59 protein-coding genes are annotated in these 41477 nt (G+C 67.5%); 6 read left to right on the top strand and 53 right to left on the bottom strand.

Going from position 1 to position 41477, the window contains the following annotated elements; genetic code table 11:
* Positions 1–157 precede the first annotated feature (157 nt).
* On the bottom strand, positions 158–445 hold the full coding sequence (locus ABVF28_RS16080; protein ID WP_371031290.1) for a DUF3263 domain-containing protein: 288 nt from the start codon (positions 443–445) through the stop codon (positions 158–160).
* 74 nt (positions 446–519) lie between these two features.
* Here ABVF28_RS16080 and ABVF28_RS16075 point away from each other — a divergent pair, with 74 nt between their 5' ends.
* Positions 520–1032, top strand: coding sequence for a hypothetical protein (locus ABVF28_RS16075; RefSeq protein WP_371031289.1), 513 nt, complete (start codon positions 520–522; stop codon positions 1030–1032).
* A gap of 220 nt (positions 1033–1252) precedes the next feature.
* On the opposite strand, the gene ABVF28_RS16070 is transcribed toward ABVF28_RS16075, so the two are convergent.
* The 7 genes from ABVF28_RS16070 to ABVF28_RS16040 form a co-directional block, all read right to left on the bottom strand.
* A complete protein-coding gene (locus ABVF28_RS16070) occupies positions 1253–1696 on the bottom strand; it encodes a hypothetical protein (RefSeq protein ID WP_371031288.1) in 444 nt (147 codons plus the stop codon).
* Between the two features lie 2 nt (positions 1697–1698).
* Positions 1699–2406: a helix-turn-helix transcriptional regulator gene (locus tag ABVF28_RS16065; RefSeq protein WP_371031287.1), complete on the bottom strand. Its 708-nt coding sequence runs from the start codon at positions 2404–2406 to the stop codon at positions 1699–1701.
* A 440-nt stretch (positions 2407–2846) separates the two neighbouring features.
* Positions 2847–3152 carry a holin gene (locus tag ABVF28_RS16060; protein WP_371031286.1) on the bottom strand — a complete coding sequence of 102 codons (306 nt, stop codon included), beginning with the start codon at positions 3150–3152 and terminating at the stop codon, positions 2847–2849.
* 5 nt (positions 3153–3157) lie between these two features.
* The gene (locus ABVF28_RS16055; protein ID WP_371031285.1) at positions 3158–3457 is read right to left on the bottom strand and encodes a hypothetical protein; all 300 of its coding nucleotides are present in this window, start codon (positions 3455–3457) and stop codon (positions 3158–3160) included.
* A 3-nt stretch (positions 3458–3460) separates the two neighbouring features.
* Entirely contained in the window at positions 3461–3892 is a 432-nt protein-coding gene (locus ABVF28_RS16050) for a hypothetical protein (RefSeq protein ID WP_371031284.1), read from the bottom strand.
* Entirely contained in the window at positions 3892–4797 is a 906-nt protein-coding gene (locus ABVF28_RS16045) for a hypothetical protein (protein WP_371031283.1), read from the bottom strand. Before ABVF28_RS16045 ends, ABVF28_RS16050 begins: the two co-directional genes overlap by 1 nt.
* Positions 4794–5375 carry a hypothetical protein gene (locus ABVF28_RS16040; protein ID WP_371031282.1) on the bottom strand — a complete coding sequence of 194 codons (582 nt, stop codon included), beginning with the start codon at positions 5373–5375 and terminating at the stop codon, positions 4794–4796. The genes ABVF28_RS16045 and ABVF28_RS16040 overlap by 4 nt, the downstream gene beginning before the upstream one ends.
* 96 nt (positions 5376–5471) lie before the next feature.
* On the opposite strand from ABVF28_RS16040, the gene ABVF28_RS16035 reads away from it, so the two are divergent.
* Positions 5472–6209 carry a glycosyltransferase gene (locus tag ABVF28_RS16035; RefSeq protein ID WP_371031281.1) on the top strand — a complete coding sequence of 246 codons (738 nt, stop codon included), beginning with the start codon at positions 5472–5474 and terminating at the stop codon, positions 6207–6209.
* Here the strand turns inward: ABVF28_RS16035 and ABVF28_RS16030 are convergent.
* The 6 genes from ABVF28_RS16030 to ABVF28_RS16005 are packed head-to-tail and all read right to left on the bottom strand — an operon-like array spanning position 6198 to position 11963.
* Positions 6198–7226 (bottom strand): hypothetical protein, encoded by a 1029-nt coding sequence (locus tag ABVF28_RS16030; RefSeq protein WP_371031280.1) that lies wholly within the window; start codon positions 7224–7226, stop codon positions 6198–6200. The two genes, ABVF28_RS16035 and ABVF28_RS16030, sit on opposite strands and share 12 nt — an antisense overlap.
* Positions 7223–8953, bottom strand: coding sequence for a hypothetical protein (locus ABVF28_RS16025; RefSeq protein WP_371031279.1), 1731 nt, complete (start codon positions 8951–8953; stop codon positions 7223–7225). Before ABVF28_RS16025 ends, ABVF28_RS16030 begins: the two co-directional genes overlap by 4 nt.
* Positions 8954–8965: 12 nt before the next feature.
* Positions 8966–9610, bottom strand: a complete 645-nt coding sequence (locus ABVF28_RS16020; RefSeq protein WP_371031278.1) for a hypothetical protein — start codon at positions 9608–9610, stop codon at positions 8966–8968.
* Positions 9610–10707, bottom strand: a complete 1098-nt coding sequence (locus tag ABVF28_RS16015) for a hypothetical protein (protein WP_371031277.1) — start codon at positions 10705–10707, stop codon at positions 9610–9612. The genes ABVF28_RS16020 and ABVF28_RS16015 overlap by 1 nt, the downstream gene beginning before the upstream one ends.
* Before the next feature lie 45 nt (positions 10708–10752).
* Positions 10753–11565, bottom strand: a complete 813-nt coding sequence (locus tag ABVF28_RS16010; RefSeq protein ID WP_371031276.1) for a hypothetical protein — start codon at positions 11563–11565, stop codon at positions 10753–10755.
* Positions 11562–11963, bottom strand: a complete 402-nt coding sequence (locus ABVF28_RS16005) for a hypothetical protein (protein WP_371031275.1) — start codon at positions 11961–11963, stop codon at positions 11562–11564. The genes ABVF28_RS16010 and ABVF28_RS16005 overlap by 4 nt, the downstream gene beginning before the upstream one ends.
* Before the next feature lie 108 nt (positions 11964–12071).
* On the opposite strand from ABVF28_RS16005, the gene ABVF28_RS16000 reads away from it, so the two are divergent.
* A protein-coding gene (locus ABVF28_RS16000) for an IS3 family transposase (RefSeq protein WP_087132324.1) occupies positions 12072–13222 on the top strand; the annotation gives its coding sequence in 2 pieces (ribosomal slippage) (positions 12072–12342 and positions 12342–13222; 1152 coding nt in all).
* Between the two features lie 10 nt (positions 13223–13232).
* Here ABVF28_RS16000 and ABVF28_RS15995 read toward each other — a convergent pair.
* From ABVF28_RS15995 to ABVF28_RS15805, 39 genes are all read right to left on the bottom strand, one after another.
* Entirely contained in the window at positions 13233–15791 is a 2559-nt protein-coding gene (locus ABVF28_RS15995; RefSeq protein ID WP_371031274.1) for a phage tail tape measure protein, read from the bottom strand.
* 20 nt (positions 15792–15811) lie between these two features.
* Positions 15812–16084 carry a hypothetical protein gene (locus tag ABVF28_RS15990; RefSeq protein ID WP_371031273.1) on the bottom strand — a complete coding sequence of 91 codons (273 nt, stop codon included), beginning with the start codon at positions 16082–16084 and terminating at the stop codon, positions 15812–15814.
* 125 nt (positions 16085–16209) lie between these two features.
* On the bottom strand, positions 16210–16785 hold the full coding sequence (locus ABVF28_RS15985) for a hypothetical protein (RefSeq protein ID WP_371031272.1): 576 nt from the start codon (positions 16783–16785) through the stop codon (positions 16210–16212).
* A gap of 87 nt (positions 16786–16872) precedes the next feature.
* Positions 16873–17388 carry a hypothetical protein gene (locus ABVF28_RS15980; RefSeq protein ID WP_371031271.1) on the bottom strand — a complete coding sequence of 172 codons (516 nt, stop codon included), beginning with the start codon at positions 17386–17388 and terminating at the stop codon, positions 16873–16875.
* 6 nt (positions 17389–17394) lie between these two features.
* Positions 17395–17688 (bottom strand): hypothetical protein, encoded by a 294-nt coding sequence (locus ABVF28_RS15975; protein WP_371031270.1) that lies wholly within the window; start codon positions 17686–17688, stop codon positions 17395–17397.
* A gap of 10 nt (positions 17689–17698) precedes the next feature.
* The gene (locus ABVF28_RS15970; protein ID WP_371031269.1) at positions 17699–18100 is read right to left on the bottom strand and encodes a hypothetical protein; all 402 of its coding nucleotides are present in this window, start codon (positions 18098–18100) and stop codon (positions 17699–17701) included.
* Positions 18097–18501: a hypothetical protein gene (locus tag ABVF28_RS15965; protein WP_371031268.1), complete on the bottom strand. Its 405-nt coding sequence runs from the start codon at positions 18499–18501 to the stop codon at positions 18097–18099. The genes ABVF28_RS15970 and ABVF28_RS15965 overlap by 4 nt, the downstream gene beginning before the upstream one ends.
* A complete protein-coding gene (locus ABVF28_RS15960; protein ID WP_371031267.1) occupies positions 18498–18905 on the bottom strand; it encodes a DUF6093 family protein in 408 nt (135 codons plus the stop codon). The genes ABVF28_RS15965 and ABVF28_RS15960 overlap by 4 nt, the downstream gene beginning before the upstream one ends.
* Entirely contained in the window at positions 18905–19300 is a 396-nt protein-coding gene (locus tag ABVF28_RS15955) for a hypothetical protein (protein WP_371031266.1), read from the bottom strand. Before ABVF28_RS15955 ends, ABVF28_RS15960 begins: the two co-directional genes overlap by 1 nt.
* Positions 19301–19315: 15 nt before the next feature.
* Positions 19316–19669: a hypothetical protein gene (locus ABVF28_RS15950; RefSeq protein WP_371031265.1), complete on the bottom strand. Its 354-nt coding sequence runs from the start codon at positions 19667–19669 to the stop codon at positions 19316–19318.
* 19 nt (positions 19670–19688) lie between these two features.
* Positions 19689–20642, bottom strand: coding sequence for a major capsid protein (locus ABVF28_RS15945; RefSeq protein WP_371031264.1), 954 nt, complete (start codon positions 20640–20642; stop codon positions 19689–19691).
* A gap of 54 nt (positions 20643–20696) precedes the next feature.
* Positions 20697–21362 carry a hypothetical protein gene (locus tag ABVF28_RS15940; RefSeq protein WP_371031263.1) on the bottom strand — a complete coding sequence of 222 codons (666 nt, stop codon included), beginning with the start codon at positions 21360–21362 and terminating at the stop codon, positions 20697–20699.
* 67 nt (positions 21363–21429) lie between these two features.
* Positions 21430–22674 carry a hypothetical protein gene (locus tag ABVF28_RS15935; RefSeq protein WP_371031262.1) on the bottom strand — a complete coding sequence of 415 codons (1245 nt, stop codon included), beginning with the start codon at positions 22672–22674 and terminating at the stop codon, positions 21430–21432.
* Between the two features lie 15 nt (positions 22675–22689).
* A complete protein-coding gene (locus ABVF28_RS15930) occupies positions 22690–24222 on the bottom strand; it encodes a phage portal protein (RefSeq protein ID WP_371031261.1) in 1533 nt (510 codons plus the stop codon).
* An 11-nt stretch (positions 24223–24233) separates the two neighbouring features.
* On the bottom strand, positions 24234–25895 hold the full coding sequence (locus ABVF28_RS15925; RefSeq protein WP_371031260.1) for a hypothetical protein: 1662 nt from the start codon (positions 25893–25895) through the stop codon (positions 24234–24236).
* A complete protein-coding gene (locus ABVF28_RS15920; RefSeq protein ID WP_371031259.1) occupies positions 25892–26350 on the bottom strand; it encodes a hypothetical protein in 459 nt (152 codons plus the stop codon). The genes ABVF28_RS15925 and ABVF28_RS15920 overlap by 4 nt, the downstream gene beginning before the upstream one ends.
* Before the next feature lie 483 nt (positions 26351–26833).
* Complete coding sequence (locus ABVF28_RS15915; protein ID WP_371031258.1) at positions 26834–27193, bottom strand: hypothetical protein; 360 nt, start codon at positions 27191–27193, stop codon at positions 26834–26836.
* Positions 27190–27396 (bottom strand): hypothetical protein, encoded by a 207-nt coding sequence (locus ABVF28_RS15910; protein ID WP_371031257.1) that lies wholly within the window; start codon positions 27394–27396, stop codon positions 27190–27192. Before ABVF28_RS15910 ends, ABVF28_RS15915 begins: the two co-directional genes overlap by 4 nt.
* A gap of 346 nt (positions 27397–27742) precedes the next feature.
* Positions 27743–27976 (bottom strand): hypothetical protein, encoded by a 234-nt coding sequence (locus ABVF28_RS15905; protein ID WP_371031256.1) that lies wholly within the window; start codon positions 27974–27976, stop codon positions 27743–27745.
* Positions 27977–28015: 39 nt separating this feature from the next.
* Entirely contained in the window at positions 28016–28486 is a 471-nt protein-coding gene (locus ABVF28_RS15900) for a hypothetical protein (RefSeq protein ID WP_371031255.1), read from the bottom strand.
* 2 nt (positions 28487–28488) lie between these two features.
* Positions 28489–29019 (bottom strand): hypothetical protein, encoded by a 531-nt coding sequence (locus tag ABVF28_RS15895; RefSeq protein ID WP_371031254.1) that lies wholly within the window; start codon positions 29017–29019, stop codon positions 28489–28491.
* Complete coding sequence (locus ABVF28_RS15890; RefSeq protein ID WP_371031253.1) at positions 29019–29222, bottom strand: hypothetical protein; 204 nt, start codon at positions 29220–29222, stop codon at positions 29019–29021. Before ABVF28_RS15890 ends, ABVF28_RS15895 begins: the two co-directional genes overlap by 1 nt.
* Before the next feature lie 23 nt (positions 29223–29245).
* Positions 29246–29890: a DUF6349 family protein gene (locus tag ABVF28_RS15885; RefSeq protein ID WP_371031252.1), complete on the bottom strand. Its 645-nt coding sequence runs from the start codon at positions 29888–29890 to the stop codon at positions 29246–29248.
* A 157-nt stretch (positions 29891–30047) separates the two neighbouring features.
* A complete protein-coding gene (locus tag ABVF28_RS15880) occupies positions 30048–30443 on the bottom strand; it encodes a hypothetical protein (RefSeq protein WP_371031251.1) in 396 nt (131 codons plus the stop codon).
* Positions 30440–31177, bottom strand: a complete 738-nt coding sequence (locus ABVF28_RS15875) for a hypothetical protein (RefSeq protein ID WP_371031250.1) — start codon at positions 31175–31177, stop codon at positions 30440–30442. The genes ABVF28_RS15880 and ABVF28_RS15875 overlap by 4 nt, the downstream gene beginning before the upstream one ends.
* On the bottom strand, positions 31170–31739 hold the full coding sequence (locus ABVF28_RS15870) for a hypothetical protein (RefSeq protein WP_371031249.1): 570 nt from the start codon (positions 31737–31739) through the stop codon (positions 31170–31172). The genes ABVF28_RS15875 and ABVF28_RS15870 overlap by 8 nt, the downstream gene beginning before the upstream one ends.
* Positions 31740–31753: 14 nt before the next feature.
* On the bottom strand, positions 31754–32179 hold the full coding sequence (locus ABVF28_RS15865; protein ID WP_371031248.1) for a hypothetical protein: 426 nt from the start codon (positions 32177–32179) through the stop codon (positions 31754–31756).
* Between the two features lie 273 nt (positions 32180–32452).
* Positions 32453–34906, bottom strand: a complete 2454-nt coding sequence (locus tag ABVF28_RS15860; RefSeq protein WP_371031247.1) for a phage/plasmid primase, P4 family — start codon at positions 34904–34906, stop codon at positions 32453–32455.
* A gap of 100 nt (positions 34907–35006) precedes the next feature.
* Complete coding sequence (locus ABVF28_RS15855; protein ID WP_371031246.1) at positions 35007–35879, bottom strand: hypothetical protein; 873 nt, start codon at positions 35877–35879, stop codon at positions 35007–35009.
* A gap of 33 nt (positions 35880–35912) precedes the next feature.
* The gene (locus ABVF28_RS15850) at positions 35913–36722 is read right to left on the bottom strand and encodes a hypothetical protein (RefSeq protein ID WP_371031245.1); all 810 of its coding nucleotides are present in this window, start codon (positions 36720–36722) and stop codon (positions 35913–35915) included.
* A complete protein-coding gene (locus ABVF28_RS15845; RefSeq protein ID WP_371031244.1) occupies positions 36722–37111 on the bottom strand; it encodes a hypothetical protein in 390 nt (129 codons plus the stop codon). The genes ABVF28_RS15850 and ABVF28_RS15845 overlap by 1 nt, the downstream gene beginning before the upstream one ends.
* On the bottom strand, positions 37108–37512 hold the full coding sequence (locus ABVF28_RS15840) for a hypothetical protein (RefSeq protein WP_371031243.1): 405 nt from the start codon (positions 37510–37512) through the stop codon (positions 37108–37110). Before ABVF28_RS15840 ends, ABVF28_RS15845 begins: the two co-directional genes overlap by 4 nt.
* A complete protein-coding gene (locus tag ABVF28_RS15835) occupies positions 37509–37682 on the bottom strand; it encodes a hypothetical protein (protein ID WP_371031242.1) in 174 nt (57 codons plus the stop codon). The genes ABVF28_RS15840 and ABVF28_RS15835 overlap by 4 nt, the downstream gene beginning before the upstream one ends.
* Positions 37682–38002, bottom strand: a complete 321-nt coding sequence (locus ABVF28_RS15830) for a hypothetical protein (RefSeq protein ID WP_371031241.1) — start codon at positions 38000–38002, stop codon at positions 37682–37684. The genes ABVF28_RS15835 and ABVF28_RS15830 overlap by 1 nt, the downstream gene beginning before the upstream one ends.
* Positions 38003–38097: 95 nt before the next feature.
* A complete protein-coding gene (locus ABVF28_RS15825) occupies positions 38098–38346 on the bottom strand; it encodes a hypothetical protein (protein WP_371031240.1) in 249 nt (82 codons plus the stop codon).
* The gene (locus tag ABVF28_RS15820; RefSeq protein WP_371031239.1) at positions 38336–38482 is read right to left on the bottom strand and encodes a hypothetical protein; all 147 of its coding nucleotides are present in this window, start codon (positions 38480–38482) and stop codon (positions 38336–38338) included. The genes ABVF28_RS15825 and ABVF28_RS15820 overlap by 11 nt, the downstream gene beginning before the upstream one ends.
* Complete coding sequence (locus ABVF28_RS15815) at positions 38479–38655, bottom strand: hypothetical protein (RefSeq protein ID WP_371031238.1); 177 nt, start codon at positions 38653–38655, stop codon at positions 38479–38481. The genes ABVF28_RS15820 and ABVF28_RS15815 overlap by 4 nt, the downstream gene beginning before the upstream one ends.
* 97 nt (positions 38656–38752) lie before the next feature.
* The gene (locus ABVF28_RS15810) at positions 38753–39001 is read right to left on the bottom strand and encodes a helix-turn-helix transcriptional regulator (RefSeq protein ID WP_371031237.1); all 249 of its coding nucleotides are present in this window, start codon (positions 38999–39001) and stop codon (positions 38753–38755) included.
* Positions 38998–39261: a helix-turn-helix transcriptional regulator gene (locus ABVF28_RS15805; RefSeq protein ID WP_371031236.1), complete on the bottom strand. Its 264-nt coding sequence runs from the start codon at positions 39259–39261 to the stop codon at positions 38998–39000. Before ABVF28_RS15805 ends, ABVF28_RS15810 begins: the two co-directional genes overlap by 4 nt.
* A gap of 130 nt (positions 39262–39391) precedes the next feature.
* Here ABVF28_RS15805 and ABVF28_RS15800 point away from each other — a divergent pair, with 130 nt between their 5' ends.
* The 3 genes from ABVF28_RS15800 (at position 39392) to ABVF28_RS15790 (ending at position 41400) form a co-directional block, all read left to right on the top strand.
* Complete coding sequence (locus ABVF28_RS15800) at positions 39392–39874, top strand: helix-turn-helix transcriptional regulator (protein ID WP_371031235.1); 483 nt, start codon at positions 39392–39394, stop codon at positions 39872–39874.
* A 68-nt stretch (positions 39875–39942) separates the two neighbouring features.
* Positions 39943–40293, top strand: a complete 351-nt coding sequence (locus ABVF28_RS15795) for an ImmA/IrrE family metallo-endopeptidase (RefSeq protein WP_371031234.1) — start codon at positions 39943–39945, stop codon at positions 40291–40293.
* 3 nt (positions 40294–40296) lie between these two features.
* The gene (locus ABVF28_RS15790; protein WP_371031233.1) at positions 40297–41400 is read left to right on the top strand and encodes a tyrosine-type recombinase/integrase; all 1104 of its coding nucleotides are present in this window, start codon (positions 40297–40299) and stop codon (positions 41398–41400) included.
* Positions 41401–41477 lie beyond the last annotated feature (77 nt).

The raw sequence follows: 41477 nt of genomic DNA, 5'->3' as shown, positions 1-41477 counted from the left end.
GGGTTCGAGTCCCTCCAGGGGCGCTGTCGGGGACACAGCAAAAACGGCCGACTCCCGCGAGTTTCCGCGGGAGTCGGCCGTTTCTCATTTCACTGAGCATCACGCAATATCGATGGATATCGGTGCCAGTTGTGGGCAAAATGTGGGCACTGGGTAGTCAGCTCGCGAGTTCGTTCCGCACTCGCATGGACGCGCTCGGCATGCGCTCGATGCGGCGCCGCTCCCGCGTCCCAGCCCTCGCGTCGGCCGCGCGCTTGTGCCATGCGGCAAGCTGTGGGAACGCTTCGACCGCATCCGGCGTCGAGAGGAGCGCGGTCAGCGCCCGGTAGTAGGTGGCTGACGTGAAGCCGAGGCCGAGCGCGCGGATGCCGGCATGCTTGCGAGCGGTATGTCTGAGGTGCGCCGCCTCGAACTCGAGGACTCGGCGCTCGGTGTCGGTGAGCATGTCGGCACCTTACGACTGGCCACCGACATTGCGGAGAGTGTTCGCTGTCGGTGGCCTGTGCGAGCATCCACGGCATGAATGATCCCGTCGAGAAGGTCACCGCCGACGTCGCCCTAGAGTCATTGGCCCTGCGGTGCGAGACCGTCGCCGAGCGGGTGGACTCGCGGCGGACGAAGCGCATCGTCTGCTGGCGCCCGGTTGCAACGAGGCCCGTCGACGGCATGTCCTGGCTCCTCTGGGGTGAGACTCCCCCACTGCGGGACCTCGACGGCGAACTCGTGCCGGCGCCCGTCACGATCGACGGCGACGTGTACGAGCCGATCCTCTTCGAACCGGTCTCCGTGTTCGATGCATGGCTGGACATGCTGCAGTGGGTGACCGCGGGCGACGTGCGCGCCGAAGTGCGGCGGGCGCTACAGGGCGGGACCATGACCGAGAAGGAATGGGCGATCTCGCACGGCCACTCGCAGATCCGCGGCACGGTCACGCTCGAGGGCGATGCGCTCGCAGCTGAGCGCCTCGCGTCGGAGCTCTCGATCGCGCTGCTCTACATGGCGCAACGGGCCACGCGGAAGAAGGCGTGGTGAGTTGTCCACAGCCCCGTCACAGAGTCTCACGCGCGGCTACGCTCCCGGCATGGACGACGACGACCTGATGGGCTGGCCGAAGCGCCAGCGCTGCCTCGTGCTGCTCGAGGTCGGCGAGCGTATGCGGTGCCCCGAGTGTGGCACGGTGTTCTTGGCATGAACGCACGAAACCGCCCCACCTCCCGAAGGAGATGGGGCGGTTCGGTGACGCACTCAGAACCTACGTCGTGGCGCTCGTGCCCTCGTCTTCGTGGTTGTCCGTCTCGTCGTCCTCTGCGGACGCCAGACTCGAGAACTCAGGCTTAGGCGCCGCGGCAGGCACGGCATCCGCGACCTCTAGAGTCGCCAGAATCACGCGAGCTTGGATGCGCGCGAAATCGTAGAGCGCTTCTAGAGCGTCCGAATCCTCAAGCGCTCGACTGAAGTCCTCCGTCTCGACCTTCCTGGCGTTCGGGTGGATCATGCGCGAACCGACGATGACGTCGCACCCACCGTTTGCCCCCCGAATGTGCAGGGTCGCAATCACAACGCGCTCGCTACCCGAAGGCTCCGCCTCGGGGGCGACCCCTACATACCAATCGACATGCGGCTCAGGAACAGAGCGAACCGCTCCGTTCAGTTCCAGAACTCGCGGATCAGCAAGTCGTATCGACGATGCGCGCACCTTCAGCTCCTTGTCATCGAGAGACGTGACCGAGTTGGCGAAGCAAGCTCTGCAGCATCCGCACGGGGTCGCTCCCAACGAAGGTAGGCCGGAGGATCAAACACACCAAGTGCCGTCGGCCAAAATGCGCTGAGCACAACCGCGGTCGATTGGCATCCTGGTTCCGCGCCCGCGCTTTCACTCTTGCCGCCAACAGCGAGGACCCGGTCCCACCCGTCGCTCTGCTGCTGACGCTTGGCTGCCAAGCCTCCGTTGAAGCGTTCAACGACCCGCACCGGCAACGGCGCTCCCAAGTCGAGGTCATCCGTAGTCAGAAGCCCCTGAGCAATCGCCCAGTCGAAGACATCGGCCCATGCCCAGAGCTTCGTGTCACCGGTTGTCGAAAAAGGCTTCGGGAACCCTCCACGCCGTGCACCGGACGCGTAGAGACGCGCCGTCTCCCGAGAGCAGCCCAGCATCTCAGCAACTCCCGAGACGGTGAGAAGTTCGAAGTCAACCCGGAAAAGAGGGAAGCCGAGCCGACGCATCTGCGCCTCGACTATGACGAGAGCTTCCGCGGGGCTCGGCGCGTCCACGGTGAAAGTAACAGTGATCTCGCCGTTCGTCTCGGCGGGGTAGGCGTCGAAGGACGTCGTTTCTAGGGCGGCGAGCTGGCCAGGCACGCGCACGTCGAAGTTCAGAACCTTCGAATCGAAGGTGAAAGTAGTCATTTGTGTTCTCCTTGAGGACAAACCTAGACCATGTTGGCATGTAGCAACATCAACGGCGCTTGAACGTATCCTGAGGGCGAAATCCGTGAGTGCAACGCCGAGCCAAGCGCCAGATGGCGGCGGGCTGATTACCTCCAGGGGTGCCGAAGACCGGCAGGTGACACCGCTCTCGACCGGATTCACCGCAGTTCGCGTGGCCCACAGTGTGGCTCTTCTTCGGGTCGAGCGGCACGTAGGTCCACCCCAGCTTTTCCAGACGCTTGAGCACATCCCTCGTGTCCTTGTCTGGTTCGCTGGTCCCCATGCCCGCCCGTTCTGCCGCCTGTGTTGCGCCAGACTACCGAACTCTTGGCATAACGAAACACGCCCCTCCCGCGTAGCGTCGCCCTGGGTGTCCAGGGTCGCTACAGCGAGAGGGGGCGCAGTCGTTGGTGCGGATGTCAGCGGCCGGCGGTGAAGTCGGCGTTGCCGATCGAGGTGCCGAGGGACAAGATCGTCGCGACGGCGGTAACAGAGGCGACGGCGAGCCAGTTGATGCCTTCCACGCCGACGGCGGGGATCAGCTCGGCGCCGGTCGACACGGTGAGCGTGGCGACGAACGCCTGGGCGGCGGTCTTGATCGCGCGTTCGCCGGTGCCGCGCCAAAACGGAACCGACCACAGCGCGGACGGCTTCTGCTCGGCGGCGAGCTTCGCGGTGCGCTCCTCGTGCTCGCCGTGCGTCTCGGGTTCAGAGATGAGGGACATGCGGTTTACTCCTTCTGGGTAGGGATCTGGCCGGTGTCGCCTCGGTAGGCGGGCCAGGGCGGGATGCTCTCGGCGGGGATGCACGGAGCTTCGATGGCGATGCGGCGCACGGCGGAGGCGTGCTCCTCGATCTGGCGGCGCTTGGCGGCTTCCTTGTCGCGCTCCTTCCACGCCTCGTCGACCTCGTCGCGCTTGCGGCGGGAGCGGCCGGTGAAGATGCCGAGGAGCTGCTTCCCGAAAGCGAGGACTCCGGCCAGACCGCCGCCGCCGAGGATCGCGGCCACCCATGCCGTGGGGTTGTCCATGCGTCACCGCTTCCGGGATAGGGGCTCGTAGGAGTACACGCGGATCAGGTGCCAGCGCAGCGCGAGCAGGCAGCTGGCGAGGCCGATGATGCCGACCTGCGTGAGCCGTGACGATCCGGGCGGGGCGAGGATGTGCAGGTTGAGGACCACGAACAGGTAGACGGCGATGCCCGTGGCCGCCCAGATGAGGGCGACGCGTTCCGCCCACCACCACGGCGTGAACACGGTGGCGAGGCCGAGCGCGCCACCCGCGATGAAGCACCACGCCCACACGGCGGCCAGCACGGGCCCGACCTCGCCCGCGATGGACTGCGGCGGGTTCGTGAGCGTCGCGAGGCCCGTGAGCGTCGCGATGGCGTACGCGACGGACATGATGGGCTTGATGTGCGGCGGCGCGGTGATCTCGCTCCACAGCCACCGCACTGCAGCTCGCATCAGCTTGCTGGCTTGTCTTCGACGATGACCGCGTCCTCGATCGGGAGCGCGGCCGCGGCGTCGACCCGCGCGATGCTCGCCTCGAGCTCGGCGATCGCGTCGACCGGCTCGAGCTGCTCAGGTGGCGCGAGACGGGCCGTGAGCACGCCGATGACCTCGGACGCCTGTGCGGTGCGCACGTCCATGCCGGCCTCGCGGAGCGCGTCGCTGATGGCCTGTCGGACGTTGGTCTGGACGAGCTTGCCGAGGTCCTCCGGAGTGAGGGTCTTGCCACCCTCGGAGCGCACCGTGTTCACGATGGCGTGGGCCATGTAGTAAGGCGCGCCTGGGAAGAGGATGCGGCCTGCGCGGACGTCGTTGATGAGCGGGATGACTTCCTTGCGGATGACGCCGACGATGGCCTCGGGCCACGCCCACGCTCCACCTCCTGCGAGGAGCGCGTCGAACATTGCCTTCTGCTGAGCGTCGGAGAGTGCCATGAGGAATCCTGCCTTCTGGTCGAGGTCGACCGTTGGTGTGTTGAGTGGCTCTGCGTGCCACGATTCGGTGGGAATGTTGCGGACGAGGCCCGCCTGGGCCATGAAGAACGCACGCGACACCATGTGCTCGGTGGACCAGTCGATAGCTCGGCCGGCACCGTGACGAGACGTGCCCGGCACGGCCGCTGACGGTGTCTCGCCGCGGTCCTCGCGGCCCTTCTGGTACCACTGGTTGGAGCCGCCCGTGCTGGTCTTCGACTCCTCGGTGATGTACCGGTCGGCGGGCACGCCCACGGGCCGGTAGCCCTCGGTCAGGTGCAGCGGGAGGCCCTGTTCCGCCATCCTGAGGACGACGTACGCGATCCGCTTCGCCATGTCAGCCTCGAGGAGCACCGAGGAGCCGTCAGTGCCGGAGACGCGGATCATGCGCGAGCCACCAGCGCTCGGTACATCTGCGCCTGCTGCAGCGGCGTGAGCGCGTCGAGGAAGCCGTTCCCGACCTCGTTCGACGCTCCCGCGAGACGCTCCCGCCATCTGGCGACCATGTTCGCGAGGTCCACGCCATACTGACGCGCACCGTTGTACGCGTGCCCCGCGGCGACGAGGTCGCCCGAGCCGCGCAGGTGGCCGGCGAAGATGGTCAGCCCGAACCGGATGTTGTCCTCGGCCACCCAGAGGCGCACGCCCTGGCGTTCCGCCTGCGGGAAGTACCCCGGCCAAGTGATCTGCGCCGGCCCCACGCCGTTGCTCGTCTCACCGCTCGCGATGCGACGCCGGAAGTCGCGGAAGTTGTCTTCGGTCACTCGGTTATCGGCCGGCTTTCCCAAGCCGATGCTCGAGAACACCCCACCCCGGTCGTGGCCGTAGATGTTCGCGCCGTTCGATTCCTTCTCGATAATCGCCGCCGCGATCGCGACCTCGAGACCCACCGCTACGGCAGCCCTCACGATCGCGTCAGCGTTCTGCACGCCGTGCGCGGCGATGATGTCGACCGCTCTGGCCATGTGATGCCTCCTGGGTTGCATGAGAAAAGCCCCGCCGAGAGGCGAGGCGTGAATACGGGAGCGCGGGCGGGCTCGTGCCGCGTATACGGTTAGCGCATGACAAGCCCAGTGCCCCCGCGCGGACAGTTCACCGTGATCATCCCCACGCTGCAGAAATCGGACCTGCTGAGAGAAGTGGTACTCCTCTGCTCGAACCACGCCCTCGTGCGCGAAGTGCTGGTCATCAACAACGCTCCCGAGCACGTAACTTTCCCTCACCAGAAGCCGAAAGTGATCAAGCCGGAGAAGAACATTTACGTCAACCCGGCCTGGAATCTCGGCGCGGAGCTGGCGACGTCGGAGTATCTGGTGCTGGTGAACGACGACGTCACGTTCGACCCGATCGTGTTCGACGAACTCGAGAAGATCCTTGGTCTGGGCATGTACGGCATCGTCGGGCCGGACCGGTCGGCGTTCTCGCTTACCGAGAGCACGAAGCCCGGGCATGGCTTGGCGAGGCCGTCAGCGACCATTTTCGGCTACGGCACGTTCATGGCGATGCGGCGCAAGGACTACGTGCCCATTCCGGAAGAGATGCGCATCTGGGGAGGCGACGACTGGCTCATCCTGAACCAGCGCCGCCCGCCCGCCGCTCTCACCGGTATCCGCTTCTCCACAGAGATGGGAACCTCGTCGTCGTCTCCTGAAGCGCAAGCACTCCGGGCTGAGGAGCAGGAGACCGCGGACCGGCTGCTCGCGCCGCTCCACAACTCTCGACCCTGGCATCGGATGTGGCGCCTCGCCGACAAGGGCCGAGAGATTCGCCATAGCATCCGGACTCGCCTAGGCCGCTGAGAAGAACACGCTCAGCGGGACTCGACTGAGCCCGAGCCAGTTCGTGCCGGGCCGCGCCGGGTCCATCTTCACGTTGTCGACGATCCACACGTGTACCCCGTCGTCGTCGAGGACGAACGCCGGCCTGTACGAGCCCATGATCGACTGACGCGTGATCGTCCACGTCTTTCCCTTGTCGAGCGACGACCCGACGGTGAGGTTGCCGCCGCTGTCACCCGTGGACCAGCCGCCGATCATGCGCCCGTCCGGGAGGACCGTCGCGTTGCCGTGCCAGAACTGCGGGTTGGTGAACGTCGACCCGTCGATGTTGAGGAGCACGCAGTCGGTGCCCGTTCGCCAGGGCCCTGCTGGGGAGGACGCGTCGCGCCAGACCAGGCCGCCACCGTTTGGCTGCCCGGTGCCGCCCCGCTTGATGTGCCAGACGCGCCAGTCGAACTCACCGAAGCGAGCCATGAACGGCGACAGCATCTCGAGGCGCGTCCCGGGGTATGGGATGAGGCCAGCGCCGGCGACCGTGATGGTCTGGAACGCGCTCCACGTCGTGCCGTCCGTGGAGTACGCGAACCGCATCGACTCGTTGGGGAACTGCACGGTGCGCCAGGTGATCTCGAAGCGGTTCGTGTCGGGGTTCCACGCAATGTCGTTGTCGGAGTTGTACTGAGGGTCACCGGGTGGTGGAATCACCGGGTTCGTGATGCCGACAGCGGTGTCGTGCCAGTCGTAGAGGTTGTTCGACACGACGATCGATGGGTTCTCTTTCGACCCGTCCTGGTACGGGAATGGCGTGTGCGTCATCCAGTAGCGGTAGCCGCGGTACGGAGCCCCGAAGAGCTTCGTCGTATCGAGCACGTCCGGATGCAGCGTCGACCCCGACCCGTCGTAGGTCCCGATGCGCACGAAGTGCTGCGTGTACGGCGGCACGTCCAACCACGTCGAGGGCCGCGCCACTTCCGACACCGCGGGAAGTGGCACGGGTGCCTCGATCATGTTCTGCGCGAGGAGCGCGAGGAGGCTCATGCCGCCCTCATCTCGACGCTGTCGAAGACCGCCCCGTTGCGGGCGACGATCTTCAGATACGGGTTGGACCCGACTGTGCCGATCCGCGCGGAACTCACGGTCCCCATGAGGTAGAGCGCATCGTTGACGTAGACCGACAGTCGGTCCCCGACTCGTTCCACCCGCAGCGCGTACGTCGCGGTGGTCGTGAACCCCGGGATGGTCGTGAACTGTGCGGTCCCGCCGTCCTTGTTGTACGTGATCGCCGACATGCCGTGCGGTGCGAGCGACACCTGTCCGATGCTCGTGAGCGTCACCCCGACGCCGGTCGACTCGGAAGTGTCGGTGCCGGGCGCCTGGACCAGGACGCGGATGGTGTCCCCCGCGCCGGTGGTGTACGTGAGCTTGAGCGACACGTCCCCGGTCACGCCGTGCCTGACATGCGCGGTCGACGGCGAGCCTGCTGTAAAGACGAGCTTGTTGCCCGCGATACCCACACCGCTCGCCGTCAGCGCGTTCCAGATCTTGCCTGAGTCGTCCGTGTAGACCGGCGGGTAGAGCGTGGGCCGCGTCGGGTCGTGGTAGATGCCGACCGCACCGGTATCCGCCTGTGTGAAGTTCGCTCTCACGGGCGTGGTTGTCCACTCGGGCACGTCCACGTCGAGGAAGACCATTGTCCACGACGTCTGCCCGAGCAGCGTTACGTTGGACCTGGCAGGCAGCGCCTCGACCGTGACGGTTCCGGTCGTGTTGTAGGTGCCGGCGGAGCGCTGAGTGCCGTTGATGCGGTAGTTGACGCCGCTCCGGTTCGGGATGGTGGTGGTGTCGTTGGCGGTGCCGGACCTGTCATTGAAGGTGGGCGCGGTCGGCGCGAACGTCTCCGGCGCGGCGGGGTTCGAAGCGGAGAACGCTCGCCACTGCGATTCGCCGACGAGCCAGCGCTGCCATGCGCCTGATGCGGTTCGACGGGCAACGAGCGCCACGTCAGCAGGGAAAGTCTCACCGAGGATGGTCGTGGAGCCGACTGTGTACATCTCGACGATGCGCGGGTCCGTGGCCGAGAGCTCGACCGTGCCCGACACCTCACGGAGCACGGACTCACCGAGCTTCGTGGTCTTGGTGACGACCTGGTCGAAAATCGTCTGCTGCGCGGGGGTGAGACCGCCCGCTGGGACCGCGAGTTCGAGGTCAAGCCTCCGCGCGGACGGCGGCCCGGACACAGTTGCCTTCGATGTTGCCGTTGGGGCGAGGAGTGTGACGGAGGCAATGTCTACTGTTCCCGCTGGGCCAACGTAGGTGCCCTTTGATACCCATGCCATGCCGACTCGTTCCTTCCAGATGTGCGTGAATGGGTCGCTCGTGTCGATCCAGAGGTTGCCTTCATCGGGTGTGAATGGGTAAGTGGGTCCGACCCAAAATCGGAACTCCCCGTTGATGTCGGAGAGGGACCCGCCGCCTGCGGGGACGCGGATCTCGACCTCGATCATGTGCTGGCCGACGAAGGTGCCGTCGGCTCGGTAGAACTTCACGAGGGGTGTGTAGAAGATCTCCGGCATTGTGCCGGTCGTTACCTCGAGCATCACGGACCACGAGGACCCGGAGAGGTTGGCCTTGATGGGTTCGTTCGTGAAGATGCGCCCGCCTCGGCGTCCTGCGCGGTTCGGCTTGAACCACAGCTCGGGGCGTTGCCCGGCGGGGATGGCGACGCCGCCGAGGTCGGTGAGGACGCCTGTTACTTCGACTGCCACGGGGGCTCCTGTCTATGCTCCTGGGTTGAACGGGCCTGTGCCGCCGCCGCTGAGGTAGTTCTCGATCTGGCTGATCTTGCTTTCGGTGCGCGACAGCCGGGACAGGATGGTCCCGATCACCGATCCGTAGTCGGGCATCCCGCCGACGGTGGACTGCAGCGAGCTGAGCGCACTGCCGATGCCGCTGAGGTCTGACTGCACGCCCGACATTTGCGACTGCAGGGTGCTGATCTGGCCGGAATGTCCGGTCGCGATCCCTGCGAGGTAGTTGATGCTGCCCGCTTGAGACGACAACTCAGTGCCGTGCGTGGACAGCGTCGACCCGTGCGCGGCGAGCGTCGCGGCGTGCAGGTTCTTCTGCTCGTTCAGGTAGTTGATGCTACCCAGCTGTGACGCAAGGTCGGTTGTGTGGGCGGCGAGGTTCGCCTTGTGGATCGCCGCGACGGCCGCCGCCGAGGTGACGGCGCCGTCGTACTGGTAGCCGAGGCCGACCGTCTCGCCAATCATCCCGACCGTGCCGACGAGGGCACCGTCCTTGAAGACCTTGATGCCGCCCTCTTCGATGATGGTGTTGCGCAGGTCGCGGTTCCAGAGGATCCAGACGAGCTTCGCGATCTTGTCGAACTCGTTCTGCGGGACGAAGCTCTGAGCGGGCATCAGGCTCCGATCCAACCGGCGGGCGCGAACGGAACCGCCTCGATCTGCGCGTCGTCCGACCCCGTCCGGTACTTCAGCGTGGTCACGTACCAGACCGAGCGGGGCGGGATGCCTCGCGAGCGTGCTGTACGCACCACGATGCGCGATCCGGGATCGACGGGTGGGTCGGTGCCGTCGCGGCGCAGCGTCAGTGTCATCGGCATGGATTGGATGGGGCGCTGCTTGGCGGTGAGCTCGGCGAGACCCCGCGCGAACGCGAGCGAACCGTCCGTGGCGTCGTCGCGGAGCTCCTCGTCGAGGTAGAAGCCGTCGTAGCCGGCGTTGTTGTCCGCGAGGTCGCTCTCAACGATCTGCTGCACGATCTTGCCCGCGCCGATGCCGTCAGCCTGGACCATCATCCCCGTCGCCTGGTCGCGGGCCTCTTCCTCGTAGTCGCCGACGGTCAGCGGGCACTCCGCGGCGTCGAGGTCGAAGTCGAACGTGCCCTGGTTCAGGTACGGGTTGCCGATGCGGCGCTCATGCATGAGGCCGCCGTCGGCGTGCCACTTCGGTTTGAGGTGCCAGTTGGGGCCGTCCGCGCGGGCCTCGAAGCGGGAGAGGGTGTGCGCGAGCTTCTGCATCTTCTCGCGCTCGATGACCTCGCTGATGCCGCCCGACTCCGTGATCCCCGCCGTGAGGCGCAGGTCCCAGCGCACACGGTTCCGGTTCGCGCCGAGGTCGATGAGCATGGAGATCACGTGCCGAGCCGACTTATTGACGATGGTGATCGTGGCCTGCTCGGTGCCGTACTCGCCGACGTAGTGCGGGAAGCGCTTCTTGAAGAGCTCGCTCGCCTCGTAGGCGCGGATCGTCCACGCCTCAGCGTCCTCGTTCCACCGGCGCCCGGTGATGAGGCCGGCGTACTCGATGTGCTCCTCAGTGCCTTGCACGATCCACCTCGACCAGGGCGTGGTGAGGTCTCGCCCCTGCCCGTAGGTCAGGTCCATGGCGTTCGCACCGATGGGGAGCGTGAACGTGCCGCCGCCGGGGTTCGCGAAGGACTCCTCAGCGGAGCCGCCCTCGAGGGGGAACACCTCCTGCATGCGCTGCCAGTTCATGCCAACGATCCAGTGGCGTTCGTGCCCCACGGCTACCCCCTCCGGTCAGTACGAGTCGGCGTAGGTGATGACGGCGCTCGCCGACCCCACACCGGGGTATTCGAGGCGCATCTTCGTCAGGCCGGGCGGGATCTGGAATGGCCCCGAGCTGCCGTAGGTGGCTTCCCACAACGGGTTGCCGCCGACGCGCACCTGCGCCTTCTTGAAGTCGAGGAGGTGCGGGCTGCTGAGCGACTTCTGCACCCGCCAGTAGCCGAGGTCAGGGTTCGTGTCCGTGAAGAGCCGCACCGCGTACCCGTTGGGCGTGGACGCCGCCGCGGTGACGTACATCTGAGGCCAGGCGGCCAGCGTCCCTCGGTTCTCGAGGTCCACCGTCCCGCCGACCGGGATGCTCACGCGCCGCTCCGTGCCGTACCTGACGGCGTCGGGCGCGACGAACGACATGAGCACGTCGCCGCGGGGCTTGTAGTGCAGCGGCGTCACGTCGACCTCGTCGAGCACAGCGTCGACCCAGCGGGATTCCTCGCCGGGCTTGTCGACGATGATCCGGCACGCTTCCCCGCCGGCGAGGAAGCCGAGGACGGTCTCCGCGAGACGGTCGAAGTCGTACTGGCTCGCTTCCTGCGCGATCGCTTCGAGCGTGATCTTCTGCCCGTCCCGGAGGCGACGCCCGACGCGGGTGCCGTGCTGGAACGGGCGCGGGGTGGAATCGTGACGCATGCGCCGGCGACTCCACCCCGTGATGCCGTTCGCCTTGAGGCCGAGGCCGTGCTTGCTGCCGCCGTAGCGGACGCCCGTGAAGCACGTCAGCTGCGCCTCATCGGAGGCTCGGACGACATGCACTGCGAATTCGCTCACGTCCAGCTACCTTCCCTCTCTCGGTCGCGCATCACGCGACGGATCTCGTCGACGAGGTCGAACATGTCGAACTTCTCCGCACCGTCGATCTGCCATGAGGAGTGCGACTGCCGCGCATCCGTGTACGCCGCGTTCGAGAACGACGGCAGCGAGTAGGACACGTTCGACTGCGACGCGACCTGCCCCCACCCGCCGTACGGGTCCCCGCCGTCGGCGAGGCCACGGAACGCGCCCTGACGGGCGAGCTCGCGCATCCGGTACATGGCAGGCTGTCCACCGACCAAGTCGACCTCGTTGGCCGTCCACACGTGCTCGCCGTGCGCGAGCATGAACGGCTTCGAGTCGACACCCTTCGGCCCGGGTGCGATGATCTCGCCACCCATCGCCTTACCCGTCATGCCGTTCGAGGAGCGAATCTCCTGCTGGGCTGACCCCGTTTCGTAGGTCCAGTCGTTATGAGAGTCGTCCTGTTGTCCGCGGTCGCGGGCAGGGAGACTGGTCAGATCATGACGAACAGCAGGAAGCGTCACACCCCGGAGCAGGTCGTCCGTAAGCTCGGGCAGGCCGACAGGATGCTCGCCGACGGTCAGGACGTCGCGGCGGTGTGCCGGGAGCTCGTGGTGTCCGAGCAGACGTACTACCGGTGGCGGAACCAGTACGGCGGCCTCAAGGCCGACGACGCAAAGCGCCTGAAGGAGCTGGAGAAGCAGAATGCGACCCTGAAGCGTCTGCTCGCGGAAGCGGAGCTGGAGAAGGCCGCGCTCAAGGAGCTGGCTGAGGGAAACTTCTAAGCCCGGACAGGCGCCGCGCCGCCGTCGATCACCTCAAGCGCAAGCTGCGGGTGAGCGAACGGATGGCGTGCCGTCTGGTCGGGCTGAGCCGCTCCGCGTATCGGCGACCGCTCAAGGGCGACACGGTCGCGGACCCGGATCGGGCGTTCAGGGAGTGGCTGCGCGCCTGGGCGAAGGACCATCCCCGCTACGGGTACCGGCGGGCGTATCACGACGCCCGCGCCGAGGGGTGGGTGGTGAACCACAAGAAGATCCAACGCCTGTGGCGTGACGAAGGGCTCCGGGTCCCGCAGCGGCGTCGACGCAAGCGCGTCGGGTCCTCGACCGTCGACGCGCCGACGGCGGACGCGCCGAACGTGGTGTGGGCGGTGGACTTTCAGTTCGACGCCGACGAGCACGGCCGACCGATCAAGATCTGCTCGATCGTCGACGAACACACCCGGGAGTGCATCGGCGGCCTCGTGGAGCGCTCGATTACCGCCGACCGACTCACCGCCCACCTCGAGGACCTCGTCGCCGCCCGGGGCGCCCCGGCGGTGCTCAGGTCGGACAACGGGCCGGAGTTCATCAGCGAGGCGATGGCCGACTGGGCCGGCACCCGCACCGGCCTGTCCTACATCCCTCCGGGCTCGCCGTGGCGCAACGGGTACGTCGAGTCGTTCAACAGCCGGATCCGCGACGAGTGCCTCAACATCAACAGCTTCTACTCGCTGCTGCACGCGCAGGTCATCATCGGCGACTGGAAGGACGAGTACAACCACCACCGCCGGCACTCCTCGCTCGGCTACCTACCCCCAGCCGAGTACGCTCGACAGTGCACCCATCAAATGGAAACCGACGACTCACAGAACGTCCGGACCGAATGAAGGGGGCGGCTCACTGCGTCCCGGAAGCCGAGTTCGTGTAGATGGTGATCGTGCGGCCGTTGTTCGCGTTGATGAACGTGTCGATCGTCGCCTGCGCGCCGACCGTGTCGGACGAGATGCGCGTCATGACGCTGCCCGGGATCTGCCCGAGAAGGTGCGTGTACCCGTCGACTCCTCGGCTCGCTTCCGCGGCCGTGTTGTAGATCTGCGTGGACACCTCGCTCGGAACGCCGACGAGCTGGTCGGCATAGGCCTTCGCCTGCTCCTCCGACAGCCCCATCTGCGTGCCGAGGTTGTAGACCTCGTCCCAGCCCTGCTGCAGCGCGGCCTGCATCTGCTCCGCACTGCCCGTGGTCTCCCACAGGTCCGCGGCGTAGTCGCGAGTCGACTGGCCCACGTCCATCAGGGACTGCATGGCGTTGCGGCCAGCCTCCGACTGCAGGTTCAGCTCGCCCGTCATGCCGTCGACGAGCGTCTCGCCTTCCTTCAGCTGCTCGTTGAGTTCTTCGAGGCCCGCCTTCGCCTGGTCGACGGACGCGTAGTAGTCCATCTCGGCGTTGAGCGAGTCATAGAGGATGCTGTTGTAGTTCGACAGCTCCTCGGCGAGCGCGGAGATAGCTCCGGCTGCGTCGTCGGCGTTGGTGGCCTGCCCTGCGAGCGCTTCCGAGTAGTCCGCGGCGGGCTGCTCTCCACCCTCGAGGGCGAAGTTGACGAGCGCCAGCTTCTCCTCATGCGTGTCGAGCGCCCCGTCGACGATACCGAGGCCAGCGGTCTGCTCGAGGAGCGCGTCGCGGTAGGCGGGCATCGTGTCGAGGAGCGTGACCATCTGGTCCTCGGACAGTTTCGCCTCGCGGCCCATGCGTTGGAACGTCTGCGCGGCGGCCTCTGGGTCGAGGTTCGCGAGCTCCGCGCCGAGGTCCTTGAGGACCATGGACGCGCCACGGATACCAGCCTCACCCCAGTCGGTGTTGCCCTGCTTCGCGGAGATCTCGTCGAGCGTGCCCGAGAGGTCCTGCAGCTGCTCGACGCCCTTCTCCATGTCCCAGTCGGCGCCGACGGCCCACTCGACGAAGTCGCCGAAGGCACCCTTGGAGCGCTTGGCGGCAGCCGCGAACAGGTCCGCATTGCTCGTCGAGTTCTTGAGCGCGGACGTCATCTCCTCGGCGTCGAGGTTCGCTTCTGCGAGCTCGGAGCCGATCGTGGCGACCGCGAGGCCGACGGCGAGGAGTCCGGTCACGACAGGGCTCGTGGCGAGGCTGAGGAGGGCCGTCTTGGTCGAGGCTGCTGTGATGCCGAGCGTGGTGAGCGCGGCGCTCGTCGCGGCGACCTGCGGGATGATGACGAGACCAGCGCCGCCGATGAGGAGCACCCCACCCGCGACGGCTGCCGCGGTGAGGATGAACCCCTGCATCGCCGGGTCAGCGTCGCCGACCGTGTTGACGACCTCGGTGAGCACCTGGACGACCTCGCGGAGAGGTCCCTGAGCGCCGGCCCCGATGCGGATCATCGCGGTTTCCCACGCGCCGCCGAGCTCCTCGACGTCGCCGCCGAGGTTGTCGAGGCGAGCGGCCGCGACCTCGGCCGCGTAGCCGGAGTCGTCGACCTTCGTGATCCAGTCGGAGATGCCTTCCTCGCCCTCGGCGTAGAGGACGTTCGCGGCGCGGATCGCGTCCTGGCCGAAGATGATCGCCATGGCGGCGTCACGAGCGGCAGGGGTGAGGCCCTGCATCTTCTCCTGCAGCTGACCGGCGAGGCCGGCCATGCCGATGAACTCGCCGTTGGCGTCGCGCGTCTCGATGCCGAGCTCTGCGAGCTTGTCGGCCGCTTCACCCGTCGGGTTCGTGAGGCGCATCAGCATCGTGCGGAAGCTCGTGCCAGCGTCGGAGCCGAGGAGACCGGCACCAGCGAAGGCGGTCAGCGAGCCGACCGTCTCCTCGACGGAGAGGCCCATCTGGGAGGCGACGAGGCCGGACTGGTTGAGGGCCTGGCCGAGGTCGCCCACGGAGCCCTGCGCCTTGCCAGCACCGGCTGCGAGCAGGTCAGCGACGTGCGTCGCCTGGTCACCGGCGAGCTTGAACTGCGAGAGCGTCGTCGCGGCCTGCTCGGCGGCGTCTGCCACGGACAGTTCGCCGGCTGCGGCGAGGTCGAGCGAGCCGGAGAGCGCTCCGCCGAGGATGTCGGCGGTCGAGACGCCGGCCTTGCCGAGCTCCTCGATACCGCCGGCCGCTTCGGTCGCGGTGAACGAGGTCGCCTGGCCTGCTTCGAGGGCGGCGTCGCGGAGGACGCCCATCTGCTCGACGGGCGCCATCGTCGCGGACTGCACCGACGACATGGCCGACTCGAAGTTGGAGGCCGCGATGACGGACCCTGCGACGAACGCTGTGAAGATCGCGCCCGTGCCCATCATGACGCCGCCGAGCTGCGTCATGGCCTGCTCTTGCATCTGCACGCGCTGGGCCAGGTTCTCCTGGCCCTCGGCGAGTTCTCGAGTCGCCTGGTGTGCTGACCTGGCTCCGGCGAGGTAGCCCGCCGCGTTCATCCCGAGGGTGACGAGGACGCTCTTGCCCATGAGACCCCCTCGCTATGCAGTTATCTGGGAGCCTTGGCCACCGTGTAGATGAGGCCAGCGCGGGCCTTGCGCTTGACGTCCTCGGGCAGGTCCTTGTACTCGCCCTTGGTGAACGCGTAGTCGGCGTCCGCTCTGGCGACCTCGAGGGCCTTCATGGCGTAGTTGGTGGTCGTGCTGACCTGCCACTCGAACGAGCCGTAACCGTTCTCCGGGTCGCCCTCTGGGTCCATCTCGTCGGCGAACGTGTACCCGCGCGGCGAGTAGCTGCCCTTGATCTCGCGGGCGGCGTGCATCAGCTGCAGGTCCTCGCGGGAGAACTCGGGCTCGCCGTCCTCGGGCGCCCACCCCCAGAGGATGCGGGGTGAGCGGCCGAGGTCGATCGCGAGGAGGACGTCGCGCAGGAGCAGCGGGTCAGCCTCTAGCCTTTTTTTGCCGCGGTGTATCCGCCGGCGTAGACGATCTCGTTGAGCTCCACCTGCGCGAGAACGAGCGACATCAGGTCGCTCGAGGAGAGGTTCGCGAACGCCTCAGCCCAGACCTCGGACGAGGGCTTGGAGGTCGTCTCCTTGCCTTCCTCGTCTCGTTCGACCTCGAGCCCGGTCAGTTCGAGGGCTGCCTTCGTGCTGGCGATCGCGTTGAGCCCGTACTTGCGGTCGACGGGGCCCCACGTGTTCTGATCCTCGGGGAGCGGGTTCCGCGCCTTGATGGCGCGCCACTCGTGGTCGGGCACCTCGACGACGCGGATCACGACGAACTCGTCGCGGATGGTCTCGAGGTATTCCGTGAGCGCGGTCTGCGCGTTGTTGAAGGCTTGGAGGGCGTAGCGGGGGTCGCCGTCGTAGCCTTCCTCGGTGCTGGCTTGGTAGGTGTCGCGCGCCTTGCGCACGATGTCCGAGAGTCGCTTCTGCTCTCCGAACAGTTCCCGGTCGAAGAGGACGTCGATGTCCTTGTATTCGCGGCTGGCGTTCTTGGCTTTCTGGCTGAGCTTGCTCATGAGTCTGATCTCCCATCAGGTCCCATCGGAGTGGTGCTCGGGGCGGGCGGATGGGAGACGCCCGCCCCGAGGTTCTTGCACCGGCGGCTAGGCCGTGGCGGCGGTCATGTCCTTGAGGACTGGCTGCTGGTAGCCGTACGTGACGACCTTCGTGCGCACCGAGTTGGTGTGCGGCGACTTGACCTTCGTGTTGACGACCACGTCGTGGAAGTCCCACTTGTCGGTCGTGGCGAGTGCCTGGTTGTGCGGCACGGTGTCGCGGACGGCGATGATGAACTCGGCGCCCTCGACGAGCAGCGGGTCGGCGACGGCCGCCGCGCTGCCGTAGACGATCGTCGACACGAGCGTGTCCGTCGCGAGGCCGCGTTCCTCGCGCTTCTGCGGGAACGTGAGCCGGTCGTCGGGGAGCATCTCGTAGCCAGGTGTGTGGACGAAGCCGTCCGGGGTGTGGCTGTACGTGATGTCGATCGCTGTTGGAGCTGCGATCTCGGCCTGCGTGGCTCGACCGAGAGGCGAGGCCACCCCGCTGCGCGGGATGGCGATGATGGTGAGGTTCCCGAGGCCCTTGACGGACTTCTCGGGAGGGGTGAGGGTGATGCCCATGCGGGTCTACCTTTCGGTTTCGGGCCGCGTGGGCGGCTCATCTTCGGACTCAGCGGGCGCTTCGTCCTCGGTCTGGGTGGGGGTGGGGAGTTCCTCGCCGAGCGTCGCGGCTCGGGCGAGCTCCTCGACGGTCGGGCCTTCGGTGATCGCGCCGTGACCGGTCGATGCGGGGGCGACCTCGCCGTCGGCGGGTTCACCCTCGAAGGGCTTGAAGAACTGCGGGAGGTCTTCCAGGTACGAGGCCGGGACCTCGATCGGGCGGCCTTCCGGGCCTACGGCGAGTGCGGTGTCCTGGCTCATGGCTGGGCTCCTAGGTCGGTTCGGACGTGAACTTGTAGAGGACGACGGCAACCCAGTCGGAGGGCTGCTCGTCGTCGATGGGGTACGTGTCGGTCGCGCCGCGCTCGATGAGCGAGCAGTCGCGGCCTTCCACGTCGAGGGCGACACCGAACTTCATCGGCGGCGGGCGGAGGCGCTTGTCGACCTCCGCGGCGATGAGCAGGGCCGCGTCGAGCGACTCCCCCACGCACTTCACGGCGTAGACGAGCTGCTCGGCGGCGTGCGGCCCCGTCTGGCGCGTCTGCTCGTCGTCGGTGCTCCCCGGCAGGACGAGTGCGTACGGCGGCTCCTTGCGGGTGCGTCCGACGTCGACCTTGTCGGCGAGGTTGCCGGTGCGGAGCGCGGTGACGAACGCGTCGAGCTCACCGATCATGCGAGCGTGCTCTCGAGTGCGTGCACGGCCGCGATCTCGATGCCACGCTCGAAGTCGCCCGTGTTGGCTTCGAGCGCGGAAGCGCCTTGACCGAACGGCGAGTTGTTGCGGGAGCCGTACTCGATGAGGTTGCCGAGCGGGCCCTGCGTGCGCGACTTGTCGGGGCCGACCTCCCAGCGGATGCCGCCACGGGTCTCGATGGTGTCGTAGCCGATGGAGAACGGGTACGCCTGCGCGGAACCGCCGCCGAGATCCGCGAGGGCGAGTGTCTTCCAGTCGTCCTTCACGTGCCGGGCGGTGACGGTGCCGGCGGTCTTGACGTTCTTCTTCAGCTCCCCGTCGAGGCTGCCGAAGCTCGCGACGAGGCGCTGCACGTCTGAGAAGTCGAAGGTGGTGCTCATGCGAGCTTCACCCCCTCGAGTCGGAAGCGCCGCGAGGACGCCGCCGACTTCGCGACCGGACCGATGATGCGGAACGTCTCCCCCACGAGCGCCGCGTTCTGCGACTCCGTGATCTTGACGACCATCCCCGGCGTGACCTGCTCGGTGCCCCGCATGGGGAGCTTGAGCGTGTACTGCAGGGTCTGGATGAGGCGGCCGGCGTTGTCCTTGAGTTCCACCTGTGTGGCGGACTCCTTGAGCTCGCACGGCCACGGCTCGGCGTTGATGGGCGTGAGCACGGTGTCGTGCTTGAGCGTCTCCGGGTTGGGCTTCTCGCTCCGCGTCTCGACGTTGACCGTGCAGGTGTCGAGGAACGTGGCCGCCGTGACGGCTTGCGCTTGAGCGAGGAGTGACGGCGTGAGCATCAGAGCTCCAACTGCATGGAGTAGACGCCCTGGCTGGTGCCCGCGATGGGGCGAGGCTGGAATCGAGCGAGGTCCTCATCAGCGATGAAGATCTTCCCGCTAGACAGCGACGAGTCGATCTCGGACGAGAACTCGTCCGTGCCGAACTTGCGGAGTCCTCCGGCGTTGCGCACCTTCCGCTCCACGGCGTTCACGAGGGCGTCCTTGACGACACCCTCGCGAACGTGGAGCGGGTTGCCTGCCGGGAGTGCTTGGCGTTCGACGACGTCGGGCACCTTGTCGAGCAGCAACCCCCACGCCTTCTCGATCCAAGCCGGGATCACCCGTGCCTCGTCGGTGGTGAGGGGCCGCTCGATGGTGCCCCGGATGTCGTCAATGCCGATGGGTGCAACCATGAGCGGCCCCCTCTCCTACTCGGCGGGAGTCGACGGGGGCGTCTCGGCGGGGGTGTCCGCTTCGACGATCTCCGTCTTGCCCGTGTCGAGGTTGTGCTTGACGCGCACCTTGTCGCCGTTGGGCTTCACCGCGTCGTAGTGCTCGATGCGGTGCTCGGACTCCGGCGTCTCCTTGACGGGGGCCTTCTCGACGGGAATGACGGCGTTGACCGTCCCCGCCGCGATGGCCTCCGGGCTGGGAACTCCGGGGGCGACCGAGGTAGCGACCTCCGTCGGGTCGGTTGTGTCGGCGGGGCCGTCGCCGGGCTCCGTGACGGAGGGCTTCGTGATGTCCTCGTCGAGGGTCGTGGTCTTGGCGCGAGTTGCCATGTTGGTTGCTCTCCTTGTCTCAGGCTGCGAGCACGCCGGTGAGGCGCGCAGCTGCCTTGCCGCCGAAGACAGCGAGGCCGCAGTAGAACTCGATTCGGGTGCGGAGCACAGGCTTGTCGTCCTGCTCTCCGAGGTCGCGGACCTGGATGCCGCCGTTGTTGAGGCCGGTGACGCCCTGGTCGCCCTCGTCGTCGCCGAACTTCACGGCGTAGACGCTGGACGCGTTGGTCGCGGTGCCCTGCGTCTCGGCGCCGAGGATCTGCACGCCGGCGGGCGTCTGGCCTGGGTCGAGGACGGGGATGCCGTTCCACGTGAGGACACGCTTCCCGGTCATGTCTTCCTTGACCATCTCCACGCCGCCGAGGTGGCGACCCGCGGAGCGGATCTTCGCCTGCACGGCACGGTTCGCGTAGATCGCGCCGTTCGCGGAGGTGAGGCCGTTGACCTGCGCGACGAGCTCGTCGAGCTTGTCGAAGAACGCGTGAGCATCCGTGCCGCCGTTGCCGAGGACGGGCGCACCGTTCGTTCCGGACGAGATGACCTGCGCCCCGGTGAGGCGCTTGCGGAGGCCGTCGAAGCCCTTCGGGTCCACGGCGACGTCTCCGTTGAAGAACGTCTCCTGGAACTTGTAGGCGGCGGCCTTGACCTTCATCGCCGTCTGCACGGCGCGCTGGTCGTTGACGTTGCCGCGCGTCTGGATGATGAACTGGTCGACGTCGGCGTCGCCACCGAGGATGACCAGGCTCTCAGTGAGCTGGTTCACCGTGCCGGTGGACTCGACGTACGCCTCGTTCACCGAGCGGAACGCGACGCCGGGCAGCGTCGCCTCCTGGTTGTACGAGTAGGCGTTGCCCTGGATCTCCATCAGCGGGAGGCGGTCGAGGACCGGAGACTCCTGCACGAAGAGTTCGATGACGCCCTGCTGCAGAGGGGTGGTGCTCAGGGTTGCGGCCTGGGCGAGTGTCACAGCCATAGCTGCGGTTCCTTTCGGGAGGGGGTGAACGCCGCCACTGCTGTGACGGAGTGCTTACTTCTGGGCGCCGTATGCCGCCGCGAGGCGACTGCGTCCCGGCTGGACGTTGGTTGCGCCCGACGTGGAGCCGACCGAGCCGATGCCCGCGGTGCGCGAGTCGGTGACGGTGTCCTTCACGAGGTACGGCTTGGACTTGGCGAGGGCTTCGAGGAGCGCCTTCGCGGATGCCCCGTCGACCTCGTCGGCGTCAGAGACGGAGAGTCCCGCGATCTGCTCGGCGGTGAGGAAGGCCGCGATGTCGTTCGGGTCGTTGAACCCGAGGACCGCGGCCTGCGTGCGCAGCTCGTTCGAGCGGAGCTTGTTGTGCAGACGCTCGTTCGCGGCCGCTTCAGCTGCCGTGGTGGCCTGCTGGCGGATCTTGTCGGCGTTGGAGTCCTGGTTGGCCTGCAGGAGCTTCTGCAGGTCTTCCACGGACCCGAGAGCGGAGTAGGCCTTCGCGGTCTTCTCGGCCTCGGCGCGAGCCGTGCGCTCTGCCTGCAGCGCCTTCTGTCCTCCGTCGCCGAGCGTGTCGCCGGCGGGCGGCGTCGGCGCGGCAGGCGGTGCGGGGGGCGCCGCGGGCGGCGTCTGTCCACCCTCGGGCGGGGCCGTCATGTAGCGGATGCCCATGACGTCGAACTTCGTCGGGAAGCTCATCGCGAGCTTGCTCTGTCGAAGTGGCATTGGTTCTCTCCTTCGGTTGGACGCATCGCGCGTCGCGGTCCCGGTCCGGCATCGCGCTGGCGGGAAGTCAGATGAGGCCGAGGAGGTGCGCGAGGTCGCGCACCTGGTCCGGCTCGTTCTTGAGGTTGCGGACGTAGGCGTGGAGGGTCTGCTCGACCTGGTCGCGCTGCTCTGTGGTGAGGCGGACGCGGCCCGACGTGGAGAACGGGTTGCGTCCGGCCTTCACGGCCTCCCAGTTGAGGTAGGCGACGTGCAGACGGCGCTCGGCGGCGGTCTGCGTCGCCGGGTTCAGCGGGTCGCGGTCGCCGGTGCGGATCGCTTCCCGGTAGGACAGCGTCGCGCCCTTGCGGGTGCCGCCGCGGCCCATCGTCCCGGCCATGAGGCCACCGAACTCGGAGAGTCCGTCGTTGCCGCGGATCGTGCCGCCGGGAACCTGCCCCTCGGGGAGGATGTAGCCCTCCTGCGTGAGCATCCGGATGGCGTCCTCGCGGGACGTCGCGACCTTGTTGATGTCGTCGACCGTCATGCGCGTGGGAGTGCCGTAGCGGCGCGCCTGGTGGCTCCTGCCGTCCGACAAACCGCGGTTGCGGACGTTCACCACCCGGTAGATGTCCGCGCCGTCACGGATCGCCTGAGCGTCCGCCTTGCCGAAGATCTTGTCCTGCTCGGCCTTCGTGAGCGAGTTGAACGCCTCGTACGGGTCCGTGCGGAGTTCCGTCATGGACTCGCGGGCGGGGATGTGCTCGCAGTCACACCCGCCGTGCCGCTGAAAGCCCTGGTTCCAGCGATACCAGCGTCCGGCGAGGATGATGCAGTCCTTGCAGGACGGCAGGTTCAGCATCCGCACGTACCCGGTCCGCGGCGTGCTCGTGACGGTGGCCGTCGACATGCCGGATGCGGCTCCGGTGATCTCGTTCGCGGTGAGCTCCTCGAGCCACGACCCGGCCTGCGTGAGCGCCGAGGTGACGTCGACGCCGGCCCCGACGAGCTGCTTCGCTTGGACGATCGACGTGCGGGTGACTCGGTCGAGCTCGACGCCCTCGCTGGTCCATCCGACGAACGCGAACGGGTCAGCGAAGCCGACGGGGTTGCCGAGGTCGAGCTCGTCGCCCATGCCGAGCAGATGCTCCTGCGCGGCCATGGACGCTGCCAGCTGGCCCGCCATGATCGCGTCACCGACATCGAGGCCGATGCGCGACCAGGACAGATCGAAGTCGTCCGTCATGCCCCGCCAGAGGCGACGGACGGCCTTCATCGTGCGGACCTTGATTTGCTGCTGCTCCTGGTAGTGGAGGATCGCGGACTCGAGCACGACGCCCCCGATCTATCAGGCCGGTTCGAGCTCGTCCTCGTCCACCTCGGTGGGAGGTGGCGTGCCCACGCCGCGGAACTCGCGAGCGACGCGCGTGAGGTTCGAGCTGAGCGCTTCCGCGTCGGCCTGCTGCATCCACCGCTCGACCTTCTGCGACGTCGCGCCCGGGATCATCTCCCAGGCCGCCTGGTGCGGGAAGTCCACGCTGATGAGCTTCGTGAGCGCGTCGACGATCTGCGCGAACGAACGCGCCTCCGTGTCGGCCCACTGGCATTCGGCGGAGGGGTCCCAGTCGGCGTCCTCGCCGCGCGCCTTCCACGCGAGCTTCGCGACCTGCTCGTTGCCCTCGCCAGCGGCGAGCTTGATCTCCTCGAGCAGCGACGCGAACGTCGACTCCGCCCCCGCGAGCGCGTCCCCGGAGAGGTTCGCCATGCGCGAGAGGAGGTACTGCGGCGGGATCTGCCCGGTGGCGAAGAAGTTCACGAGGAAGTTCTCGTGCACCTTGATGTAGTTGCCGAGGTCCGACTCAGGCAGGTCGAACACCTTCGTGTCACCGCCCGGGAACACCAGCATGCGATCGACACCGGGCTTGCCGGGGCTCGTGACGATCGGAATGGGCTGGTTGTTCTTGTCCAGCAGCATCTCGCCGTCTTGGTTCGTGCGGAACACGATGTTGCCCTCGGCGTCCTTCACGCGAGGGTCGAAGCCGGAGACGATGCGCTGCCGATACGCGGAGAACTGCATCGCGAGGAGCGTGTTGAACCGGATGGTGTTCAGCGCGTCCTGCTGCGGAATCATGTGGTCGAGCCCGGACCAGGGTTCGCCGTTGTCCTTGACCTTGTAGTCGTAGAGCGCGAACGGCACCTCCCCCATCGGGTGAGTGCTCTCGTCGGTCTTCTCCCAGTCGCCACCGAAGGCGGAGGAGATGCCGCCCCGCTCGAAGCGGATCATCTTCTTGTCGTCGTAGACGATGCCGATCGTCTTCGTGCGGCTCATGCCGCTCGGAAGGATGAACGCGGACGCCTGCGAGGTGGCGAGGTCGGCGACCTCGTACACCTTCGCGGCCCACAGCGGGGTGAGCGGGTCGTCAGGGTCCATCTCGATGTGCACGAGCTCGAACGACTCGTAGCGCACGATGGGCTGCTTCGGATCCTTCTTGTTCGGCCACACCGATGCGATGCCGCGCCCGTGCCGCATGAGCGACGCGTAGACGTGCGACTGGCGCACGTCCCATTTGTTCGCCTGGAACACGTCCCGCCAGATCGTCTTGTCGATGACGCTGATCTCGCCGGCCTTCGGCTTTTCGCCGAGCCCGGAGCGGATGCCGTCCATGCGGAGGCGCTGCACGGGTGCGCTCGACCAGAGGTCCAGCCAGTTCGCGATCGACATCTCACGCAGCTGCTCATACTCGGCGTTCACGCCCTGAGGCGCGAACGGGAGCTTCTGCTCGCCACGGACGCACGCCTCGCGGTACTGCACGAGCGGGCGCCGCTGGTTGATCTTCTGCTCCGCGTAGCGAAGGCGCTGCTGCGCAAGGGTGACGTCCACTGCGCCTCCTCTCAGTTGAAGCCGAACGCCACCGTGGAGATCCCGGATGCCTGCGTCTTGCCCAGGCCAGCCGCGATCGAGTCGCAGGCGGCCGCGTGGGCGAGAACCCCAGACATGAGGAGGTCGATCTTCTGGTGGTCCTCGGGCTTGCCGATGATGAATGTCTCGCCCGCTCGGGCGCGCACGACCGCGTTGGACACGTTCGTGCGCATCTCCGAGCAGCCGTCGTGTGTGAAGGCCGAGTCGACCTCGAGGACGTCGTCGCGGAAGCGCACCAGCTCGGCGTGCATCCGCTTGATGCCGTTCGTCGGCCACTCGATGACGCGCTTCTCGCCGTACTTCTGCGCCCACGCGGCGATGTCGGTCTGCCACAGGTAGGGGTCGAAGTAGCCGCGGGTCACGTCGTAGGTGCGGAAGATGTGCTCGACCGCGGCGCGGACCTCCTCGCGCGGGATGCGCCCGTTCCACTCCTCCGGCTTCCACAGCGCGAGGCGCTCGGCGCCGCCGGCCGTGTAGGTGGGGGTGAACTGGTGCTGTCCCAGCGTCTCGAGGCGGATGCCCGTCCAGTCGTTCGCGTCCGAGCCGTCGAAGCCGAGCGCGACCTTCGTGCGCGGCCGCACCTCGATGGGTGAGCGCTTGTCGTCCCACGGCTTCATGTCGGGGAAGAACTTGCCCTTGCCTCGAACCATGCGGTTCCCGAAGAACCGCTCAGCCTGGCCGGGATCACGCTTCGCGAGCGCCGCCGAGAGCGCCTCGATGCCGTCGACGCTCACCCAGGGCGAGTCTCGGTACACGTAGCGGAAGATCTCGATGCGATCCTCGGGGATCGAGAAGTCGAGCTCGCGCGGCGGCTCGTCCCAGTAGATGAAGACGTCCTCGCTGGCTTCCTCGATCAGCTTCTGCGCCGCCGAGTTCTCCGACGGGTCGGGAGCGTTCGTCGTGGCGAGGGTGCGCCCGTTCATACCCGTCGCGTTGCGGTCCTGCGTGTCCGCGACGTTCTGCATGCCGTTCGACTCGAGCCACAGGCCGAACTCGTCCTGCAGCGCGAAGTGGATGGGCTGACCGAGCTTCGAGGACGCCTTCGAGGTGACAGCGTCGATGCGGTCGCGCTTGCCACCGATCGAGGAGCCTTGGATGCGCACGTAGTCGTCGCGCACCAGGAGCAGCTTCGCCAGCGGCTCGGCGGCGACCATCTCTGTGGGCGGGCCGTACACGTTGTCCACCTGGTCGATGGTCAGCGCCGTGAGGTGCATCAGCGGGGACGGGTGCCGGCCACCCATGGGCTCGCCCACCTCGTAGGCGTACTCCCAACCGCAGGGGCAACCCCAGTCGGCGCAGCGGTACGCGTCGCCCTTCTTCGCCCAGCCGATGAACTGCGTCGGGCCGACCGCTTCGGCGGCGGCGATGCCAGCGGACCAGGGGCCCTTGCCGGACTTCTGTGGGCCGATGATGAGGCTCTTGCGGTACACGAACGCCTGCGCGCCGAGCGGGCGCCCATCGAGCGACTGCGCACCCTCGCGGATGCGGTAATGGTTCGCGGTGCACCAGTATTGCCAGCGCGTCTGCCCGAAAGGCTCGCCGCGCTGCCACCCATCCGGGATCGAAACGTGCTGAAACAGCCACGAATCGAGGAGGTGCCCCAGCGTGGGGAACGGGATGACGAGATCGCTCAAGACGCCACCACCCCGAAGTTCCTCCGGCGCTCACCGCCTGCCGACTCAACGCGCTTCTCCTCGCGCTTCACTGCCGTCTCGTCGACGCCGAGCACCCACCCGTTGAGGCGGAGGCCGTGCGGCGTCATACCCAGCTGCTCGGCGAGCTTCAACGCGTTCTGCGCCACCGTGCCGGACGAGTCACCGGCCTCCATCCGCACCAACATGCGGCAGTAGTTGCCGACGAACATCAGCCGCCAGGACTCCTTCGACCACTGCGCGGCCTGCGGAGTGCGCCACAACCAGCGCCACATCTCGGCCTCGCGGTCGGTCTTCGCCGGGAGCGGGAAGCGGGGAATCTTGCCCCTGAACCCACCCGAGGGAAGGGTGACGAGCTGCGTCCCGCGCTTCTCCGATTTCGCCGAAGTGGGGTCCTGCGGGGGGCCTGAGTTCGATCGAGCACCACCTGCTGGCATGCCCTCACCCGCCCTTCATCGACCCTTTGAACCCTCTGGACGGTTTTTTCCTCTCCCCGGCGGTCCTGAGTCCGGGGTGACGAAAGGGTCCTCCCCCACCCCCTGAGCGCCTCTGTGACGCGTCAGGATGGTCGGGTCGAGGGTCGGTGCCGTCGAGGTGCCTGTTAGGTCACCTGTGGGCCTTGTGGCCTGCCTCGCTGAGGTTGCAGTGGGCGTGCTCTGGTCCGGTGTGGTGTCTGCGGTCGTCGGTGTGGCCGAGGTGCCAGTCGTGGTGCTTGGTGACTGGGTGTCCGCACTTGGCGCAGGGGAACGTCTCTCCTCGGTCGAGCCTGGCTTGGTAGTGGGCTCGGCGCTTGGTGTGTGCGTGGTCGTAGCCGCGTTGGCTTGGCCTGCCTCGCTTGGCCTCGTGCTCTCGTGCGTGGGTGGGGCACCACCGCGTCTGGGTGAGCTCGGGGCAGGGGAAGTGGGAGCAGACGTGCCAGGTCACTCGGGTCGCGTGCCTGGGTAGCGCAGTAGTGCTTCGGACACCTCTCGCTTGAGGTCCTCGGTCGTGAGTCGACGGGGTGGGTAGAGGGCGGGGTCACGAGTGTCTGCCTGGGGCATCTCGACTCGGGCCTTCGCTCCACCTCCGAAGAAGACGCGGTCGGCGCAGATGGTGAGGGTGATTGTCTGGGCTCCGCTGACCGTCGCGCCCACGACGACGTCGGGTGTGATGGCGAAGGCGGGGATGTGCTGGTCGTCGAGGTAGACGCCGGTCTCGGTGACGAGGATCTCCCGGAAGTTCAGGTCGTTCCCCGTCTTGGGCTTGTCGAAGATGCCCTGGTTGGGTGCCTTCTCGGTCATAGTCCGAGCCGCTCGTTGAGGTCCTTCGCCTGCTCTTCGGTGAGCAGGACGGTGACGGTGAAACTGAGGCGGGCGCCGGCCATGTTGGTGTAGCTGAGCCCGTTGAGGGTCTGCTCGTCGCTGATGCCGGTGACCTCGCGGGCGAAGTCGGCGAGGGTCTTGGCGTTGTCGGCGCTGGCTGTGGTCTGGATGCTGGCGGTCACGGTGTGCTCCTTCGGTGGGGGGGGTGTGTTGCGGGCGCGCAGGTGCACCTCGGCTCGAGTACGGGGCTGCCGATTGTGGGTGTCCTTCGCGTCGTGGTGCCGCGTTGACGCGCCCGCAAGTGTGGGGTGAGGTGGGGCCGCTGACTCCCCCGAGTCAGCGGCCCTCGCCCTCTGCTCGTCTGTGACACGACGCTGAGCTGGCGTCCCGCGGCCGTCCCGTCCGGCCCGGTCTCACGCGGGGGCGGGTGCACTGTCCGGATACGACGAAACCCCGGTGCGCGATGCGCTTGCCGGGGCTTTTGAAACTGTGTCGATCTTTACTAAACAGGGTGAAGACGCTCCCCTGTCAAGTCGTGACGGGGATTTCTTTCTGAGATCGTCGGATCCGGTACGGGGTGACGGGGTTCGCGAAGGTCTTCTGCCTCCACCAGAGCAGGAGATGCTCCTCCTCGACCTCCATGCGACGGCCCACGAAGCGCACCTGCATGCCGTCGCGGCGCCACGTCCGCAACGAACGAACCGACCTATTCACGCGGCGTGCTGCTGCACGCGTTGTGAGATAGGTCGGCTCGATGCTCATGGGATTGATTATCCCAGGTGAGGCGGCGTTTCAGGCGAATTAGTGAGAAGGATCCTGCCACGAGACTTCGATGGCGTACTTCTCGTAAGCGCTATCGACCGTCGTCTGCACAACCGTGCCATTGATGGTCGCCGGCACACCTTCGCTTGTGAGCTCCATCACGAATCGACGTCGCGCGTTCTCTTCGTGCTCGCGCTGGTCGAAGACCTCGAGCGGGTCCGTGCGTGTGATGACGTACGTGCGCACGTAGTAGCCGGACTCCGGCGCTACGGGCTTCGTTTCCCGCGGCAGTGGCTTCGTAGTGGGAGGCCACGTCGCGGTGGCGTCCCATCGGTCATTCGCCACATCGTGGATCACCTGCACGTGCACCTCATGGATGGGTACGTCTATGCCATCCTTGGCGGCGCTTGCTATGAGCGTGTCAACCAGCTTGTTGGTTGCACCGATGAGGAGGCGCGTGTCGGCATGAGCCGAAGCGGAAACGGTCCGTGTGTAAGTCCTGTTCGTCATGGTCATATTCTGCGCTCGATGAGGCTGCCACTGCTCGACGCTGCAATAGCGTCTTCGATGCGTTGGATGGTGTCGGGGTTGAGCTTGCGGAGGCCGAGTCCGCCCTTGAACGGGATTGGTTTGGTGAGGGGTCGAGGGTTCGCGAGCACGAGGTGGTGAGTGCGCTCCTCTGCCCACGGCGAGCAGCCTCGTTCCTGTCTCGCGTGCGTGTAGTCCGGATGCGAGTGGTCGAACACGGTGCGGTGGCAGGGAGTGGCGAGCGTGTCCTGGTGCACGTCAGTCAGGTCGACGACGCCGATGATGTGGCCGAGGTGCTGCCTCCATGGCTCGACGGTCTTGACCAGGCGGGCGCCGCTCGCCTTCTGCGCGTCATCCATGGCCCGCGAGGACCAGCCTTCGTCGTAGCTGAGGCCCGCGTGGATGGCGAGGGGCCCGCGGTATCCGCCGGCGAGATTCCGCGACCGGTTCTCGACGTCCTTCCCGCCGTGGATGATCGCCCACGCCCAGGGCTGACGGACCGTGAGGACGCGCATCAGAGTTCCTCTTTCGTGATGCGCTGGGCGAGGATCGCAACGCGCGGGCGAATCTCGCGCCCTTGTTTCGCGTCATGCTCAGCCTGGTCGAGTTCGACCATCGCGAAGAGTCTCGCGCTGACGAGCACAGGGTTCGTGGGGTGCGTGCGCTCGAGGATGTCGCGGGCGGCCTGCACGAGTTGCAGGTCGGTTGGCTTGGTCATGGTGTGTCCTTTCGTTGGTGCGGTCAGGCCGCGAGGGTTGTCGTGCTGATGTCGAAGCCACCCCAGGGCGAGTACCCCGGGACGGAGCGAGTTCCTGGCGAATCACGGCGCGTGAGCATCGGAGCCCCGCCGATCTGGAACTCGGACGGGTACGCGTCGGCGAGCCACGCGCGCGCCTTCTTGGCTTTGCCCTTGTCCATCGCTCCCGGGCCGACGCCGCCGCCGTGGGGTCGCAGATCGTCGGGGAGGATGGGCAGCTCGCGCCACCCGGGCCAGGCGTGGTCGTGCCATTGCGCGATGACGTCGTCGCCTCGATGGAACGCCTGCCATGAGCACGGCTCGCAGATCGCGCGTTGCACGAGCTCGCCCACGCACAGGCAGCCGGTGTGCCAGCCGTGAGCGCACCAGCGCAGCTCCGCGCTGAAGACCACGAGCGCGTGCCCGTTCCCGGTGGGGCCGAGCGAGTCCATGGGGTCGAGGTGCCACATGCGCGACACGGCGTACGAGTTGAGGTGGCTGTGCGCCTCGGTCCACTGCTCCCACGCCTCCGTGAGCTCGGATGGCTGGAAGTAGTCCAGCGAGAACCCATTCGGCACGCGGTGGTTGTAGGCCGGCACCGAGGGTGCAGGGTCGAAGTCGGTGAGGTCGAACAGGGCGAGCGACGTCATGGCTTCTTCCTCTCTGGTCTCGGTGCGGTGTGGCATTGGCAGGCGCCGCCCTTCCCGCATGGGGAGAACGGGCCGACCCAGCAGCAGTTGCGGTGGCAGGACCCCTTGAGGAGGTTCTTCGGGTGGGTGGGGCGCTCGGCGGCGCGCGACGGGCGGATCATGACGCGTCCTGGGCGGCGAGGACCGGCACGAGGTCGGGGTACGCGTCGAGGATGAGCGCAGCCGCATTCGCATACGAAGACGCGGTCCTGGCGAACTTCATGAGGAGCACGCCGAGGGTGAGCTCGGCCAGCTCGCGCTCGCTGCCGTGCTCCTCGACATCGCCGAGGTCCGGCCGTGTCGTCGATTCGAACCGGAGTTCGTTCTCGACGTACGCCGCGATTTGGTGCTTCATGATGCCGAAGGCGGCGTCCGGGCCGGGGTGCCCGAGAGAGCACCTGGCCGTGTGGCACTCGGGCCACTCGAACTCGACGGCCTCACGGCTGGCTCCTGCTGCGTAGACCGCGGCGATGATGCGCCGCCGCAGTTCGATGGGTACTTCGCGATCGCTCATGACGCTTGCTCCCCTGCTCGCCCGAACTCCTCGAACGCCGCCTGCACCTGCACCTCGAACACGAGACGCGGGTCGAACGCGGGTGCGGGGAGGTGGCATGTCTTGCACTGCACCTTCGCGGTGCCGTCGTCCTGCCAGTCCACTTCGACGGTGTTCGTGCCGCACACGATGCACGCAGCCCTCGCTCGGCGGGGTCGGGCGTCGTGCATGCCCGCCAGGCCGCGGCCCTTCTTGACGGCGTCGACGACCTCGTCGTGAATGTCGCCCACGAGGTCGAGGTAGGCGACGGACTCGAGGTAGCGGAGCATCCACGATGCGGCGTCCGCGACCGCCGCGTGTGCGTCCCGTGGGGTCATGACGGCTCGGAGGCCGCCGGCGTTCATGTCCGCCGCGAGCCGCTGGTGGGAGGTTTCGGGGCCGGCGACGCCCATAATGCGGATGCACTCGTCCGTGTTGCGGGCGATGACCTCGTGGATGGTGTCGGCCGCTTCGAGGTGCGCGATGGAGAACGGGAGGCGCTGCTCGTGCGACCCGTCCACCCTGATGGCCTCGAAGTCGACGGCCTGCAGGGCCGGGATCACCTCCGAGCGGAGTGTGCTGGTGACGTTCGGCGCCCACGACAGGTGATCGCGGAGCCGCAGGAAGCACCACTCGCACAGCTGCCCCCTGGTGGCCTCGGACGGGCCGGACTCGTCGCCGTCCTGCCACGTGCAGCCACGGATGCAGTCAGCCACGGCGCACCTCTTCCGGCCTCGCGGGCCACGGCGCCGAGTTGAACTCGCCGCTCAGCGGGGCGTGATGGCGCACCCACCTGAACGCAGCATCCCGGTCAGGGAACGGCCCCACGTACCGGGGCAGCGGCTGGTGCCCGGTGTCGTCCCATGAGGCGCTGATGACGAGCATGCACTGCTCCGCCTCGGTCTCGGGGTCGACTCCGTCGCACTGATGGTCTCCGCACTCGCAGAGGGTCGGCTCCTCTCGCCCCGCGGACGTGCGATCGGCGAGTCGAAGGAGTGTGGACTGCGCTCCTGTCCCGAAGAGCCCTGACCTGGCCGCGGTCCGAAGCGTCTCGGCTCGCAGATGCCGGTCGTCGGCGGCGCGCCCCTCCGTTTCGAGCGAGAGTTCGGCAACCTTGGCTCGCAGCTCCTCGAGTTGGCAGGCTGCGCTGATCCATGCCTTCACGCCCGGCGGAGTGTCGAGCCACGGTTCTCCGTTGCGGAGGATCTCGACGTGGCCGTTGTCGAAGCTGTACGTGTACTTCTCATCGATGGGGATGAGTTCTTTGGGCTGGTCCATGGTCGGTGGTCCTTTCAGAACGGGGGTTGGCATTGGAGTGCGTCGGGGTGGGTGAGGCAGTTGCATGGGTCGGCCCGGTTGCCGGGGCGGGGAAGGTCGACGGGGGTGGTGCCGATGGGCGTGTAGCAGCGGTGGTGTGGGATGCGTCCGAGTTCGCGGCGCCCGCGGCTGACGGTGGGTCGCTTCCCGTGTTGGTAGGAGATGTGGAGGCGTTGCGAGCCGCTGGCTTCGAGGAGGTAGATGTGGCGGCCGAGGATGATGCAGGCGACTTCTTCGGCGGGGGTGAGGGCGATGGGGTCGGCGTGGATTGGCCAGAGGGTCATCGCGCCTTGCGCGTCGCCGAGGGTGGTGTCTCGGTCGGTGAAGATGACGGGCTGCTTGCAGCGCATGCATTCGGTGAGGCGCACGGGCTGGTCGTTCGTGGTGCGGGGATCAGGCATGAGTCGCACCCGCTTTCAGGAGGGGTGTGCCCGGTGTGCCCAGTTGCGTCGACCTTGGCGCGCTGCAGAGGGTGTGCCTGACTCTGTTGACACTGTTTACAATCAAAAGAGATTTGGGATGTAGAGAAAACTGGGCACAACTGGGCGCACCCCCTTGAGATCGTTGATATGACGGGCTTCTTAGGTGTGCCCAGTCGTCGTTTTGGGTGGGCACGAACTGGGCACGACTGGGCACAGGTGTTGGCTGGGGTGTGCCCAGTTGGTGTGCCCGGTTCATGAGCGGTCCCAGTGGGGTGCGAGGCGTGGGTTGTCGTCGGCGGTTTCCTCGTCGGGGTCGGCGAGCAGCGTCACGCCGACGTACTTCTTGCGCCCGCCGGGGCGGACGGTTTCGATGCCGAAGCGGGCCTTCAGCTCGCGTCCGAATGCGGTGGTGGTCATCTGCTCTTCGCCTTCGGCGCGGCACCACTTCTTGTAGGCGTTGGTGATGTCGCTGGTTGGGGTGCGGACGTGGTCGCCGCCGCCGATGTGGAGGCGTTCGTCGGCGAACCGGCCGAGGTGGTCCTCTTCGTCGGAGTAGGCCTTGGTGGCGGCGAGGACCCGGGCCGGGTCGTTGAGGCCGTTGGTGAGGTAGTCGGCGAGGCCTTCGAGTGCCCACGCGAGGATGCCGGCGGCTTCCTGCTGCACGAGGTCGTGGGCGAGGTTCTCGTCGCGGTCGGCGGCGGCGATGGTCTGCTCGAAGGGGATGAGGCGGAGGCGGCGCCAGAAGCCGTGCCCGCCGGCGGCGACGCGCGGCTTGTGGTTCGCGGCGAGCCAGAGGGTGTGGCTGGGCTTGAATGCGAAGAAGTCTCCGCGCATGAAGCGCGCCGCGATCGTGTCGCCGCCGGTGAGTGCTTTCAGTTTGGCTTCGTCGAAGCGGGCTCCTTCGTTGATCTCGCTCATGACGACGAGGCGGCGGCCTTGGAGGGCGGCGAGCTCGGTGGGGTGCCGGTCGGGTCCTGCGAGGAGGAGGTTCGCGGGCGCTTCGGTGGCGTAGTCGCCGAGCACGGCGCCGAGCACTTCGAGGAACACGGACTTGCCGTTCGCTCCCCCGCCGTAGCAGAACGGGAGGACGTGCTCGCGGACTTCGCCGAGCAGCGAGATGCCGACGAGGCGGCGCAGGTAGGCGACGAGCTCCTGGTCCCCGCCCATGGCCCAGTCGATGAACGCCGCCCACTTGGGGGCTGCGTCGGCGGGGCCGGCTGCGGTGATCTTGGAGTGGTAGAGCAGCGGCAGGCCGTCGGTGGTGGCCCCGGTGACGAGGTCGACGATGCCGTCTGGAGTGTTGAGCTGCAGGGGGTGCGCGTCGAAGTCGCCGGCGGGGACGCGCAGTTCGGGCATGGTGCGGAGGATGGTGACGGCGGAGCCGAGGGCGCGGGAGCCGAGGCTGCGCTTGCGGTGGGTGGCGAGCGCGGGCTGGTCTTCGGGGATCTGGCGGACGGTGTCGAGGACGGCTTGCAGGGCGGGTGCGTCGTCGGGCCCCCACTCCCATCTCGCGCCGTCCCACGCGGCCCAGCGCTTGGCGTCGGGGATGTAGACGATGCGGCCGCGGTGGCGTTGCAGGGTGAGGTCGGCGTTGCCCCAGTCGGTGAGCTGGTCTGAGGAGCCGGTGATCTTGGCGGGGCGCAGCTCGGCGACGGCGGCGAGGTTCCCGGCGGGCGCGGTACCGTCCGCTGTGGTTGCGGTGGGTGCTGGGGCGGCGGGGATGGTGCGCTCGGCGCGGTGCCCGTATCCGTCGGCGGCGAGTTGGCGGGCGGCGGCGGAGTGGTCGCCGTGGTGGTTGAGGTGGGCGTAGGCGCCGAACTTCGTGTAGGGCTCTTCGGTGTCGAAGTCGGTGCTGCTCGAGAACACGAAGAGGCGGTCGCGGTCCTCGGCGTGCCCGGTGGTGGCGGACACGGAGCGGTCGTCCTTGCCGGGGCGCGTCCAGTAGGTGGTGTGGCCGTGGACGAAGGCGACGGTCCACCCGTGCGGGGTGAGGATGTCGGTCCAGGGCACTTTCTGCTCGTAGTCGTCGCCGGGGGTGATGTCGCCGTCGGCTTGGGTGCGGGGCTGATCTTTCCAGGTGGCGGCGAGGGTGGGTGCGGGGGCGGGGGTTTCGTCGAGGACGGCGTGGAGGATCGCGTGGAGGCTGGCGCGCTCCGACGTGGTGAGGGTGGGCACGCTGGTGGGGCCGCCGGCGACGAGCGTCCACGGCTTGCCTGCGGCGTGGAGGTGCGCGCCGGATGGGGCGGCGACGAAGAACCCGCCTTCGCCGCGCGTCTCGGCGAGGACTTCCTTGTCGGCGTTGCGGGCGATCTTCGTGTTGCCGGGCATGTCGGTGGTGTCGTCGGCGAGGCGGTACATCCAGTGGAGGCCGCCGGATGGTGACTCTTCGAGCCAGCCGCTGTTCACGCGGGACCACACGTCGGGGATGGTGTTGCGGGCGACTTCGCCGATGGTGCCGAGTTGGGTGAGGGCGCGGCCTTCGATCTCGAGCATCTCGAGGCGTCCGGAGACTGTGCCGGTGATGATGCCGAGGCCGCCAGCGTGGTCGTCGGTGAACCATGCCTGCAGTTGGGCGATGTCGGCGCGGTCGGTTTGGTGTTGCTTCCAGTCACCGAGGGGCCGCTTCGTCTGGTCGGGCCGGGTGGGGACGACGCTCATGCCTGCGGCCCATGCGGTTGCGGCGGTGTGGAGGAGGCTGTCGGCCATGGGGTGGTGTCCTTCCTGGACGGGGTGTGCGGCGGTGATGCTGTTGGGTGGCCCGCGCCCAGGTCTCGAACCTGGGTGACTGCCGGTCGCGGGTGCTCGGCTAGAAGCTGCTGAGCTGGTCGATGTGCTGTTGGGTGACGCCGTCGCCCGCCATGAGCGGCAGGATCTGCTCGGGCGGGAGCACCTGCATGAGCTGCTGCAGCTTGTTCTCGACGTCGACGGGCAGGCCCGTCAGCGAGGAGGAAGCGGCGGCCGGTGCCGGTGCGGGTGGTGCGGCGGGAGCCGGGGCTGGGGCGGGTGCTGGCATGCCCTGCCCGGCGAACTGCTGCTGCCCTGCCTGCGGTGCCGCCGCGGGGGTGGGGGCGAACTGCGGCTGTGCTGGCTGGCCGGGGAAGCCGCCGCCTTGCGCGCCGGGAGGCGTCGTCGGGTTCCATACGTCCTGCTGGCCGGGGGCGGCCTGCGGCGCCTGGTTCCACGCCGCCTGCTGGGCCGCCGCTGCGGGGTTCCCGACGTACGCCTGGATCGGAGGCTGGCCTGCAGCCGCTGGCTGTCCCTGCGGTGCGAGTGGGCTCGTGGGGCGGGCGTATCCGGCCTGGTAGAGCTTCTTCGGGTTCTGCGGGTTCTTCGACGTCGGGTCGAAGCCGGTGAAGGTGACGGTGAGGATGCCGCCCACTTCGATGTCTTCGGCGCCGGCGGCGATGATCGCGTCGCCGATGGCCCGCTTCATGGCGGACGAGGACACGTAGAGGGTGCGGGAGCCGTCGTCGTTGCCGTCGGCGGGGTCGCGCTCGGCGGTGTCGAGCTCGACGACGACCTGCATCTTCGGGTCGCCGTTGGGCCACGTGTCGGGTTCCTGGGAGCCGAACTTCGTCTGCTGTTGCTCGCGGGGTGCTCGGCTGACGGTGCCGGTGTGGGTGTCGCCGGGGTTCTGGAACTTGAGGCCCTTGCCGCCGGTGGTGATGAAGAGTGACATGTGCGTTGCCTTTCTGGGCGTAGTGCTGAGGTGTCAGGTGAAGAGGTTCTTGCGGGTGGATTGCTTCGCGTCGCGGTGCAGGGGCTTGCAGACCCAGCACCACTGGTCGTCGCAGACCCCCTGCCTGGCGAGGGCCTCGTCGAGGCCCACGGAGGCGAGGAGCGTGGCGAGCTGGTTGGCTCGGGCGAGGGTGGCCGCGGCGAGCGCGAAGTCCACGGGCTGGTTCCAAATGAACCGCCGCGACCACTCCTCCTCGCGAGGCAGAAACGAGATCTGCACTCGCTCTGGGGTTCCCCAGCCGCCGTCGATGAGGAGGCCCATGGCGTAGAGGTTGATCTGCGCCTTGTAGATGTCGGACGGCCCGTTCTTGCGGTACTTCGCGAGGGTGTTGGAGCCGACGAGCTTGTGGTCGATGACCGTGTTCGTCGCCGTGTCGTAGAGGTCGAGGCTGCCCGTGATGGGTGCTCCCCCGACGACGCCGACGGTGACGGGCCATTCGGTCACCCACCGGTGTCCGTGTGTCTGGTTCCAAGCCTCGAACGCACTCTCGAGCTCGGCGTGCATGGCTGTGCCGATGTCGGCTTTCCAGTTCATGCCCCGGTTGGGTTCGCGGACCCCAGCGAGCGAGCAGAGCACGTTGCTGTTACAGGGGTGGCCGAGGCCGGACGGTCCGACCTTGACCTGCAGGTTGCGGGGCCGGTTGAGGAAGTGGTTCTCGACGACGGCGACGTAGTCGACCGCTGCCTTGGGTTCCGCTTCCACGGCGGTGGCGGGGATGATGGCTGGTGCGGGTGGTGGCGTGCCCGCCCCCGATGGGGCGAGCGCGGGGGCGGGCAGTGTCATCAGGCTGCGCTCGCCTTGAACGACGGGGCGGACTTCGTCTTGAACTGCTCGAGCGCGTTCGCCGCGAACGCGTCGGTGACGGCCTTCGTGTTGAGCGTGTCCTTGTACAGCTCGGGGAACTTCGCCGACGGGTACTGCTCGGCGAACATGCCAGCGTTGAGGGTCTTGCGGCCCGCGGTGACGGTGAGGACGACGTCGCCGAGGAGCTTCTTCTTCCCCTCCTCGAGAGCGCCGGTCTTGAGGCCCTGCTCGAGGATGCCGACGACCGTGGCGCGGCGTTCCTTGAGGTCGGCGAGCTGCTCGTCGATCTGCGCGAGGTCGGCGGCCGCGGCGACGAGGTCGATACTGTCGGCCGTGGTGACGGTGGCGGGGGTGGTGGTCGTGCTCATGGGGCGGGTTCCGTTTCTGTGGTGAGGGTGGGTTGTGGGCGGGTGCCCGTGAGGAGGGCGGCGAGGTCGGCGACGGTCATGAAGACGATCTGCTCGCCCGGTTTCTGGGTCTTGGCGCGCTTCGCGACGACGATCCCGGCGACCGCCCCGTCGTTGACGCGTTCCGTTTCGGCTTCGCCCAGCCACGGCGTGACCTTGAGTTGGCCGGCGTAGTTCTTGCACTCCACGACGACCCGCTGGTTGCCGACGCGAGTGCGGAGCGAGGCGATGTCGCCCTTGTCGACGGCGCCGGTCTTCACTCGGCGGTCGATGCGGTCGTCAACGTGCTCGGCGAGGTAGTCGGCGACCTCACGCTCGAGGCGCGACCCGGCTGCCTTCGCGGAGGCTCGCGACCGGGTCATGCGGTCGGCTCCGCCGTGTAGTGGTCGACGATCACGCCGGCCACGGCGATGGCTTCCACGCCGGTGCCGCAGCTGGTCACGGTGCGCCCGTACTGGCCGTCCTGGTCGAGCGTGTACACGAGCCAAAAGCCGGGCAGGCCGCGCTCGACGCGGAGCCGCTGCTTGAGCATCAGGCGGCCTCGTCGGGCTCGTCGCCGTCGAAGTCCAGCTGCTCGTCACCGAGGCGCGCCTTCGTGAGCTTCGACATGACGGCGTCGAGCGTTGCCCGATCCTCGGCGGTGCCGGCGACCTCGATGCGGGTGATGCGCAGAACCGCGGAGGGTTCCTCGGTGACGTCGTCCATCGCCCACTTCTTGCGGTCGATGTCGACGACAGCGCGCAGCGGCTCGTCGATGCCGCCCTGGTCGAGGAACTCGTCGTAGTGGTCCTCGAGGCCGTTGCGCTCGTTGCCGGGGAGTCGGCCGGAGAGCTGAACGTTCTTGCTGGTCATGGGGTGCTCCTTCTGGTGGGTGTTGGGTGGGGTTCCGGGGTCGGCAAGTAGTGCCACCCATGAGGGGGTTGGCGAGAGGGGTGGCGCGGGCCTGCTCAGAGAGGCCGGGCGATGAGGAAGTCGCGCAGGGCGGAAACCCTGCCGCAGTGACCGCAGACGACGGAGGTCAGGCTGGTGAGAGCGTTGTGGAGATGCTTCGAGCAGACCGTCGTCCACTTCGAAGGGCAGTGCTTGTTCGCGCAGGTCACGAGGCGGACGGCTTCGTCGTCGCAACCCTTGTAGGCGCAGAGGATGGTCGGTGTGGGGAAGTCGATCGGGGCTAGGAGGGCGAGGTCATCCGGCATGCTCGACTTCTTCCGCATCCGGCTCCCCGCCATCGACCGCTTCCGCGCGGAGTCCGCAGATCTGCAGTCCCTGCCAAATGCAGTAACCGGCGAGCACCACGCATCCGAGGAGCGCCCACGACTGCAGCGGTGTCACGAGCCGGCCTCCTGCGCCTTGATGACAGCCGCGCTGGCAATCAACTGCCCCGCAAGAGCGAGCGCGTCGTCAGCCGACATCTCGATGCTGCTCACGTAGTCGAGGTTCGGCTCGAGCTCGCGAGCCGCGATCGACACGAAGCCTTGGTACGTCGTGACGACGGGGCCGATCATGAGGACACCTCGTAGCGGATCAGGCCGAGCGCCGTGTCGACGCCGTCCCGGTCGATGCGGTCCTGCAGCGTCTCCGAGCGGGACCAGTCGCGGCCGGTCACGATGCCACCTGCTGCGCGTCGAGCCAGGCGGCGATGTCGCTCGGCTTGTAGCGGACGAGACGACCAACCTTCGTCGCCTTCGGGCCGCGGTGCCCGTCGTCCTTGCCGTCGAGGTACTTCCAGTTGCGGAGAGTTGCTTCCTCGACGCCGAGCTGCGCGGCCACGGCTTCGGTGGTGACGAGCGCCTCGGCGGCGGTGGATGGGAGAGAGTCATCGGTTCGAGGAGACTCGAGCGTCTTGCTCATGCTGATTCCTTCCGTGTGAGACCCGGACTGATCCGGACGGGCTGCTCGGACGCCATCTGCTGGCGCAAGAGCGTGGTGATCGCTTCGGTGACACGGGCTACGTAGACCGTCGAGGGCTTGCGCTTCCCTGTCTCGACCTCTGAGAGGTACGAGGGTGGGGTCTGGGCTGCGCTGGCCACGGCGGTGAGCTGTAGTCCTGTGCCTTCACGCAGGTTCCGGAGCGCTGCTCCTGCCCCTGGCGTTGTGGCTGTACTGGACATGCGTAAAACATAACCCCACTTTTACTCAGGACACAACACCATCGATGTAATTCACCCCCAGACATTGCGCCGGATGCGTAAAAGTCACTAGGGTTACTCCCGTCCCCGTACGAACTAGGAGTAAGAAAAAATGTCACCTCTCACCCGACTCACCGGCGCTTCATCCGAAGAGCGCTTGCGCTACGGCCAGATGGTGAAGTCGGCACGCCTCGGCATGGGCATGTCTCAGGACGACCTCGCCAAGGCAGCAGCGGTGGCACGCAAGACGATCAGCAACATCGAGCGCGGCACCCACGCCGGCCAGGAGGACGTGCTCCGCCGCATCTTCGCGGTCGTCGGGATCCCCACCGCCGAGGATGCCCACTCCGACGAGGTGCTCGCCTACATGGAGATGTTCGGCACCATCATGGAGAACATCGCCCCAGCGGATCGACTCGAGGCGCAGAACCGCACGATGATGATGCTGACCGAGTTCGTGCGTCGCAACACCACCCCGAAGGCGAGCAACGTCACGCAGTTCCCAGCGCAGAGCACCCCGGTCGAGATGACCGAGGAAGAGGAGCTCAAGTACGCGGCAGACGAGTCGCCCGTCGAGGACGAGATCTTCGACTAGCTCGAATGTCGGTGGGTCGGTGCAGACTCGCCTCGCACCGCCTCCCACCTTCCCTGCTAGGAGACAGCATGTACGACCCCTATGAGCACGCCAGCGACTTGGGGCTCAGGATTGAAGAGGGCCGCATCCGGACCGCCAACGCACTCCTGATCCCCGAGAAGCACCTAATCCTCGTCCGCCCGAAACTCCCCGGCGTGCACCGCCGCGCGACGATCGCGCACGAGATCGTCCACTTCGAGAAGATGGACGTCGGCCGCGCCGCGTGGCAGGAGGAACGCGCCGACCGCATCGCCGCGCAGCGCCTCATCCAACCCGCCGACCTCCTCCGCGCCGAGCGCATGTACGAGCACCCCGAGCTCATCGCGCGCGAGGTCGGCGTCCCCACGAAGTACCTGCACGCCTGGCTCAAGGCGGCGTAGGGCATGGCGACGATCGCGAAGTACGAGACCGACGCCGGCCTCCGCTACCGGGTGCGATACCGGAAGCCGGACGGCAAGCAGACCGACAAGCGAGGGTTCCGCACGAAGAAGGAAGCCGAGGCGTTCGCGAACACCGTCGAGGTGTCGAAACTGCGCGGCGAGTTCGTCACCGAGACCGCGGGGCGCGTCACTGTCGGCGAGCTCTGGCCGCGGTGGATCGCCACGAAGCAGGGCATGAAGGAGTCGTACAAGCGCACCCTCAACGTCGCCTACTCGACGCACGTCGAAGCGAAGTGGGGTGCCGTGCCGGTCGGCAAGGTCAAGCGCTCCGAGGTGCGCGAGTGGGTGCACGGCATGGCGAAGTCGGCGAGCGTCTCGCGCCGCGCGCACGGCATCCTCGCGGGGATCCTGGACCTCGCCGTCGACGACAAGGCGCTGCACGCGAACGTCGCCCGCGGCATCCCCCTGCCGCGCAAGGTGCGGCAGAAGCACGCCTACCTCACCGTCTCGCAGCTGGCGACCCTCGCCTCCCACGCGAAGGCAAACGCGGGCATGGTGTGGTTCCTCGGCACCACGGGCCTGCGGTGGGGCGAAGCCGTCGCTCTTCGCGGCAAGCACGTCGACCGTGAGCGGCGCCGCATCCGCGTGGAGGTGTCCGCGACGATGGTCGGATCGACGCTCGTCCCTGACACTCCGAAGGGCGGCGTCGCCCGCGATGTGCCCGTGACGAAGTTCGCGCTCGACCGCATCCCGAAGGCCCTCCCCGAGGCGGTCCTGCTGCCAGTGCCGAGCACGGGCCGCATGCGCACCTACTCCCCCGGCTCCGAGTCCTGGTTCTCCGGCGCGCTCAGTCGAGCCCAGGCAGAGGACCCGAAGATCCCCGACCTCGTCATCCACGACTTGCGGCACACCGCGGCGTCGATCGCGATCTCGTCGGGCGCGAACGTGAAGGCCGTGCAGCGAATGCTCGGGCACACCTCGGCGGCGATGACGCTCGATGTCTACAGCGACCTGTTCGAGGCGGATCTCGACGCGGTGGCGGATGCGATCGAGGCGAAGCTCGCCGCAGAGTGTGGGCAGAATGTGGGCACTGGGGCTGCGTCCTAGCCTCGGAGGCCCCGTCTCGCCTGCTATTCCGGGGCACGCGGCGCGGAGCCCCGTAGGGTTCGAGTCCCTCCAGGGGC

Origin of the sequence: Pseudoclavibacter sp. JSM 162008, assembly GCF_041366455.1 — a bacterium.
Lineage (GTDB): Bacteria > Actinomycetota > Actinomycetes > Actinomycetales > Microbacteriaceae > Pseudoclavibacter.
This window is presented reverse-complemented; position numbering and strand designations above follow the sequence as displayed.

Coding starts and splice junctions, on each gene's coding strand:
- ABVF28_RS16080 (WP_371031290.1), bottom strand. CDS start 445: ATGCTCACCGACACCGAGCGCCGAGTCCTCGAGTTCGAGGCGGCGCAC.
- ABVF28_RS16075 (WP_371031289.1), top strand. CDS start 520: ATGAATGATCCCGTCGAGAAGGTCACCGCCGACGTCGCCCTAGAGTCA.
- ABVF28_RS16065 (WP_371031287.1), bottom strand. CDS start 2,406: ATGACTACTTTCACCTTCGATTCGAAGGTTCTGAACTTCGACGTGCGC.
- ABVF28_RS16060 (WP_371031286.1), bottom strand. CDS start 3,152: ATGTCCCTCATCTCTGAACCCGAGACGCACGGCGAGCACGAGGAGCGC.
- ABVF28_RS16055 (WP_371031285.1), bottom strand. CDS start 3,457: ATGGACAACCCCACGGCATGGGTGGCCGCGATCCTCGGCGGCGGCGGT.
- ABVF28_RS16050 (WP_371031284.1), bottom strand. CDS start 3,892: ATGCGAGCTGCAGTGCGGTGGCTGTGGAGCGAGATCACCGCGCCGCCG.
- ABVF28_RS16045 (WP_371031283.1), bottom strand. CDS start 4,797: ATGATCCGCGTCTCCGGCACTGACGGCTCCTCGGTGCTCCTCGAGGCT.
- ABVF28_RS16040 (WP_371031282.1), bottom strand. CDS start 5,375: ATGGCCAGAGCGGTCGACATCATCGCCGCGCACGGCGTGCAGAACGCT.
- ABVF28_RS16035 (WP_371031281.1), top strand. CDS start 5,472: ATGACAAGCCCAGTGCCCCCGCGCGGACAGTTCACCGTGATCATCCCC.
- ABVF28_RS16030 (WP_371031280.1), bottom strand. CDS start 7,226: ATGAGCCTCCTCGCGCTCCTCGCGCAGAACATGATCGAGGCACCCGTG.
- ABVF28_RS16020 (WP_371031278.1), bottom strand. CDS start 9,610: ATGCCCGCTCAGAGCTTCGTCCCGCAGAACGAGTTCGACAAGATCGCG.
- ABVF28_RS16015 (WP_371031277.1), bottom strand. CDS start 10,707: ATGAACTGGCAGCGCATGCAGGAGGTGTTCCCCCTCGAGGGCGGCTCC.
- ABVF28_RS16005 (WP_371031275.1), bottom strand. CDS start 11,963: ATGACGGGTAAGGCGATGGGTGGCGAGATCATCGCACCCGGGCCGAAG.
- ABVF28_RS15995 (WP_371031274.1), bottom strand. CDS start 15,791: ATGGGCAAGAGCGTCCTCGTCACCCTCGGGATGAACGCGGCGGGCTAC.
- ABVF28_RS15990 (WP_371031273.1), bottom strand. CDS start 16,084: ATGCACGCCGCCCGCGAGATCAAGGGCAGCTACTCGCCGCGCGGGTAC.
- ABVF28_RS15985 (WP_371031272.1), bottom strand. CDS start 16,785: ATGAGCAAGCTCAGCCAGAAAGCCAAGAACGCCAGCCGCGAATACAAG.
- ABVF28_RS15980 (WP_371031271.1), bottom strand. CDS start 17,388: ATGGGCATCACCCTCACCCCTCCCGAGAAGTCCGTCAAGGGCCTCGGG.
- ABVF28_RS15975 (WP_371031270.1), bottom strand. CDS start 17,688: ATGAGCCAGGACACCGCACTCGCCGTAGGCCCGGAAGGCCGCCCGATC.
- ABVF28_RS15970 (WP_371031269.1), bottom strand. CDS start 18,100: ATGATCGGTGAGCTCGACGCGTTCGTCACCGCGCTCCGCACCGGCAAC.
- ABVF28_RS15965 (WP_371031268.1), bottom strand. CDS start 18,501: ATGAGCACCACCTTCGACTTCTCAGACGTGCAGCGCCTCGTCGCGAGC.
- ABVF28_RS15960 (WP_371031267.1), bottom strand. CDS start 18,905: ATGCTCACGCCGTCACTCCTCGCTCAAGCGCAAGCCGTCACGGCGGCC.
- ABVF28_RS15955 (WP_371031266.1), bottom strand. CDS start 19,300: ATGGTTGCACCCATCGGCATTGACGACATCCGGGGCACCATCGAGCGG.
- ABVF28_RS15950 (WP_371031265.1), bottom strand. CDS start 19,669: ATGGCAACTCGCGCCAAGACCACGACCCTCGACGAGGACATCACGAAG.
- ABVF28_RS15945 (WP_371031264.1), bottom strand. CDS start 20,642: ATGGCTGTGACACTCGCCCAGGCCGCAACCCTGAGCACCACCCCTCTG.
- ABVF28_RS15940 (WP_371031263.1), bottom strand. CDS start 21,362: ATGCCACTTCGACAGAGCAAGCTCGCGATGAGCTTCCCGACGAAGTTC.
- ABVF28_RS15920 (WP_371031259.1), bottom strand. CDS start 26,350: ATGCCAGCAGGTGGTGCTCGATCGAACTCAGGCCCCCCGCAGGACCCC.
- ABVF28_RS15915 (WP_371031258.1), bottom strand. CDS start 27,193: ATGACCGAGAAGGCACCCAACCAGGGCATCTTCGACAAGCCCAAGACG.
- ABVF28_RS15905 (WP_371031256.1), bottom strand. CDS start 27,976: ATGAGCATCGAGCCGACCTATCTCACAACGCGTGCAGCAGCACGCCGC.
- ABVF28_RS15900 (WP_371031255.1), bottom strand. CDS start 28,486: ATGACGAACAGGACTTACACACGGACCGTTTCCGCTTCGGCTCATGCC.
- ABVF28_RS15895 (WP_371031254.1), bottom strand. CDS start 29,019: ATGCGCGTCCTCACGGTCCGTCAGCCCTGGGCGTGGGCGATCATCCAC.
- ABVF28_RS15890 (WP_371031253.1), bottom strand. CDS start 29,222: ATGACCAAGCCAACCGACCTGCAACTCGTGCAGGCCGCCCGCGACATC.
- ABVF28_RS15885 (WP_371031252.1), bottom strand. CDS start 29,890: ATGACGTCGCTCGCCCTGTTCGACCTCACCGACTTCGACCCTGCACCC.
- ABVF28_RS15880 (WP_371031251.1), bottom strand. CDS start 30,443: ATGAGCGATCGCGAAGTACCCATCGAACTGCGGCGGCGCATCATCGCC.
- ABVF28_RS15870 (WP_371031249.1), bottom strand. CDS start 31,739: ATGGACCAGCCCAAAGAACTCATCCCCATCGATGAGAAGTACACGTAC.
- ABVF28_RS15865 (WP_371031248.1), bottom strand. CDS start 32,179: ATGCCTGATCCCCGCACCACGAACGACCAGCCCGTGCGCCTCACCGAA.
- ABVF28_RS15860 (WP_371031247.1), bottom strand. CDS start 34,906: ATGGCCGACAGCCTCCTCCACACCGCCGCAACCGCATGGGCCGCAGGC.
- ABVF28_RS15855 (WP_371031246.1), bottom strand. CDS start 35,879: ATGTCACTCTTCATCACCACCGGCGGCAAGGGCCTCAAGTTCCAGAAC.
- ABVF28_RS15850 (WP_371031245.1), bottom strand. CDS start 36,722: ATGACACTGCCCGCCCCCGCGCTCGCCCCATCGGGGGCGGGCACGCCA.
- ABVF28_RS15845 (WP_371031244.1), bottom strand. CDS start 37,111: ATGAGCACGACCACCACCCCCGCCACCGTCACCACGGCCGACAGTATC.
- ABVF28_RS15840 (WP_371031243.1), bottom strand. CDS start 37,512: ATGACCCGGTCGCGAGCCTCCGCGAAGGCAGCCGGGTCGCGCCTCGAG.
- ABVF28_RS15835 (WP_371031242.1), bottom strand. CDS start 37,682: ATGCTCAAGCAGCGGCTCCGCGTCGAGCGCGGCCTGCCCGGCTTTTGG.
- ABVF28_RS15830 (WP_371031241.1), bottom strand. CDS start 38,002: ATGACCAGCAAGAACGTTCAGCTCTCCGGCCGACTCCCCGGCAACGAG.
- ABVF28_RS15825 (WP_371031240.1), bottom strand. CDS start 38,346: ATGCCGGATGACCTCGCCCTCCTAGCCCCGATCGACTTCCCCACACCG.
- ABVF28_RS15815 (WP_371031238.1), bottom strand. CDS start 38,655: ATGATCGGCCCCGTCGTCACGACGTACCAAGGCTTCGTGTCGATCGCG.
- ABVF28_RS15810 (WP_371031237.1), bottom strand. CDS start 39,001: ATGAGCAAGACGCTCGAGTCTCCTCGAACCGATGACTCTCTCCCATCC.
- ABVF28_RS15805 (WP_371031236.1), bottom strand. CDS start 39,261: ATGTCCAGTACAGCCACAACGCCAGGGGCAGGAGCAGCGCTCCGGAAC.
- ABVF28_RS15800 (WP_371031235.1), top strand. CDS start 39,392: ATGTCACCTCTCACCCGACTCACCGGCGCTTCATCCGAAGAGCGCTTG.
- ABVF28_RS15795 (WP_371031234.1), top strand. CDS start 39,943: ATGTACGACCCCTATGAGCACGCCAGCGACTTGGGGCTCAGGATTGAA.
- ABVF28_RS15790 (WP_371031233.1), top strand. CDS start 40,297: ATGGCGACGATCGCGAAGTACGAGACCGACGCCGGCCTCCGCTACCGG.